The 55,123-nt window shown below is 57.4% G+C and carries 55 protein-coding genes and 1 tRNA gene; 26 read left to right on the top strand and 30 right to left on the bottom strand.

Features of this window, described 5'->3' with window-relative positions:
- Nucleotides 1-10: 10 nt before the first annotated feature.
- The 6 genes from WBG04_RS17195 (at nt 11) to WBG04_RS17170 (ending at nt 4,035) form a co-directional block, all read left to right on the top strand.
- Nucleotides 11-127, top strand: coding sequence for a hypothetical protein (locus tag WBG04_RS17195; RefSeq protein ID WP_424315938.1), 117 nt, complete (start codon nt 11-13; stop codon nt 125-127).
- Between the two features lie 184 nt (nt 128-311).
- Nucleotides 312-743, top strand: coding sequence for a hypothetical protein (locus WBG04_RS17190; protein ID WP_424315937.1), 432 nt, complete (start codon nt 312-314; stop codon nt 741-743).
- Nucleotides 744-817: 74 nt separating this feature from the next.
- Nucleotides 818-1,246 (top strand): NINE protein, encoded by a 429-nt coding sequence (locus tag WBG04_RS17185; protein WP_424315936.1) that lies wholly within the window; start codon nt 818-820, stop codon nt 1,244-1,246.
- A gap of 36 nt (nt 1,247-1,282) precedes the next feature.
- Nucleotides 1,283-2,266 carry an alkaline phosphatase D family protein gene (locus WBG04_RS17180; protein ID WP_424315935.1) on the top strand — a complete coding sequence of 328 codons (984 nt, stop codon included), beginning with the start codon at nt 1,283-1,285 and terminating at the stop codon, nt 2,264-2,266.
- A 45-nt stretch (nt 2,267-2,311) separates the two neighbouring features.
- Nucleotides 2,312-2,773 carry an SRPBCC family protein gene (locus tag WBG04_RS17175; RefSeq protein ID WP_424315934.1) on the top strand — a complete coding sequence of 154 codons (462 nt, stop codon included), beginning with the start codon at nt 2,312-2,314 and terminating at the stop codon, nt 2,771-2,773.
- A 113-nt stretch (nt 2,774-2,886) separates the two neighbouring features.
- On the top strand, nt 2,887-4,035 hold the full coding sequence (locus WBG04_RS17170; protein WP_424315932.1) for a prepilin peptidase: 1,149 nt from the start codon (nt 2,887-2,889) through the stop codon (nt 4,033-4,035).
- Here the strand turns inward: WBG04_RS17170 and WBG04_RS17165 are convergent, their stop codons facing one another.
- From WBG04_RS17165 to tig, 8 genes are all read right to left on the bottom strand, one after another.
- Nucleotides 4,036-5,208 (bottom strand): OmpA family protein, encoded by a 1,173-nt coding sequence (locus tag WBG04_RS17165; RefSeq protein WP_424315930.1) that lies wholly within the window; start codon nt 5,206-5,208, stop codon nt 4,036-4,038.
- Between the two features lie 54 nt (nt 5,209-5,262).
- Nucleotides 5,263-5,898, bottom strand: coding sequence for an HAD hydrolase-like protein (locus WBG04_RS17160; RefSeq protein WP_424315927.1), 636 nt, complete (start codon nt 5,896-5,898; stop codon nt 5,263-5,265).
- A gap of 63 nt (nt 5,899-5,961) precedes the next feature.
- On the bottom strand, nt 5,962-6,987 hold the full coding sequence (gene tsaD / locus WBG04_RS17155) for a tRNA (adenosine(37)-N6)-threonylcarbamoyltransferase complex transferase subunit TsaD (protein ID WP_424315925.1): 1,026 nt from the start codon (nt 6,985-6,987) through the stop codon (nt 5,962-5,964).
- 118 nt (nt 6,988-7,105) lie between these two features.
- Nucleotides 7,106-8,326, bottom strand: coding sequence for a S41 family peptidase (locus tag WBG04_RS17150; RefSeq protein WP_424315923.1), 1,221 nt, complete (start codon nt 8,324-8,326; stop codon nt 7,106-7,108).
- Nucleotides 8,327-8,420: 94 nt separating this feature from the next.
- Nucleotides 8,421-8,963: a Uma2 family endonuclease gene (locus tag WBG04_RS17145; protein WP_424315921.1), complete on the bottom strand. Its 543-nt coding sequence runs from the start codon at nt 8,961-8,963 to the stop codon at nt 8,421-8,423.
- Between the two features lie 175 nt (nt 8,964-9,138).
- Nucleotides 9,139-10,416, bottom strand: coding sequence for an ATP-dependent Clp protease ATP-binding subunit ClpX (gene clpX / locus WBG04_RS17140; protein ID WP_424315919.1), 1,278 nt, complete (start codon nt 10,414-10,416; stop codon nt 9,139-9,141).
- 77 nt (nt 10,417-10,493) lie between these two features.
- Nucleotides 10,494-11,189: an ATP-dependent Clp protease proteolytic subunit gene (locus WBG04_RS17135; protein WP_424315917.1), complete on the bottom strand. Its 696-nt coding sequence runs from the start codon at nt 11,187-11,189 to the stop codon at nt 10,494-10,496.
- Nucleotides 11,186-12,529 (bottom strand): trigger factor, encoded by a 1,344-nt coding sequence (gene tig, locus WBG04_RS17130; protein WP_424315915.1) that lies wholly within the window; start codon nt 12,527-12,529, stop codon nt 11,186-11,188. The genes WBG04_RS17135 and tig overlap by 4 nt, the downstream gene beginning before the upstream one ends.
- 250 nt (nt 12,530-12,779) lie before the next feature.
- On the opposite strand from tig, the gene bamA reads away from it, so the two are divergent.
- Nucleotides 12,780-15,077, top strand: coding sequence for an outer membrane protein assembly factor BamA (gene bamA, locus WBG04_RS17125; protein WP_424315913.1), 2,298 nt, complete (start codon nt 12,780-12,782; stop codon nt 15,075-15,077).
- Nucleotides 15,078-15,145: 68 nt separating this feature from the next.
- On the opposite strand, the gene WBG04_RS17120 is transcribed toward bamA, so the two are convergent.
- Genes WBG04_RS17120 through WBG04_RS17110 form a run of 3 tightly spaced genes read right to left on the bottom strand, consistent with a single transcriptional unit; the run spans nt 15,146 to nt 17,654 of the window.
- Complete coding sequence (locus WBG04_RS17120) at nt 15,146-15,964, bottom strand: YgfZ/GcvT domain-containing protein (protein ID WP_424315911.1); 819 nt, start codon at nt 15,962-15,964, stop codon at nt 15,146-15,148.
- A complete protein-coding gene (locus WBG04_RS17115) occupies nt 15,961-16,791 on the bottom strand; it encodes an NAD(P)-dependent oxidoreductase (RefSeq protein ID WP_424315909.1) in 831 nt (276 codons plus the stop codon). Before WBG04_RS17115 ends, WBG04_RS17120 begins: the two co-directional genes overlap by 4 nt.
- Nucleotides 16,788-17,654: a hypothetical protein gene (locus WBG04_RS17110; protein WP_424315908.1), complete on the bottom strand. Its 867-nt coding sequence runs from the start codon at nt 17,652-17,654 to the stop codon at nt 16,788-16,790. The genes WBG04_RS17115 and WBG04_RS17110 overlap by 4 nt, the downstream gene beginning before the upstream one ends.
- Nucleotides 17,655-17,860: 206 nt before the next feature.
- Here WBG04_RS17110 and WBG04_RS17105 point away from each other — a divergent pair, with 206 nt between their 5' ends.
- The 4 genes from WBG04_RS17105 (at nt 17,861) to WBG04_RS17090 (ending at nt 20,672) form a co-directional block, all read left to right on the top strand.
- Nucleotides 17,861-19,372 carry a cellulose synthase family protein gene (locus tag WBG04_RS17105; protein WP_424315906.1) on the top strand — a complete coding sequence of 504 codons (1,512 nt, stop codon included), beginning with the start codon at nt 17,861-17,863 and terminating at the stop codon, nt 19,370-19,372.
- A gap of 7 nt (nt 19,373-19,379) precedes the next feature.
- Nucleotides 19,380-20,000 carry a L,D-transpeptidase family protein gene (locus tag WBG04_RS17100; RefSeq protein WP_424315904.1) on the top strand — a complete coding sequence of 207 codons (621 nt, stop codon included), beginning with the start codon at nt 19,380-19,382 and terminating at the stop codon, nt 19,998-20,000.
- Between the two features lie 106 nt (nt 20,001-20,106).
- Complete coding sequence (gene rpsT, locus WBG04_RS17095; RefSeq protein ID WP_424315902.1) at nt 20,107-20,370, top strand: 30S ribosomal protein S20; 264 nt, start codon at nt 20,107-20,109, stop codon at nt 20,368-20,370.
- Nucleotides 20,371-20,438: 68 nt separating this feature from the next.
- Nucleotides 20,439-20,672 carry a hypothetical protein gene (locus WBG04_RS17090; RefSeq protein WP_424315900.1) on the top strand — a complete coding sequence of 78 codons (234 nt, stop codon included), beginning with the start codon at nt 20,439-20,441 and terminating at the stop codon, nt 20,670-20,672.
- On the opposite strand, the gene WBG04_RS17085 is transcribed toward WBG04_RS17090, so the two are convergent.
- From WBG04_RS17085 to rpmI, 9 genes are all read right to left on the bottom strand, one after another.
- The gene (locus WBG04_RS17085) at nt 20,669-21,109 is read right to left on the bottom strand and encodes an RES family NAD+ phosphorylase (RefSeq protein ID WP_424315898.1); all 441 of its coding nucleotides are present in this window, start codon (nt 21,107-21,109) and stop codon (nt 20,669-20,671) included. The two genes, WBG04_RS17090 and WBG04_RS17085, sit on opposite strands and share 4 nt — an antisense overlap.
- Before the next feature lie 20 nt (nt 21,110-21,129).
- Entirely contained in the window at nt 21,130-21,594 is a 465-nt protein-coding gene (gene parS / locus WBG04_RS17080) for a type II RES/Xre toxin-antitoxin system antitoxin (protein WP_424315896.1), read from the bottom strand.
- Between the two features lie 42 nt (nt 21,595-21,636).
- Entirely contained in the window at nt 21,637-24,012 is a 2,376-nt protein-coding gene (gene pheT, locus WBG04_RS17075; protein WP_424315894.1) for a phenylalanine--tRNA ligase subunit beta, read from the bottom strand.
- A 137-nt stretch (nt 24,013-24,149) separates the two neighbouring features.
- Complete coding sequence (locus WBG04_RS17070) at nt 24,150-24,488, bottom strand: four helix bundle protein (RefSeq protein ID WP_424315892.1); 339 nt, start codon at nt 24,486-24,488, stop codon at nt 24,150-24,152.
- A gap of 50 nt (nt 24,489-24,538) precedes the next feature.
- Complete coding sequence (pheS, locus tag WBG04_RS17065) at nt 24,539-25,555, bottom strand: phenylalanine--tRNA ligase subunit alpha (RefSeq protein ID WP_424315890.1); 1,017 nt, start codon at nt 25,553-25,555, stop codon at nt 24,539-24,541.
- Between the two features lie 89 nt (nt 25,556-25,644).
- Nucleotides 25,645-26,331: a hypothetical protein gene (locus tag WBG04_RS17060; RefSeq protein ID WP_424315888.1), complete on the bottom strand. Its 687-nt coding sequence runs from the start codon at nt 26,329-26,331 to the stop codon at nt 25,645-25,647.
- The gene (locus tag WBG04_RS17055; RefSeq protein WP_424315887.1) at nt 26,295-26,537 is read right to left on the bottom strand and encodes a hypothetical protein; all 243 of its coding nucleotides are present in this window, start codon (nt 26,535-26,537) and stop codon (nt 26,295-26,297) included. The genes WBG04_RS17060 and WBG04_RS17055 overlap by 37 nt, the downstream gene beginning before the upstream one ends.
- 164 nt (nt 26,538-26,701) lie before the next feature.
- The gene (rplT, locus tag WBG04_RS17050) at nt 26,702-27,082 is read right to left on the bottom strand and encodes a 50S ribosomal protein L20 (RefSeq protein ID WP_424315885.1); all 381 of its coding nucleotides are present in this window, start codon (nt 27,080-27,082) and stop codon (nt 26,702-26,704) included.
- A gap of 146 nt (nt 27,083-27,228) precedes the next feature.
- Nucleotides 27,229-27,438: a 50S ribosomal protein L35 gene (rpmI, locus tag WBG04_RS17045; RefSeq protein WP_424315883.1), complete on the bottom strand. Its 210-nt coding sequence runs from the start codon at nt 27,436-27,438 to the stop codon at nt 27,229-27,231.
- Between the two features lie 106 nt (nt 27,439-27,544).
- Here rpmI and WBG04_RS17040 point away from each other — a divergent pair, with 106 nt between their 5' ends.
- The gene (locus WBG04_RS17040) at nt 27,545-28,648 is read left to right on the top strand and encodes a metal-dependent hydrolase (RefSeq protein WP_424315881.1); all 1,104 of its coding nucleotides are present in this window, start codon (nt 27,545-27,547) and stop codon (nt 28,646-28,648) included.
- Here the strand turns inward: WBG04_RS17040 and WBG04_RS17035 are convergent, their stop codons facing one another.
- The gene (locus tag WBG04_RS17035) at nt 28,649-31,339 is read right to left on the bottom strand and encodes a PVC-type heme-binding CxxCH protein (protein WP_424315879.1); all 2,691 of its coding nucleotides are present in this window, start codon (nt 31,337-31,339) and stop codon (nt 28,649-28,651) included.
- A gap of 122 nt (nt 31,340-31,461) precedes the next feature.
- Here WBG04_RS17035 and asnS point away from each other — a divergent pair, with 122 nt between their 5' ends.
- Nucleotides 31,462-32,829, top strand: a complete 1,368-nt coding sequence (asnS, locus tag WBG04_RS17030; protein WP_424315877.1) for an asparagine--tRNA ligase — start codon at nt 31,462-31,464, stop codon at nt 32,827-32,829.
- A gap of 16 nt (nt 32,830-32,845) precedes the next feature.
- Here the strand turns inward: asnS and WBG04_RS17025 are convergent, their stop codons facing one another.
- Nucleotides 32,846-33,607 carry a hypothetical protein gene (locus WBG04_RS17025; RefSeq protein WP_424315875.1) on the bottom strand — a complete coding sequence of 254 codons (762 nt, stop codon included), beginning with the start codon at nt 33,605-33,607 and terminating at the stop codon, nt 32,846-32,848.
- Nucleotides 33,607-33,984 (bottom strand): HesB/IscA family protein, encoded by a 378-nt coding sequence (locus WBG04_RS17020; protein WP_424315873.1) that lies wholly within the window; start codon nt 33,982-33,984, stop codon nt 33,607-33,609. Before WBG04_RS17020 ends, WBG04_RS17025 begins: the two co-directional genes overlap by 1 nt.
- 80 nt (nt 33,985-34,064) lie before the next feature.
- Between WBG04_RS17020 and mutL the strand changes: the two genes are divergently transcribed.
- From mutL to WBG04_RS16995, 5 genes are all read left to right on the top strand, one after another.
- Nucleotides 34,065-35,822, top strand: a complete 1,758-nt coding sequence (gene mutL / locus WBG04_RS17015; RefSeq protein ID WP_424315871.1) for a DNA mismatch repair endonuclease MutL — start codon at nt 34,065-34,067, stop codon at nt 35,820-35,822.
- A 400-nt stretch (nt 35,823-36,222) separates the two neighbouring features.
- On the top strand, nt 36,223-37,017 hold the full coding sequence (locus tag WBG04_RS17010; protein WP_424315869.1) for a hypothetical protein: 795 nt from the start codon (nt 36,223-36,225) through the stop codon (nt 37,015-37,017).
- A gap of 327 nt (nt 37,018-37,344) precedes the next feature.
- A complete protein-coding gene (locus tag WBG04_RS17005) occupies nt 37,345-38,301 on the top strand; it encodes a hypothetical protein (RefSeq protein ID WP_424315867.1) in 957 nt (318 codons plus the stop codon).
- A 21-nt stretch (nt 38,302-38,322) separates the two neighbouring features.
- Nucleotides 38,323-38,883, top strand: coding sequence for a hypothetical protein (locus tag WBG04_RS17000; RefSeq protein ID WP_424315865.1), 561 nt, complete (start codon nt 38,323-38,325; stop codon nt 38,881-38,883).
- The gene (locus tag WBG04_RS16995; RefSeq protein ID WP_424315864.1) at nt 38,880-39,920 is read left to right on the top strand and encodes a hypothetical protein; all 1,041 of its coding nucleotides are present in this window, start codon (nt 38,880-38,882) and stop codon (nt 39,918-39,920) included. Before WBG04_RS17000 ends, WBG04_RS16995 begins: the two co-directional genes overlap by 4 nt.
- Before the next feature lie 53 nt (nt 39,921-39,973).
- On the opposite strand, the gene WBG04_RS16990 is transcribed toward WBG04_RS16995, so the two are convergent.
- The gene (locus tag WBG04_RS16990) at nt 39,974-40,555 is read right to left on the bottom strand and encodes a hypothetical protein (RefSeq protein WP_424315862.1); all 582 of its coding nucleotides are present in this window, start codon (nt 40,553-40,555) and stop codon (nt 39,974-39,976) included.
- A 215-nt stretch (nt 40,556-40,770) separates the two neighbouring features.
- Between WBG04_RS16990 and WBG04_RS16985 the strand changes: the two genes are divergently transcribed.
- The 6 genes from WBG04_RS16985 to WBG04_RS16960 all read left to right on the top strand — a co-directional run bounded on the left by WBG04_RS16985 (nt 40,771) and on the right by WBG04_RS16960 (nt 47,318).
- Nucleotides 40,771-41,220: a hypothetical protein gene (locus WBG04_RS16985; RefSeq protein ID WP_424315860.1), complete on the top strand. Its 450-nt coding sequence runs from the start codon at nt 40,771-40,773 to the stop codon at nt 41,218-41,220.
- Nucleotides 41,217-41,750 (top strand): type II secretion system protein, encoded by a 534-nt coding sequence (locus tag WBG04_RS16980; protein WP_424315858.1) that lies wholly within the window; start codon nt 41,217-41,219, stop codon nt 41,748-41,750. The genes WBG04_RS16985 and WBG04_RS16980 overlap by 4 nt, the downstream gene beginning before the upstream one ends.
- A complete protein-coding gene (locus WBG04_RS16975) occupies nt 41,747-43,939 on the top strand; it encodes a hypothetical protein (protein WP_424315856.1) in 2,193 nt (730 codons plus the stop codon). The genes WBG04_RS16980 and WBG04_RS16975 overlap by 4 nt, the downstream gene beginning before the upstream one ends.
- Nucleotides 43,940-44,176: 237 nt before the next feature.
- Nucleotides 44,177-44,593 carry a hypothetical protein gene (locus WBG04_RS16970; protein WP_424315854.1) on the top strand — a complete coding sequence of 139 codons (417 nt, stop codon included), beginning with the start codon at nt 44,177-44,179 and terminating at the stop codon, nt 44,591-44,593.
- Nucleotides 44,590-45,123 carry a hypothetical protein gene (locus tag WBG04_RS16965; protein WP_424315852.1) on the top strand — a complete coding sequence of 178 codons (534 nt, stop codon included), beginning with the start codon at nt 44,590-44,592 and terminating at the stop codon, nt 45,121-45,123. Before WBG04_RS16970 ends, WBG04_RS16965 begins: the two co-directional genes overlap by 4 nt.
- A 47-nt stretch (nt 45,124-45,170) precedes the next feature.
- A complete protein-coding gene (locus tag WBG04_RS16960) occupies nt 45,171-47,318 on the top strand; it encodes a hypothetical protein (RefSeq protein ID WP_424315850.1) in 2,148 nt (715 codons plus the stop codon).
- A gap of 3 nt (nt 47,319-47,321) precedes the next feature.
- Here WBG04_RS16960 and WBG04_RS16955 read toward each other — a convergent pair whose 3' ends face one another.
- Nucleotides 47,322-48,023, bottom strand: a complete 702-nt coding sequence (locus WBG04_RS16955; protein ID WP_424315848.1) for a zinc ribbon domain-containing protein — start codon at nt 48,021-48,023, stop codon at nt 47,322-47,324.
- A 68-nt stretch (nt 48,024-48,091) separates the two neighbouring features.
- Between WBG04_RS16955 and WBG04_RS16950 the strand changes: the two genes are divergently transcribed.
- Together WBG04_RS16950 and WBG04_RS16945 are read left to right on the top strand one after the other, a co-directional pair.
- On the top strand, nt 48,092-49,711 hold the full coding sequence (locus tag WBG04_RS16950; RefSeq protein ID WP_424315846.1) for a hypothetical protein: 1,620 nt from the start codon (nt 48,092-48,094) through the stop codon (nt 49,709-49,711).
- Between the two features lie 22 nt (nt 49,712-49,733).
- A tRNA-Leu gene (locus tag WBG04_RS16945) sits at nt 49,734-49,819 on the top strand.
- A 202-nt stretch (nt 49,820-50,021) separates the two neighbouring features.
- Here WBG04_RS16945 and WBG04_RS16940 read toward each other — a convergent pair.
- The 5 genes from WBG04_RS16940 to WBG04_RS16920 form a co-directional block, all read right to left on the bottom strand.
- Nucleotides 50,022-51,311 carry a Gfo/Idh/MocA family protein gene (locus WBG04_RS16940; RefSeq protein WP_424315844.1) on the bottom strand — a complete coding sequence of 430 codons (1,290 nt, stop codon included), beginning with the start codon at nt 51,309-51,311 and terminating at the stop codon, nt 50,022-50,024.
- Nucleotides 51,312-51,447: 136 nt separating this feature from the next.
- Nucleotides 51,448-51,837 carry a hypothetical protein gene (locus tag WBG04_RS16935; protein ID WP_424315842.1) on the bottom strand — a complete coding sequence of 130 codons (390 nt, stop codon included), beginning with the start codon at nt 51,835-51,837 and terminating at the stop codon, nt 51,448-51,450.
- A 48-nt stretch (nt 51,838-51,885) separates the two neighbouring features.
- Complete coding sequence (locus WBG04_RS16930) at nt 51,886-52,650, bottom strand: 3-keto-disaccharide hydrolase (protein ID WP_424315840.1); 765 nt, start codon at nt 52,648-52,650, stop codon at nt 51,886-51,888.
- A 138-nt stretch (nt 52,651-52,788) separates the two neighbouring features.
- Nucleotides 52,789-54,633, bottom strand: a complete 1,845-nt coding sequence (locus WBG04_RS16925) for a sulfatase-like hydrolase/transferase (protein WP_424315839.1) — start codon at nt 54,631-54,633, stop codon at nt 52,789-52,791.
- A gap of 145 nt (nt 54,634-54,778) precedes the next feature.
- A partial coding sequence (locus WBG04_RS16920) for an alpha-L-fucosidase (RefSeq protein ID WP_424315837.1) occupies nt 54,779-55,123 on the bottom strand: 345 nt, incomplete at its 5' end.

Raw genomic sequence — 55,123 nt, 5'->3', positions numbered from 1 at the left:
TGAGCGCGCCATCGAATACATCGAGCAGGATGAGCTGGTGGAAGCGACTCCGAACAACATCCGCCTGCGCAAGCGCATCCTCGATCCGAACGTCCGCAAGCGGATGGAGAAGAAGGCGAAGGCTTGAATGGGCGGAGTTTCGTTGATTTGGCGCTCAGGACAGCCTAGCCTTCGGTCCAATGGTTCGTGAAAACGTCCAGACTGAAGAAGGTATTCCAAGGGCCGCCAAGTCGAAGCGAGCCTCGTGGTTTGTCTGGGCCGTTCTTTGGGTGGTTCTATCGTTGCTTTCCGTGGTCGGAGTCAGGTCGATCATGAGAATGAACGAACGTGAGAAGCAGCTTGAAATGGTGCGTGAGTTGATGGGTGCCGTCTTGCTGCTTTTTGAGTTTGAGGAGGAATTTGGGAACTATCCTTCGGATGATCTTGCAGATCAGGTGAGAAAGGCAACAGGGACGAGCCTCCCATTGACTGGGGATCATGTGCTGAATCAATTTGAAGCCTTCGGTGTGTCGGATGGGCGGTTTGAGATGATAACTCCTAAGGCCGCCAAGGGAGAATGGCTCTACTTGCCCGGGATGAATACAGATTCCTACCCTGATTGGCCTGTGGTGGTGACCCCTGCCATTGGCGGAAAGCGTTTTGCTTTGCGAATTGGAGGGATGGTCAGCGAATTTGCTGCGAGCGAGCTTGATGAGCTTCCCGCCCACATTTCGGATCCGGTGGTCATTCCCAAGGTCCGCTAAAGGTTTTTCCGTCCGTTCCAGAATCCCCTGGTGTTTCTCATGGCGGTGGAACGCGAACATGGGAGAATCGGGGCATGACAAACCCGGTTCAACCCACTCACAGCAAAACGGTCGGCTATCTGCTCTGGATTTTTGGATTTCTCGGCGCGCACCGCTTTTATTTCGGAAAGCAGATTTCGGGAGTGATCTGGTTTTTCACGCTCGGGCTGTTGGGTATCGGGTGGCTGATCGACTTGTTTCTGATTCCCGGCATGGAGCGGGATGCGGCGAAGAAGTATGCACGTGGACCCGCAGACTACTCGGTGGCCTGGATCCTGCAGACCTTCGTCGGGGTTTTCGGAATTCATCGCTTTTACCTCGGCAAGGTATGGACGGGGATTTTGTGGTTGCTGACCGGCGGCTTGGTCGGGATTGGCTATCTCTACGATTTCTTCACGCTGAATGCGCAGGTCGATGAACGCAACCGGGCACCAGGGGAATCATTGGCTCTGGCTCAGGAATGAACTTGCCAGCGGGAATCGCGGTGCATTGATGGAGGCATGAGATTTTTGCCTGCCACGATGTTCCTGATGTGTCTCTTGCCTCTTTCCGCCAAAGAAACGGAGGCGGAAAAGGGGCCGGTTCGTCAGATCGCTTTTGCCTCGTGTTACAAGCAAACGATGGCGGCGCCGGCGATGGAGGCGGTGGCGGCTTTGAAGCCGGATGTCTTCATCTGGATGGGGGACAACATCTATGGCGATACCGAGGACATGGCGGTGATGGCCGAGAAATTTCAGGTGGTGAGGGAGAATCCCGCCTACGCGCGTCTGCGTTCGATATCGAAAGTGATCGGAACCTGGGATGATCACGACTATGGGGACAACGATGCAGGTGCCGAGTATCCAATGAAGCGCGAGTCGCAGCAGGTGTTCCTCGACTTTCTGGATGAACCCGAAGGAAGCGTCAGAAGAAAGCGCGAGGGAGTCTACGACGTCGAGGATTTCGGCATCCCGGGAAAGATGGTTCGGGTAATCCTGTTAGACACACGTTATCACCGGGATCCGATTGGCTCGAACGGGACGATTCTTGGTGAGGCCCAATGGAGTTGGCTGGAGAAGATGCTGCGCGAAAGCACCGCCCAGGTGAATGTGCTGGTCTCCTCGATTCAGGTCTTGCCCGAGGATCATCGTTTCGAGAAGTGGGAGAACTTTCCCAAGGAGCGCGAGCGCTTGTTCTCGTTGCTGGCGGAGAAGGAGGTGCCACCGGTGATTCTTCTGAGTGGAGATCGCCACCTGTCAGAGGTTTCGATGATGGAGGAACGCTGTGGCTATCCTTTGTATGAAGTCACCTCAAGCAGCCTGAATCTTGCTTTGGGCGGAACGAAGGACGAGCCGAACAAGTGGCGGGTTGGAAAGAATTTCCGTCCGGTGAATTTCGGAACCCTGTCCATCGACTGGTCGAAGGAGGTGCCGATCGTGACGGCCTGCATCCGCGATGTCGATGGAGTGCCTCAGCGGGCGTTCACCATCGAGCTTACGAAGTAGTCTGACCTGTTGACGAATGCTGGGGCACTGCTCTTTTAGCGCGCCATGATTCACACGCTCGAACAGGAACAGTTTCTTCCGATTTCCATAAAAGAGGCGTGGGAGTTCTTTTCATCGCCGCGGAATCTGGATGAGATCACGCCACCTGAGCTGGGTTTCAAGATCGAGAGCCTTCGCTCGGATACCATGCACGAGGGGCAGATCATCACCTACAAGGTGAAGATGCTTCCCGGGGTCTGGATTCCTTGGGTGACCGAGATCAAGGCGGTCGACGAGGGGAAGTCTTTTGTCGATGAGCAACGTTTCGGGCCCTACAAGTTCTGGCACCATCGGCATTGGTTTGAGGAAGTGGAGGGTGGGGTGCTGATGAAGGATCTGGTATGCTACGCGATGCCTTTCTGGCCGTTTGGAGAGTTGGGGCACGGGATCTTCGTGGGGCCGAAGCTGAAAAAGATCTTCGGGTTTCGGCGGGAGGTTCTGGAGAAAAGGTTTGGGAAAAAGGGTTAATGGGGCGGCTGAAAGCCGCCTTTCCCTCTTATGGCGCTTGGCGAAGCGCCACTCCGACGCGGCTCCGAAATTTCGGATTTCCGAAATGATTGGAATCATGTTCACTCTTGGGCGTGATTTATCCGCCTCTTGATCATCCGCTGTGGTTTCTGCCGGCCTTCCTTATCGGGGCCTGCATCGGATCCTTCCTGAATGTGGTGATCTACCGATTGCCCCTCGGGTTATCCGTGAATGATCCGAAGAGGTCCTTTTGTCCGAAGTGCAAGAGTGAGATCCCGATGAGGCTCAATATCCCGCTGGTCAGTTGGCTCGCGTTGAAGGGGAAGTGCGTGAGCTGCAAGGCACCGATCCCGTCACGCTACTTCATCGTCGAGCTGGTGACGGCGGTTCTGTTTGCGGTGGTTGGCTGGGTGGTGGTTCAGCACACGGGCGGCAAGGAGTTCAGCGTCCAGATGCTTGCCCTGTTTCCCCTTTGGTTCATGACGGCGACCTTTGTCGCGATCGCGTTCATTGATGCCGAGCATTTGATCATTCCGCTGGAGTTGACGATCAGTGGCACGGTGGCTGGGTTCATTGCTGCTGCGCTGATGCCGGTGCTGCCGGACATGGCGGCGTGGGCATCGTCCGATCCGAGTTGGTTGGGTGGACTCTATCAGGCCTTGATCGGATGGGTGATCGGCTTCTTTGGCTTATGGGCCGTGGTGCTGTTAGGGAAGCTGGCTTTCGGCCGCAAGCAGCTGAGTTTCGAAGAACCGGTCGCTTGGCATCTGGAGGAGCCCAAGACTGAGGAGGAGACGATTGTTTTCCACATGGAAGAGGAGAAGATCGAGTGGTGGGACATCTTCTTCAGGCCTTCCGACAAGTTGGTCATTGAGGCCAAGTCGATCCGACTGAACGGGAATGAGGTCGAAGCCGGGACGCTGATCCTGCGGGAGAACGGGATCGAATTGCCCAACGGAGAAAAGGTCGAGTTGGAGGATATCGAGTCCCTCGAGGGAACTTCGGCCAGTGCCGTGATCCCGCGCGAGGCGATGGGAATGGGCGACGTTCACCTGATGGGCGTGATCGGTGCCTTCTTCGGTTGGTCGGGTGTCTTCTTCACGCTGTTGGTCAGTTCGCTCTATGCCATTGCCGGAGCGGCCTTGGGTCGCATCGGTTTTGGCAAGCAGTTGCCCTTCGGGCCATTCCTTGTGCTTGGGGCCCTGACCTGGCTTTTTGGAGGCTGGAAGCTCGCCGAGTGGTATTTCAATGCGCTGCAGTGACTACTGCATCGGTGCAACGATCTGCCAGATTTCGACGATCTGGTTGCGCTCGGGGACGCTTCCGCTGAATCGGTCCGTCTGGCCGAGGTAGACGGCCTGGACTCGCTGGTTGGGGCTTTTCGCTGCGTCGAGGAGCTGAGCGACAGCGGTGGCCCGGTCCGAGGAGAGGGTGCGGTTGCTGTCGACATTTCCGGTGCGCGAAGCGTAGCCGACGACGAAAATCATCGCACCTTCGGGTACTTCGGCGACGGTATCCATCAAACCGGACCGCAATTCCGGGGCCACTTCAGCAGAGCCTGTGGCGAAGTCGCACTTCTTGAGCACCTCTGCGCCGAGTTTTTTTCCGAAACTGGAGTAGGCTGCCATGATCTCGGAATCGGGCTTTCCTTCGAGCTTACGGAGTTCACGGAAGAGCGCGATGGCTTCCTTCATGATTTGATTCTCGGTCGTCGCGAAGAGGTTGACCCGGTTCAGTTCGGACTCCAGTTGGGCGATGCGGTCCATCAACTGCGAGCGCTCCGATTGGCAGGCGAGGAGCTCTTGTTGGAGTCGGGCAGGTTCGTCGCGGAGTCGAAGAAGTTCTGCGTCGAGCAAAGCGATGCGATTGTTGGCGGCGTCGAGCTGTCCTTGGAGCGTGCTGTTGCGTGTCGCTTCGAGGAGCGCCTTGTCGCGTTCGATCCGGACGGCTTCAAGCAGTTCGCGGATGCGCTGGGCTTCCTTGAGTGAGTCGATGGCTTCCTTGCGGGCGAGGTCGAGATCGCGGTCCTTGTCCTCGAGCAGGATCTGGAAGCTACCGGCCAGCGAGGCGAGGGTTTCGGCATCGGATTTCAGCCGGGCCGCGACTTCCTCGGCGGCTTCCGCTTGATTCTCTCCGGCGAGGGGTTCAAGGCCCATGGCGATGCGTTCGCGATTGAGTCTGGCCCGGCTGGATTTGATGTCCGCCCGCAGGAATTCCTCCTCGAGAGTCTGGCGCTCCTTCTTGCTCATCTCGGCGCTGCCTCCCGACCCGCTGGTTCCTTGGATGATGAGAACGATGAGCAGGCCGACGATGACCATGCAAAAGGCAAGGATGACCGGGGAGGGGGCACGGTACTTCGAAGGAGAGGATTCCGGGGCTTCGACCACCACTTCGGTGACATCGTTTGTCGGTTGATCTTTGGGCTCGTCGCTCATGCAGGGAAAATGAGGGAGGGGACCGGGATTTGTCGAATGCGGAGTGTGTTTCGTTTATTCAGGAGGAAGAAGGGCTAGAAACTCGCCGGGGGAGGAAATCAGGTGTTCCGGAGTTTCTGCAGTCAGGGCTTCGGGGGAATTGAAGCCCCAGGTCACGGCGGCCACGGGAATTCCCGCCTTCTTCGAGGCCTTGATGTCACGGATTTCGTCTCCGACGTAGAGCATTTCCTCAGACTTCAGGGAAAAGGTCTTCCGAATGGCTCGAAGGTGCTTGGCCTTTCCCGTGAGTTTGGAGGTTGACGAGATGAAGTTGAAGAGCCCGCGCAAGCCTTTGGCACGGAGAAATAGATCAACGTTGGCCGGGGCGTTTGAAGTCAGGACACCAAAGGCATCACAGCGCTCCCTGAGCTGGGGCAGGATGGCGTCGATTCCTTCGATTAGATCGAGATTCGTGACATTTCCGCGCATCATTGAGGTGCCACGGGCAATCAGGCCCGGGACGCGGCGCTTCGGAATCCCGAGGTGACGGAGCAGTTCCTTGAGGGAAAAGTGACGGAGTGCGGGAAGCTCTTCGGCAGAGACCTGGCGCAGCTTGTAGTCCGGGGCGAGACGGTTGAAAATCTGACGGCTCTCCTCGAGCGTATCCGCAAGGGTGCCGTCGAAGTCGAATATGATCGTTCGGTATGCCATCGCGTCGCCACTAGAAACCGCGATGATGACCGATGCGCCAAGGACTAAATCGCGCCATTGAAGTCAGGTTGCCAGCGCGAGGTTGGGATCGATGTCTTCGTCGAGCGGCGATTGGTGGCCATCGAAGTGCTGCAGCAGGGCGGCAAAGGCGATCATGGCCGCATTGTCGGTGCAGAGTCCTGAGTCGGCCGTCAGGAGCGTGAGTCCCTCCTTGGCGCAGGCAGCGGTGAAGGCGTGGCGCAGTGCCTGGTTGAGTGAAACCCCGCCGGACAAGGCGATGGTGTCGCGTCCGGTATGTCGTGCGGCCCGGAGCGTTTTGGCGATGAGGACATCGATGACGGCCTTTTGGAACGAAGCGCAGAGGTCGGGCAAATCGGAAGTACGGGGAGTGCCGTAGTCAGGATTGCGGTCGGTGAGGGTGTAGAGGACGGCGGTCTTCAGGCCCGAGAAGGAAAAATCGAAGCTGGGGTCTTTGAGCATCGATCGTGGGAAGCTGAAGGCTTCGGTGTTTCCTCCCTTGGCGGTCTTTTCGATCTCGGGTCCGCCGGGATAGGGGAGGCCGAGCATCTTGCCGACCTTGTCGAAGGCTTCGCCGGCGGCGTCATCACGGGTCGATCCGAGGCGGCGGTAGTGGCCGGGCTTTGCGACGTCGAGCAGCAGAGTATGACCACCGGAAACAATCAGCGCGACGTGTGGCGGGACCTTGCCGGTGGCGACGAAGGGAGAGAGCAGGTGACCTTCGAGATGGTTGACGGCAATGAAGGGCTTTCCTGCAGCGACAGCGAGGGCTTTGGCGGCGGTGGCGCCGATCAGTAGTGACGAGGCGAGGCCGGGGCCGGAGGTGGCGGCAAAGCAGTCGATGTCCTTCAGGGAGATCGCAGCCGTTGCCAAAGCCTGTTCGACAAGTGGCCGCAGGTGGAGGGAATGATTGCGCGAGGCGAGTTCGGGGACGACGCCGCCATAGACGCGGTGGAGCTCGATCTGGCTGGCGATTTCCGAAGCGAGGATCCGGGCGGGCTGGCCGGGTTCTCCGGAGAGGATCGCGACGGCGGTTTCGTCGCAGGAGGATTCGATGGCGAGGAGGAGCACGGCTTCTGAATAGGTCAACTTGTGGCATGACCGTCTCGGTCATGAGTGAGTGAATGGGTCGTTGTACGATGGATTGGAATCTCGGGAATCATGACTGGGACGGTCATGCCACTTTTTATCAATCGCTTTCAAGGGCGGCCTTGATGACGGGATCCTGCCAGTCTTTGAGCTCGGCGGATTCTTCCGGTGTCAGAGAGTCGCGACGCAGGGAGAGGGCAAATTTTTCTCGGAGCTCGTCGGTGAACTCGATTTCGACATCGGGGCTGATGCCCTTGAGGTGGGGCGTGTTGCCACTGGGAGTGTGGTAGGTGGCGATGGTGAGGCGCAGCGCGGTGCCACCGCCCATCGGGATGATGTTCTGGACGGAGCCTTTGCCGTAGGAGGTTTCGCCGATGACGGTGGCACGCTTAAGGTCCTGAAGGGCTCCGGCGGTGAGTTCGGAGGCGGAGGCTGAGAGGCGGTCGATCAGGATTGTGATCGGGTATTCGCGTTGGCGGCGTTGACGGTCGGGAGTCTTGAGAGGCCCGCCTTGGGCTTTTTCACTTCGACCACGGGTAGTGACGACTTCGGTGGATGGTGGGAGGAAGTAGCCGAGGATTTTAACGGTCGCGGGAAGGGAGCCGCCAGGGTTGCCGCGCAGGTCGAGGATGAGGCGTTTCATGCCGGCGTCCTCGAGCTCATCGAGGGCGGCTTCGATTTCGCGTGGAGCGGCATCGGTGAAGGAGGCGAGACGGACGTAGCCGGCCGGGGGCTCGGTGTCTGCGATGAGGTGGGAGTGAGTCACCGCACGGTTATCGACGGCCCGGTGGGTGAGGGTGATTTCGATGGGCTGAGCGTCGGCGGGGGACTTGAGCAGAAGCTTGCTGGTTTCGCCGGGTTGTCGCTGGAGCCGGGAAAGGAGATCCTCGGGTGGAAGTTCGAGGGCGTCCTGGCCATCGAGCTCAAGGAGGCGTGAGCCAGGCAGAAGTGTGGCGGCTGGTGAGCCAGGAAGAGTATTGGCGAGGTAAGGTCCATCGTCGCGCCAGCCGAGAGTCAGACCGAGTGATGGGACGTGGGGAACGAGTTCCGGGTTTTCCTTCATCATCGCCGCCATCTCCGGGTGAATGAAGGAGGAGTGGGGATCGAGAGATGCCAGCATGCCCTCGAGGGCGTGGTTGACCAGGCGATCGTAGGCGAGCTTGTCGGCGTCGGGATGTCGCTGACGGACCTCTTCGAGGACCTGGACGAAACGTTCGATGGCGGGGTAGGCGGCCTCGTCCGGGTCGGGGAGGTCCTGAGCGTGGAGGGTCAGGGGAAAGAGGAGAAGCGGCCAGCGCATGAGGGAGTGAAGCGAATGCATGGGGCTACGGCAATCATGAGGTGCGGGGTGACTGGAAAGTCGCCTTGCCCACTCATGGCGCTTGGGAAAGCGCCACTCCGATGAGATTGCTGGGTTAGGAGATTTGATCCGGGAAGTCGGGGCAGAGACGCGAGGTGGGGATGGGTCCTTCGGATGAGAAGAAACTCATTTCTCCATCGACGGAGCAGAGCCAGAACTCGCGGGCACCAGCTTCGAAGTAGAGCTGTTTCTTTTCTTCGATCTCGCTGTCGGTATTCGATGGAGAGAGAATCTCGACACAGATTTCGGGAGCTCGGACGAGGCAGGATTTGCCCTTTGATGCTAGCCAGATTTCCGGTGAGCACCAGGCGACGTCGGCGGCCTTGACGCCTCCCACTGTCGAAATGGGGCATTCGGGAAGAACCTTTCCGGTCGGCGCCATCCGGCTGATGGCAGAGGCAATCTTGAATTGTTTGTCCGAATGGTCAGGCGATGCTGGAGGCGACATGATGATCTGTCCGTGTTCGTCGGTCTCGAAGCGGTAGGGCATTGCGGCGAACTCGGGGTCGGCGATGATTTTGTCCCAAACCGCGAGGTTAAAGGCTGTGCGGTCAGCTCCAGTAGCCGAGATTTCGGCGGCTTCGAGAACGGTGCTCATGCTGGAAATGTAGGGGAAACGCCGCTGGCATGCAACAGGGCATGTGTGTCTGGGAATCTAGGAACTATGGCGTCAGGAGTGACGGCTTTTCCGAGATCGGGCTGCCTCTAAAGATGTGAGGAGAGCGGACGATTCTGCCCGCAGTGATTCGAGCGGGCAGAATTGCCCGCTCTCCCTACGCGGCGTCCTTGTCGCTGCGGCGCTTGCGGATGCCGGGTGGCTTGTCGCCTTTGACCACCTGGCGGTTGATGGTGACGGCCTCGACGTCGTCACGCGAGGGGATGTCATACATGATGTCGAGCATCATGCGCTCGAAGATCGAGCGCAGGGCACGGGCACCGGTGCCACGCTCCACCGCTTCTTCGGCGAGGGCGCGCAGGGCGTCGCGGGTGACGCGCAGTTTCACGCCGTTGAGCGCGAGCTGTTTGCCGTATTGTTTGACGAGGGCGTTCTTTGGCTCGGTGAGGATCGAGACGAGTTCGTCTTCGGTCAGCTTGCGCAGCGAGGAGATGACGGGGAGGCGGCCGATGAATTCCGGGATCAGGCCAAAGTGGAGGAGGTCTTCGGGTTGGACCTTCTCGAGGATGTCGCCGGGTTTGGCGTTCTTTTCATCTTCGATCTGATGGAAACCGAGGGTGCTGGCACCCATTCGACGCTGAATGATGTCTTCGAGGCCGACGAAGGCACCACCACAGACGAAGAGGATTTTCTCGGTGTTGATCTGGATGTATTCCTGCTGCGGGTGCTTGCGTCCACCTTGAGGGGGAACGTTGCAAACGGTGCCTTCAAGAATTTTGAGGAGGGCCTGCTGGACGCCTTCGCCGGAGACATCGCGGGTGATGGAGACGTTGTCGGTCTTGCGGCCGATCTTGTCGATCTCATCAACATAGATGATGCCTTGTTCGGCGCGCTCGACATCGAAGTCGGAAGCTTGAAGGAGACGCAGGATGATGTTCTCGACGTCTTCGCCGACATAGCCGGCTTCGGTGAGTGTGGTGGCATCGACGATGCAGAAAGGAACGTCGAGAAGGCGGGCGAGCGTGCGGGCGAGCAGGGTCTTGCCGGATCCGGTCGGGCCGAGGAGCAGCACGTTGGACTTTTCGATTTCCACTTCGGCGAACTCGTCGTTTTCCAGCGGAATGTCCTGATTCAGACGCTGATAGTGATTATAGACCGCGACGGACAGAACCTTCTTGGCCTGTTCCTGCCCGATCACGAAGTCGTCGAGTTTGGCGCGGAGTTCGGCGGGAGAAAGAAGTTTGCGCTTGGAGCTGCTGCGGCCGCCGCCCTTCGGTTTGGCTTCATTGGCAGAAAGTTCCTTGTCGAGGATGTTAGAACAAACGTCGACGCACTCGTTGCAAATATAGACGCCGGGGCCGGCGATGAGCTTTTTCACTTCTGAGTGACTCTTCCCGCAGAAAGAGCACATCGTGAGGTTGGAGGCGCGTGCCATCGGGTCAGTGGGGTGGAGACGGGAAAAAGGCGCCGACGGAGGATTCCGCCGACGCCTTGAGAGTAACCTGAAAGTCGTTAATCTTCGGTCTTTTTTCCGTCATCTGCGTCAGCAGTAGCTTCCGCGACGGATTCAGGGAGCTCTTTCCGGCTCTCGAGAACCTTGTCGACCAAGCCATAGGCGACGGCTTCCTCACCGGTCATGTAATTGTCGCGGTCGGAATCTTTTTCAACCTCTTCGACGGTTTTCCCCGAGTGTTTGGCGAGAATGCCGTTGAGGCGCTTCTTCAGGTTGAACATGAAGCCGATGGTCCGCTCGACATCCGAAGCGGTGCCCTGGGCGCCACCGGAGACCTGGTGAATCATGACGTGGGAGTTCGGGAGACAGAAGCGTTTGCCCTTGGTGCCCGCGGTCAGTAGGACGGATCCCATCGAAGCGGCGATGCCGATGCAGTAGGTGTTCACGTCGCAGGTCAGGAACTGCATCGTATCGTACATTGCCAGACCGGCGGTGACGGAGCCACCCGGGCTGTTGATATAGATGTGGATGTCCTTTTTATTGTCCTGCATCTGCAGGAAAAGGAGCTGGGCGATGACCGAGTTGGCGACGAAGTCGTCGATCGGTGTGCCGATGAAGATGATGCGGTCCTTGAGCAGTCTCGAATAGATGTCGAAAGCGCGTTCGCCCCGACCGTCTTGTTCGATGACGGTGGGAACGTAGTAGTTGTTCTGTGGTCCGCCTGCGGTGGGCAGGGAAGTGGGGAAGTTGTTCATTGATCAGTGGAATCGGATTCTTCCGGCTCGCCGGAAACCTCTTCAATGGTCGCGTGCTCAAGCACGAAGTCAATGGCCTTGCCGATCAGCATGGAATTCCGGATGCCAGAGATGCGGCCTTCCTTCTGAAGTTGCTTGATGAATTTCTTCGGGTTTTCCTTACGCTGATTCGCGATGGTGGCGAGGTGCTGGACCAGTTCCTGATCGCTGACCACGATGTTTTCGGCGTTGGCGATTTCCTGAAGGATGAAGTTGGTTTTCAGGTTGGTGCGCGCTTGAATTCCGGCCGTGGCGAAGATCTCGGCCTGCTGGGCGGCGAGTTCGTCCTCACTCATGCCGGACTCGGCTCCGCGCCTGACGAGGGTGTCCGCCTGACTCTGGGTTTCGTGGCGGAGCAGTTCTTCAGGAAGTTCGAAATCGACCTGACTGTTGAAGTGCTCAACGATCTGGTTGACCTTGTAGTCATCGATCTTGCGACGCTTTTCGATCGTCATCTGCTGGGAGACGAGCTGCTTCAATTCGTCGAGGTTCTTTCCGCCGGTGAGCTTGGCAGCGAGTTCGTCGTCGAGATCGGGAAGCTTGGCCTGCTTGAGTTCCTTGACTGAGACGGAGAAGACAAGCTCCTTACCGTGGAGATCAGCGACCGGGAAGTCGTCCGGGACCGTGACGGTGATTTCCTTTTCGTCGCCGGGCCTGGCACCGACCAACTGTGCGGTGAAGCCGGGGAGGAAGGACTGTTCATCAATTTTCATCCAGAAGCCTTCACGGCTTGCCAGGTAACCCACCGGCTTGCCCACGGCCTCTTCGAGAGGCTTGCCGTCGAGCGTGGAGGTGTAGTCGAGAACGGCGAGGTCGCCATTTTCAGCGGCCCGGTCCTCGATGTCTTCATATTCCGCGAAACGCTCGCGCAGGGATTCGAGGTTCTTGTCGATTTCCTCCTGGCTGACTTCAGCGGAGGGCTCCTTGACGGCGACGCCCTTGTATTCGGGAAGTTCGATTTCCGGAGCGAGGGTGAGGGTCGAGTTGAAGCTCACCGAACCATCCGGATTTTGGGAAAAATCGGCCGGGTTGCCGAAGTTGAGAACCTTGAGTGCTTCCTTTTTCAGAGCCTCATCGAAGGCCTTGCGCACCAGGCGCTCCTGAAGTTCGTCGGAGATGGAATCCTTGTAGCGGGTTTCAATGACCTTGCGTGGTGCCTTGCCGGGACGGAATCCTTGGATTTTGGCCTGCGAGCTGTAGGCTTTGAGGATCTTTTCGCGTTCGGAAGAGACGGCGTCTGAAGGAACTTCGACACGAAGAGTGGCGGTGCAGTTTGGCTGCTTGTCGACGGTAATGTTCATGGTGGAAATCGGGCGTCCGGTGGGCGGTCTGTCGCGCCGGGGGCGGGAAACTAAGGAGGCAGGGGTCTGCTTGTCAAAGCGAAGGTGCGCTCGTTAGGGAGACATGGTCCTTGACGGGGTGGGCCTTTGGCGGGTTTTATCCCCGCAGTCGCACACACACATGGATATTTCATCCTTCCTAGGGTTTTGGGGCGCGTCCCGTTGGACGTGCCGGTTGGTTCTGGCGGCGCTTGTCGTTTTCGGTTTTTCGATGACGTCGGTAAGCGCTCAGGGATTTGAGGGTCAAAATATCTCTGCTGTCGATTTCCGCTACGAGGGGGATCAGACCGTTGATGAGGCGAGATTGCGCAATTTCATTCAGCTTTCCCCAGGGACTCCCTACCGGACGGACACCATCGATAATGACATCAAGGCGCTCTACGGTTCCGGGATGGTCAATGATGTGAGGGTTTTGGCGGAGCCGGTGGGGGAAAATGTGCGGGTGATCTACTCGGTGACGACCCGGCCCGGATTCGTTGCCGTGGGGTTTGTCGGAAACACCGCATTCAGTGACACCAAGCTGGCCAAGGAATCGAAACTCAAAGCCGGCGGCGCGCTGAGCGATGAGATGGTGATCACTGCGAGACAGAACATCGAGGCCCTTTACACCGATGCCGGATACCCCGATGTGACGATCAGTCATCGCTTTCAGGATTCCGAGACCGGACAGGGTGCGGATTTGATTTTCATCATTGATGAGGGCGGCAAGAACGAGATTCGTGACATTCGCTTTGAAGGGAACAACACTTTTGATCGCCGGACGCTGCTTCGTCAGATGAGCGTGAAGGAAAAGGGACTCTGGTCATGGATCACCAAGTCGGGTCGCTTCGAAGTCGGACAGCTTGATCAGGATCTGGAGTCGGTCCTGGACTTTTATCGCTCGAAGGGATTCCTCCGTGCCGATAGCCCAGGCATTCGGCGCGAACCGGTTGGAGACGGCCGTGTCGATCTGGTGATCCCGATCAATGAAGGTGACAAGTACACCGTCAAGGGACTGGGTTTCGGGAAAATGACCGTATTCACCCCTGAAGAACTTTATCCGGCTCTGACTTTGGTTGATGGAGACGCCTACAACTCCAAGAAAATGAGGGCGGACATGACCACGATCCGCAGCTACTATGGATCCCGGGGTTATGCGGATGCGACCGTGACTCCCGACATTCGGGACGCAGGTCCGAATCAGGTGTCGGTTGTTTACCGGATTACCGAAGGTTCCCGCTATCGTGTGGGTGAGGTGAACATTGAAGGGAATACCAAGACGCAGGACCGGGTCATTCGTCGTGAAGTCCCCCTCAAGCCCGGAGACTACTTCAACTCGGTGGAGACGGAAGTCACCAAGGCCCGCCTCGAGGGGCTCCAGTATTTCGATAACGTTCAGGTGAATTCGTCGCCAAGCGCCCGCGGTGGAAGCTATCGCGATGTCGATATTCTGGTCGAGGAGCGCCGCACTGGTTCCATCAGTGGCGGTGTCGGATTCAGTTCGATTGACTCCATCGTGGGATTCGTCCGGCTTGAGCAGACCAACTTCGATATCACGAATCCATGGGCATTTACAGGTGGAGGTCAGCGCTTCAGTGCCGACCTGCGGATTGGCTCGGAGCGGATCGATGCCGGTATCTCCCTGGTCGAGCCGTGGTTCATGGGGCAGCAGCTCGCGCTTGGCGGAGAGCTCTTCTACCGGGACTCCCAGTTCTTCTCGGATTTCTATGAACAGACCAATGCGGGCGGCGCGATCACGCTCCGTAAACCTCTCACGGAAAATACCTTCATCAGAGGTGAGTATCGACTTGAGCAAGTCTCCATCGACCTTGATGCCTCCGTTTACGCCTTGTCGAACGCATCAACCAGCATGGTGCCTCCCGGTCCGCCTTCTTTGCTTATTCCGGAAGAAGGCGACTACATTCGCTCGGCCCTCAGTGCGAACTGGGTCTACGACACTCGGAATTCGGTGATCGAGACTCGTGAAGGATCCAAGATCGATGTCGGAGTCAGCTTGGCCGGGACCTTCCTTGGCGGCGACGTCGACACTTATGGTCTCACGGTTCTTGGTTCGAAATATTGGAACTTCAAGTGGGACTCGATCTTTTCGATCAAGGGTGAACTGGCCTTTGTCGATGCGACCAGCGGCACGGTGCCAATTTTTGATACGCTTTATCTTGGCGGTCCTCAGACCTTGCGTGGTTTCGAATTCCGCGACGTTGGTCCACGTGATCCTGTGACCGAGGAAGTCGTTGGTGGTCAATCGCTCGGATTCCTGTCATTTGAATACACCGTGCCAGTCATTGACAACGTCCGGCTCGCTGCGTTTTACGACTTGGGCTTTGTGAACGCAGGCGCGTGGGACCTCGATGCGAGCGAACTCTATCAGGATGTCGGTATCGGTGTTCGACTTCGTCTGCCGATCAGTCCGGTTCCGTTGGCTCTCGACTATGCCATCCCGATCGACAGCCCGGATCCGATCGCCGACAAGGGTGGGCAGTTCAACTTCTCATTGAACTACGAATACTGAGGCGGACTTGAAATCTTCATGAAAAAGGGGCGTTGGATTCATCCGGCGCCCCTTTTTTGGTGCTGGCCTCAGGCCCAGGCGGAAAACCTTGCCGCACCCGTGGAGTTCCCGGCGGAATCGGCAATGGTGAAGTCCGTTTCCCCGAATCCTTGCTTCTTCAAAAAGCCCAACGCTTCGTCTGTCACCACGCTCGTGAGGTGTCCGACTTCTTTTGAGCCGAGCAGTAGGAGATCACCTTCGTTCGGCTCTCCTGTGATTTCAAATGCAGCGAGTCGGCGATTGAGTTTACCAGCAGACTTGATTCGAGAAAGAACCTCCTGACCGATGTAGCAACCCTTGTGATAGGAGATCGCGTTCTTATCGAGACCTGCATCGGGCGGAAGCATGCCTTCGCTCAACTCGTGTCCCCATGCCGGAATGCGGGCGGAGATCCGGAGTCTCTTTGCTTGAGCTTGATCGATCGCATCAAGCTGCGGCAGATGATCGGTTTTCCACCAGCAATCAAAGCCGTCGCCAAAACATCCGCGTGCCGAGCGGACGAAGTCAGATGATGGATCTGGATGTGAGGAATGAATGCAGGCCCACTGATTGGTCAGGTCCGCGACCTCGACGTCGTCCGCGATCAGATAGCGTTCCAATCGATCGCGTAGACCTGCAGCCTGATCTTTCGGGCAGGTGAGCCACAGTGATCCCGTTTCGGATCCCGCGAATACCTTGATGTAGTACTGGAGACGACCTTTGGCGTCGGTCACGCAGGCGGGGAGGGACTTGTCATCGAGATTGGAGACATCCTGAGTGATCTGACCATTGAGAAACCGGATGGCATCGGGACCAGTCATCGAGAGGATCACCGGTGATTCGGAGGGAAGGTTCTCGGGTTGGCTCATGAATCGAGGTAGGGTGACGCGAGACACGAAAAATCCTGTTCGGAGAGTCCGGACTCACAGAGTTCGGCCATTCGGTCGGACACCGTCCTGATGGCGGGGGTGTCAAGCCCTTCGGCAAGTTCGAGGGCGTAGCGGCTGTCCTTGAGCATGTTCTGCAATGAGAAGTGGGGTGTGAAATCGCCGCTGGCCATGGTTGGGAGTTTGAGTGCGGCGAGTGGAGAGCCACAGGCATTGCTGGCAATGGCCGAGGTAAGGGTCTCCGGCGCGATGCCATGGCGTGTCGCCGTGGCAAGAGCTTCGGCCAAGGCCTGAACGGTGCACGCGGAGACAAGGTTGGTTACCAGTTTGATGATGGTGGCACGGCCCACATCACCACAAGGGATCACTTCTTTGGCGGTCTCGAGAAGGAGGGGCTTCATCTTTTCGAGGAGCGAACTACTACCAGCGGCGTAGTAGACGAGCTTGGCACCGGCTGCTGCATCACGACTGCCGGTGAATGGCGCGTCGAGGAAGCCCCATCCACGCTTGGCGCATTCCTCCGCGAGCCAGTGGGTGGTTGCGAGATCGACCGTTGAGTGATTGAGCAAAGTCGGCTTGTTCGATAGCGAGTGGAATAGCTGCGTGGTAACTTCCCGAACGGCAGGCCCATCCTTCAAATACAGAGCCATCACTTCAGCATCGCCTGCCGCTTTCAGCAGGTCGTTGCACTCACCTTCGAAGCCCTTCGGAGTTCGATTCCACAGAGTGACATGGTGGTCGGAGTTCAGGCGGAGATTCTCGGCAGCTCGCGAGCCGATGATGCCGAGCCCGAGGACTGCAATCTTCATGGCTGGGCGCGCATCAAAGACAGCTCGACGAGATTTTTTGCCTGTTGGTGGATCTCGGCAATCTCTTCAGGCGAAGGATCCTCGCCTTCCTCGATGAGCATTTCAATCCGCATTCCAGAGAGGACCGTTTGCATATCGATGTAGTTCTGCCTTTCCGCAATGCGGGGTTCGAGGGATCCGATGATGGCGGAGTAGTAATCCGCGATGTCTTCCCGCATGATCTGCCGTGCGCGCTCCGGGCTGAATTGTTTGTTGACCGCGCCCGATGCGACTTCAAGAGCGCGAATCCATCCGCCGATCGAGATGAGGTGCGCGAGGTCGGCATCGCGGAGGGTTACCAGCTCGAGTTCGACGTCTTTCTGGGTAGCCGCGAGTTCCTTTTTGAGTTGCTCCACATCGCCTTTCTTGGCGCTTTCAAGCAGGCTTGCCGCGTGGCGGTTGACCCGGTCACCCGCGCCCAAGGACTTGGCGTAGCGGGTGAGCTGTCCGGCGAGCTCCTCGACCTTGCCGAGTTCACCGACTTGGACGACGAGAAAGCCATCGGCGATCAAAAAGCCCAGTTCGACGGCCAGATCCGCCCGGTCCAGCGGCATCCTTTCGGGAATTTCCCGCGGGTAATCAGCGAGAGGGAGGGGTGCCAAGGATTTCAGGGAATCGAAGATTTTGGCGATTGAAGGGGCGGTGAACTCGTTGATCGCCAGTTCCTCCCGCACATGATCGTCCTCCAACAGGTCGGCTGGGATTGGCGGGGCTCCCGGAGGTAGGGCCGGTTGTTCAATGGCAGCGTCCGGCTCTTCCTCGGCGGTGACAAGCGCCATGGAAGCAGCGAACAGGGCTGGCAGCAAAAATCTTAAGGTGGACACGGGGGAAATCTGGCACTGCTTCGGTTCTAGATCAATGGGAATGAGGGGCTTGGCTCTATCAGGACGACAGGCTTATGGCTTGACTTGGTAGGGGATCCGTGATGGCTTCCCGCAGCCCGAGTCTGCTTATTTAAGTAAACCAATCTATTGATTCGGGAGTTCTTGGGTCAGCTTTTCCCCTGAGAACCTAATTCTCCCTTACTAATATGGAACTTTGGACCTCACCTCTCTGGTACGTTTCCTACATTCTCGTGCTCATTGGCCTTTCGGGTTACGGACTTCATCGACTCACCATCGTCTACCTTTACCTCAAGCACTCGCGGAAAATGCCGGTGCCGAAAAAGCAGTTTGAGGAGCTGCCACTGGTGACGGTCCAGCTGCCGGTCTTCAATGAACTCCACGTGGTCGACCGCCTTCTGGATTCCGTCGCGAAGCTCGACTATCCGAAGGACAAGCTGCAGATCCAGGTGCTCGACGATTCCACCGACGAAACGACCGAGATCTGTCGTGTCGGAGTCGAGCGGCTGAAGGCCCAGGGCTTTGATGCCGAGTTGATCCACCGAACGGATCGCACCGGCTATAAAGCGGGAGCGCTTGAGCATGGAACCGAGTTTGCCAAGGGGGAGTATCTCTTCATCCTGGACGCCGACTTTGTCCCGAATCCGGATGTCCTTCAGAAGACGATTCACTATTTCTCCGACGACAATATTGGAATGATCCAGACCCGTTGGGGGCACTTGAACCGGACCTTCAACGTCCTGACCCGAGTGCAGGCGATGTTCCTGGACGGTCACCTCGAGCTTGAGCAAACCGCACGCAACCGCAGCGGGCGTTTCTTCACTTTCAATGGTACTGCCGGCATCTGGAGGAAGTCCTGCATTGCCGATGCGGGTGGTTGGGAACACGACACCCTGACCGAGGACATGGATCTGAGCTATCGTGCTCAACTCAAGGGGTGGCGTTTCATTTTCCTCAAGGAGGTCGAAACACCAGCCGAACTACCGGTCGACATGGATGGCTTCAAGAGTCAGCAACACCGCTGGACCAAGGGGTCGATCCAAGTCTGCAAGAAGGTTCTTCCTGCGATCTGGAAGAGCAAGGCACCCCTGTATGTGAAGATGGAGGCAACGGCGCATCTGACGTCGAACTTCGCCTACCTGATGTTGATCTGTCTCTGCTTCCTGATTTATCCCAACCAGCACGCGGCACCGGACTTCGGTGGATGGACCTACTACATTGTTAATGTGCCGATCTTCTTCTTTGCGTCGGTGTCGGTGATACTTTTCTACCTCACCTCGCAGAAGGCTTTGCGCCCGAAAACCTGGTGGAAGGAAGTTCCTTATCTTCCTCTGCTTCTTGCCTTGGGAATCGGGATGTCGATCAACAACGCCAAGGCTGTGCTTGAAGCGATCTTCAATCATGAGACCGGCTTCGTCCGCACGCCGAAGTACGGAATTGAACAGAAGCGCAAAGGCGATTGGAAGAAGAGCAGTTACAAGGCGATGAAGACGCTGACACCGGTGGTGGAGTTGCTGTTCGGTTTCTTCTTCCTGTTTGTCGTGGTCGAAGCTGCCCTTGAAGCCCGCTGGGCCTCGGCAATTCTTCTGCTTCCATTTCCTGTTGGATTCTTCTACACTTCGCTATCATCCCTACTGAGAATGGTTCCTTCCGGAAGTTCTTCAGAGGATGCCATTGAACCACCAAACCAGGATTCCTGAACGCATCATGAGACGTCGACTGATCCGAATGGCGCTGGCCGCCCTGTTGATTGTTCCGAGCGCCATCAGTTTGAGCAGTTGCGGAACCGGCAAGGATGACCGCAACAAAATGCTCGTTAGCGTGCGCGATCAGCGGATGCTGTTGGTGAGAGACGGGCAGCCAGTGAAGTCCTATCCGATTTCTACTTCAAAGTTCGGTCTGAGCTCACGCTCGGGAAGCAATCATACGCCGCTCGGCAAGCTGGAGGTTGCCCGCAAGATTGGCGACGGATATCCGAAAGGGATGGTCTTCAAGAGTCGCCGACCGACCGGTGAGGTTCTGAAGCCCAATGCCCCCGGCCGGGATCCCATCGTCGGTCGGATCCTTTGGCTGAGCGGGAAGCAGTCGCACAATCGCAATACTTACGGTCGTTGCATCTACATCCATGGCACGCCGGAAGAGTGGCGCCTGGGGACTCCTGCCTCGTATGGCTGCATCCGGATGTCGATGAAGGATGTCGTCGATCTCTACAATCGAGTCGGGGAAGGGGCTGAAGTTCAGGTGTTCCGCAAGTCGCTGATGGAAACCTCGGCCGGCAGGGAGTATGCCCGTCTTCACTCCCAGACGAACTTCGTCAGTCTGAGGTAAAAAAGGAGGGATTCTGCGGGCAGACAAGCTTGACAGCATCCCTTGATTCCCTAGATTTCCGCCCCCGCGCTGCTGAAGGCGTGGATTTTCAAGAACATTTTCAATCATGGCCAACCACAAGTCAGCCCTCAAGAGAGTCCGTCAGACCAAGGTCCGCACCGAGCGGAACCGTCAGCGTAAGGCGACGATCAAGTCCCTTCGTAAGGAAACTCTCAGCGCCGCCGAGTCGGGTGATGTGAAGACCGCTTCAGAGTCTCTGTCGAAATTCTCCTCGGCAGTGGACAAAGCCGCCAAGAAGGGCCTTATTCACAAGAGCAAGGCAGCCAACCTGAAGAGTAAGGCCGCCAAAGCCATTGCCAGCGCCAGCTAAGCCGCACTCCGGAAATTCAAATCTTTCGAAGCGGCTCCGGATTCCGGTGCCGCTTCATTTTTGTCCCGATGTCTGAAAAACAAAGCAACGAGTCCCGCAAAGCCACCGCCGCCCGGATCGCCTCCGATCCTTCGGGCTACAAGGTTTGTGAGGGTTGCGATTCGATTGTCGGGGGGGCGACGATGCTCTGCCCGAACTGTCATAGCTTCCGTTTTGATGGCGCTGCCCAGCGGGTGATCGATCAGGCAAATTTGCTCGGATCGAGGGAGCAGACTTCGGTGACCAGCAGCGACTTGGGCTAAGGGGATTCCGCCAGGCGCAGATCGAGACTGAGTTCCCGCTCCTCGATCACGCGGATCATGTCGAATCCGGGTGCCAGAGGGTTGAGTAGGAAATTGCTTTCTTCTGGAATCAGGACCGAGGGGACGCGGAGGACGGGTGATTTGGAGTCTTGGAGCCAGTTCTGTCCGATTATTTGTGAGGCTCGGCCGGCAGGGTGGGTGTTCCAGCCATCGGCTAAGTGTTTCGCTTCCAGGACCGCCGCCTGATCGATCTCCAAGGTGAGCAGCCGGAATTTGAGAGCACGACTACGACCGGTCAGATGGACCAGAAGTTCGAGCATCGCGAGAGCCCTGCTTTCGGCGGCATAGACGCAGCGCCAACCCGGTGGATTCCAGCGTCCGCCGTAGAGCCTGGCACCCTCGCCGGACAAGGCGGTCGCCGCAAAGTCCGGTTTCACGATTCGAAAGCAGCGCATACTCAGGAAAAGACGCCGTGTTCCAAGCGACCGAGCAGGTATTCGACTTCTCGGGCACCGATTTCGGTATCGGCGAAGGAAAGCGGCGATTCACCTTCGAAGGCCACGGCGGGAGTCTTGAGCCAATCGCGTGCCGCCCCCTCATCTTCCAGAACCTCGGTGGCGCGGGTGAGTAGCCGGGCAAAGCGGATCAGCTTCTCGCTTTCAGGAGGCTCAAGGTGGCCGGCTTTGCGGCGGCGGTGGAAGGTGGCACGGGAAATTCCAAGCAAGGGAGCCAGCTCTTCATCAGTGACCTTGAGCCACTCGGCGAGCGCTCTGAACTCCGCCATCGGAAGACCCTTGCGAATCCGGCGAATGACGGCCGAGGGATGATCCTCGATCACGACTTCCTCGCGAATCCCGGTACCCGGCTTCCGGCAGCGATCCCGGAGGTAGCTGACATAGATCACCGGCTCATTGTATTTCATGTGAGACACGATAGGGTCTCACATGAGAAAGCTCAAGCGCTTTTAGCGGAATTTGACGTCCAGGCTTTGGCTGAGTTGCTTGAGGATCCCTTGATGCGCCGTGTCCACTTCCTGAGTCTTCAGGGTTCGGTCGGGCGAGCGGTAGTTGATTCGGTAAGCGATCGACTTGCGGTCCGCCGCCAGCTTTTCACCACTTGGGTCGCTGAAGAGGTCGAAGCATTCGAAACCGGAAAGGAGGGCCTCCTTGGACTTGCCCAGGACCTTCTCGATTTCGGCATTCGCGAGTTCAGTGGGGACTTCCATGGCCACGTCTCGCGTCGAGCCGGGAAACTGCGGGAGATCGGCAATATCGCGGGAGACCGACGACAATTTTCTCAGCTTCGAGAGATCCAGCTCGGCGATGAAGACCGGGTGGTTGGAATCGATCTGCCGCTGCCTTGAGGGTTTGAGCATCCCGAAGCTGCCTGCATTCTGGCCCGCGATCACGATATCGCATCCCAAGGCGTAACCCGCTTGCTCGCGTGGCGAGAGTTGCACAGGGCTTGTTGGGACGAGAGCCTGGATGATTGCCTTGAGGTCGTAGAGGTCTGCTGGCTGGGGAGTGGCGGACCAGCTAGGGGCGGAGGCATTGCCCGAAAGAAGAATCCCCAGCGTTTCGCTCTCGAGATCCTTGGCTTTTCCTCCGCCGGCATTGCGGAACACGCGGCCCATTTCGAATAGGCGAAGTGCGGAGGCACCCTGACGATTGTTTCTTTCGGCGGAGGCGATCAGACCGGGAGCCAGGCTCGGTCTCAGCACGGCGTGGTCCTCGCTTAGCGGAAGGCTGACGCGAATGGTGTCGCCGTCGATCAGGCGCTTGAGCGGCAGCGCGTCGGCAACTTGGGCGTCGGCGATCAGCTTGATCGTCTGGCATTCGTGGAAACCGAGTCCGGCAAGGCGTTCGCGGAGTCGCATGTCGGCGTCGTAGGCGTGATCGATGATCGACGACGGGACAAAGGTGCCACGCAAACGGGAGGGGATCGCATCCAGTCCTTTGACGCGGACGATTTCCTCAACCAGATCGATGTGACGCTGGAGGTCGGCGCGGAAAGAGGGCACGCTCCAGGTTCCGTCGGCCGTCTGAGACAGTCCGAGCCGAGTGAGGATGGTGGCGGCCTCGTCGTGGGAGATGCTGGCACCGGTCAACTGGTCGAGGCGGGAAAGGTCCAGTGCGACAGGCTGCGTCAGCACCGGAGCCTCACCGGCGGTCATGGTTTCGGTTTCGGCGGTGCCACCGGCAAGTTCGAGGATCAGTTTGACGGCAAGGGCGGAGGCTTTGGAAATGCCGGCAGGATCGACACCGCGTTCGAAGCGGTAGGAGGAGTCGGACATCAACGCGGTGCGGCGCGAGGTACGACGAATCCGCGAGGGGGTGAAGTACGCCGATTCCAGTAGAATATCGGTGGTTCCTTCGGTGACGCCACTGTCCGCGCCGCCCATCACGCCACCGAGGGCGAGGGCTTTGCCGGACTCGTCGGAGATCACGCAGTCGTCGGTGGTCAGTTCGTAAGTCCCATCGTCGAGTGCGTGGAACTTCTCCCCTTCGTTGGCGGTACGAACCACGATCGAGCCGGACACCTTGGCGGCATCGAAGGCATGCAGTGGCTGGCCCAGCTCGTGGAGAACGAAGTTGGTGATGTCGACGATGTTGTTGATGGGGCGCAGGCCGATTGCCTCGAGGCGTTCCTTCAACCATGCGGGGCTCTCGGCGACCTTGACTCCTGTGATTCTAACGGCGGTGTAAAGTGGGCAGTTGTCTTCTGCGATGATGCTCACGCCTTCGGCTTTGCTGGCATTGCGCGCTGGAATTTCCAGAGATTTGAGCGGCACTTCAAGCAGGGTGGCCATCTCGCGCGCCATGCCGTAGTGGCTCAGCAGGTCGGGACGATTCGGAGTGACTTCGACTTCAAGCAGCACATCGTGGTCGAAGAGCTCCTTTACGGGTTTCCCGATCTCAAAGTCGGCCGGGAGGATCATGAGTCCGTCCTCTTCGTCGGTCAGGCCGATCTCTGAAGCGGCGGCAAGCATGCCCCTGGATTCGACCCCGCGCATTTTGGTCTCGCCGATGACAAATCCACCGAGGTCCGCTCCGGGAAGGCAGCAGGGGACCTTGTCGCCGACCTTGTAGTTTTTGGCACCACAGACGATCTGGCGGAGCTGGCCCTCCCCGGCGTCGACCTGGGTGACCTTGAGCTTGTCGGCATTCGGGTGCTGGACGGCTTCCTTGATTTGGGCGACGACGATTTTATCCGAAGAGACACCAGTGGTCTTGATATCTTCCACTTCGACGCCTGCGAAGGTGAGGAGCTTGTCGAGTTCCTCAGGAGATTTGCCTTTGAGGTCAACGTGGGTGCTGAGCCAATTGAGAGAAACGTTCATTGCAGGAGATGGGAGATGGGAGATGGGAGATGGGAGATGGGAGATGGGAGATGGGAGATGGGAGATGGGAGATGGAGGATCAGGTTCGGTCGGGATCGTGATGGTCTTCGACACCTCGGATGAAGAGATAGAGGGATTTAGAGAGACGGGTGAGGCGCTCGTCGAGTGATACGAAAAGCGCCTCGTTTTTTTAGTGAATCAGTTTCGTGAAGAGTATCCAGATGATCGATTGTTTCGAGCAACGAAGCGTAGGCGTAGTCGAGAAAGCGGATGTAGTCCGCCTTGTATCGCCGCCGTCCATAGCCTTCGACGATGTTGGATTTGACGGATTTCACACTCCGTCGGATCTGGCCGCCTTCCTCATAAAGCTCCCACTTCGGAAGTTTGGTGAGGGACATCTTGTGAATCTCAATGACGAGTTCCCTAGCGAGCTGCCAAGCCCTGAGTTTCTTGTATCCGAAGTTCGTGTCGTTCATGGCGTCATCATCTACAATCTTCCATCCATCATCTCCCACCTCCTATCTCCTCAAGCGAACTGCGAAAGGAAGCGGGTGTCGTTCTCGATCAGCAGGCGGATGTCGCGGATGCCCCAGCGGATCATGGCGAGGCGGTCGAGACCCATGCCGAAGGCAAAGCCCGTGACCTTGTCGGGGGAATAGGAATCGTCTTTGCGGGAGCCGCTGATGGCATCGAAGACGGCGGGGTCGACCATGCCGCAGCCGGCGACCTCGATCCATTTCGGAGCCTGGCCCTTGGCGTGGAGCTTGACGTCGATTTCGAAACTCGGCTCGGTGAAAGGGAAGAAGTGTGGGCGGAAACGGACTTCTGTTTCGGAACCGAAGAGCTCGTGGAGAAAGTATTCGAGCGTGCCCTTGAGGTCGCCAAGCGAGACATCGGTATCGACGTAGAGACCTTCGAGCTGGTTGAAGACGGAAAGGTGGGTGGCATCGATCTCGTCGCGGCGATAGGCGGAACCGGGAGCGATGATGCGCACGGGTGGTGCCTGCCCTTCCATGGTCCGGACTTGAACGCTGGAAGTATGGGTGCGCAGGAGTTTGCCGGAGTCGAAGTAGAAGGTGTCCTTCTCGTTTCGCGCCGGGTGATCTTCGGGCGTGTTGAGGGCGTCGAAACAGTGGAACTCGTCTTCGATTTCGGGCCCATCCGCGAGGGCGAAGCCCATGCGGCGGAGAATGGTGATTGCCTCATGGCGGATGTGAGTGAGCGGATGGAGCGAGCCATGGTGGACGGCGCGTGAGGGCAGGGTGGCGTCGATGCCCTTGAGAGCTTCGGCGTCCTGGGCATCCTGAAGGGCCGTTTTTTTGGCATCGAGCGCGGCGGTGATGCTCTGGCGGGCGGTGTTGAGCAGTTGGCCGACGGCGGCCTTGTCTTCTTTGGCAACGTCGCGCATGCCGGCGGAGACCTTGGTCAGGGTGCCTTGTTTGCCGAGGATGCCGACGCGAGCATCCTCGATGGTGCGGGCGTCGTTGGCGGCTTCGATCCGGGCGAGGGCCTCGGTCTGGATGGCTTCGATGGATTCCTTCATGACAATCGCGGGGCGCAGGGGATAGCCGGAAGCCGTGCCGAGGTCAATGGATAGGGATGGCTCCCTCTTTGCGCAAAAAACTCCCCGGATCAGGGAATCTCCCGGCCTTCAAGAATCGCTTGGGAGAAGGGGTCACCTGCTTCGGCGAACTCGCGGAGATGCTGGTGGGCGAGGGCTCGGACCTGCTCGCTGGGATTCTCGAGGGCGGCTTGGAGGACCTGCCACTCGGAATATCGGTTGAGCATGGCGGTGGCTTCTTCGATCGTGGCGACGGGTAGGCGCTTCTTGTAGTCGGCGCGGACGAGGGATTCGAGAAAGAGAATGTCCTGCTGATCGTGATCCCGGACCGTGTTCATCTTGGTTTGGACGAGATCGAGAGGTTCAGGGAGCAGGGTGCCATCATCGTTGCGTTTGGCCCTCTTCGCCACGGCATCGAAAACGGACTCGTCGAATTCGTTGGGCTTCCGGAAAATGTCTAGCGGGACATTGAGTCCGTGAATTCTGACCATGCCGGTTTCTTCGGCAGCGTGGGCGATCTCGGAACCCCGAACTTCGATCCACCCGGGCAGGCGGTGGATGCTGGTGCCGGGAACCTGGCGGCAGACGGAATCAACCACGTCTGCCCAAGCTTTGGCATGATGCAGCGGTTCCAGCCAGATATCGGCGTCCTTGGTATGCCGAGACATGCCATGGCCGATCACGGCCACTCCACCGATAATGATCACCCGATGATTGGGCGTCAGCTTGTCGATGAATTGTTGAACTGTTTCCGCCATTTCTTTGCGCTTTCACCGACCAAACGCGAGATTTCCAGAAAATCACCAATTGTGGAGGGATTCTCCAGCCACGGCTCGCTATTGTCGGTGATCGCTTTGTTGGGATTCGGATTTTTTTCCCGCAGCTTTCTGAGCATACGGGCCCTCGCGAGTCGCTGGGCGAACTCGAGCTGCAGGCGGCGAATGCTGGGGCGGTAGGGTTCCACGGCTGGGATAAAGTTAGCAGAGGAAGGTGGAGCGGGCGAGGAAAAGGGTGGGAGCGTGAGGTCAAACGGGTAGGGGCTGCGGGCAGAATTGCCCCTCACTCCTCACGAAAAACGCCGCCGGGTGCGAGACCGGGCGGCGTTTGAGATGGGCTTGGCGAGCTCGCTCAGGCGGCGGCTGCTTCCTTCTTCTGTTCGAGACCGGCTTTCGCTTGAGCGACGATTGCCGAAAAGGCGGCCGGGTCGGTCACGGCGAGATCCGCGAGGATCTTGCGGTCGGCTTCGATGCCACAGGCATTGAGGCCTTCGATGAAGCGGGAGTAGGTCAGGCCTTCGTTGCGGGTCGCAGCGGAGATCCGCTGGATCCAGAGACGACGGAATTGGCCCTTCCGCTTCTTGCGGTCACGGTATTCGTACTGGTGTGCCTTCCGGACGGCGTCCTTGGCGTAACGGAAGAGTTTCGAGCGGAATCCGCGGAAACCCTTCGCACGAAGAAGGACACGCTTGCGTCTGGCACGGGAAGCCGGGCTATTGGTTGCGCGTGGCATTGTTTCTTTATGGGGTCAGACAGGCCGTTGGTTATGTTCTTCCTCCCGTAGTCTCGCTTGTCTGGTTCGTGTCCGTGAGGACCAGGCTACGATGGAGGCCATCCGAGATGCGGATGGGGGCGCGGTATGTCGCGTCGATTCGTGTGTCAGCTAAAAGGAAGGTTTTCCTTAACATTTTTAATGTCTGCAGCGGAAACGAGCGTCACCTTTCCGAGGTTACGCTTGCGCTTGCGATTCTTGTTTTGAAGCAAGTGTCGCTTACCTTGTTTCCGGCGCAAAACCTTCCCAGTACCTGTCACCTTGAATCGTTTGGCGACAGCCTTCCGGGTCTTTGCTTTTCCTGAGGTCCGAGCCATGGGGCGGCGAACCTAGATCCCGGCACTGGCTTGGCAAGGGAAAAGTGAGAGATTTGCGGGGCATTTTTTCTTGGCATCCGTCGAGCCCCGGCAGAGAGCTTCGCCCGTGGATTCGATCACACAGGCAGCGCTGGGGGCAGTCGTCGGGGAACTCGTGCTGGGAAGAAAGCTCGGGCGGGCCGCGATTGGCTGGGGAGCGCTTTTCGGCAGCCTTCCCGATGCCGATGCGATCCTGGCTCCTTTTCTTGATACGGCCTGGGATTTGAAGATTCACCGGGGCATGAGCCATTCGATCCTGTTGATGCTGATCCTGACCTTCGTGCTGGCCAAGCCCTTGGCGAAACGGTGGAAGCGGCAGAAGGTCTCGCCCCGCCGGGCAGGTCTGTTTGTCTTCCTGGTCTGGAGCACGCATGTGCTGATCGATTGTTTCACATCGTACGGAACGCAGGCTTTGTGGCCGTTTTCGGGGTTTCCGGTGTCCTTTGACAATCTCTTCATCATCGATCCGGCCTTCACCATGCCACTCGTCGTGGCGGTGATCTGGGGCTTGTTTATCAAGGCTCCTCAGTGGAAGAAGGGTGTGGGAATTCGGATGGCGTCGGTTTGTCTGGGGATCTCCTGTCTCTATGTAGGTTTGAGTTTTGGGGCCAAGCAGCTTGTTTCCTCAGCGAGTGATCGTGATCTGGCCAGTCGGGGCATCTCCTACGAGCGGAAAATGGAGTCGCCGGCACCCTTCAGTATTCTGCTCTGGCGGGTTCTGATTGAACGCGATGGCGAAATTTGGATGAGCTACCGATCGGTTTTCGATGGCAAGCAATCGATGAGATGGACGATCTATCCCAAAGACGAGGCCACTTTGGAGAAGTGGAGTGGGATTTTTGAAGTGAGGGAAATCCGCCGCTTCTCGAAGGACTGGTGTCTGGCCAGGCCGACGCCGAAGGGTGTGTGGTTGGTCGACCTTCGATTTGGCGAGTACCGCGAATGGGACAAGCGAGGTCTCGAGCTCCGGCCCTTGAACTTCGCCTGGGAGTATCAACCCGAAGGCCGCGGGGACCCCCTGAAGAAAGCGGATCGTGAAGCGATGGAGATGAAACCCATGCTCAAGCGGATGTGGGCGCGCATCTGGGGCGAGCAGGATGATTGGAGTGAACGACCGCGGTTGATCGGAAACCCGGCGGTGCCTCAGGAATACCTTGGCTTGGTCCGCTGATCAGTAGGACTTCAAGTATTCGACCAAATCGGCGACGTCTTGGGCGGACATGCCCAACTGGTCGGCATTGAGCATCAAGGAGCGCTCCATTTGCTTTTTCGACTGGATCCGATTGGCGGGGATCATCTGAGTGAGACCGGCGGTGGAGGTGATGACGAGCGGGTCGGCGTCGGAAACCACGACGCCGTCGATCCGTTTACCGTCCTTCAGCAGAACGGTCGTGCCTTCGAAGCCATGGGCGATGTCGGCCGAGGGACTAACGACCGAACGAACGGCCATCTCCGCCCCTTGTCGTTCGACCCAGCCCTTGAGATCGGGACCGTAGTGAGGCCCCACCTCATTGAGATGGTGACACATGATGCAGCGGGCGGAGACGAGCTTGCCGCGTTCGGCATCGCCTTTGAGTTCGAGCACGTCGGCTTCCTCGAAGGTGGTCTTCGCGGGTGCTTCGGGCACCGTGACCTCGGAAACCTCGATCTTGTCGGGATTGTAGATGCCGGTTTCCTTGAGGCGTTCTTGAAGTCCGAATTTCGCCCAGGATCCGGTGCCGCGCATGAACAACCAGCTGGTGGCGGCGGTTTTTGACGGGCTGTCCGTCGTGACGATTTCGAACATGGCATCCGCCGCGGCCTGGTCGTCGATGAAGGAAAGGCTTTCGACGGCGAAGTCACGTTGTTCCTTGGTTAGGGACAGGGCAGTGGCGCGTGTCTTGAGATCAGCAATCGCCGAGCTCGGCCAGAGTCGCCAGGTCAGCTTGGCAAACGAGTCGTCCCATTCGAGTGGGTCGCCCGGGGCGAGCGCGTCCCGCAGGGCAATCCAGATTTCGGCTTCGTGATTCTCGGCGCCAAGTCCAATGCTCTCCAGGTAGTTCTTGTCCATGCCGTCCCAGCCCTTGACGACGTTGATAAGCACAGGAATGGCTTCGCTTGGTGGGCGTCCACGCATCGCAAGCGCAGCATCGCGACGCAGCGCGGCCGAAGGATCCAGTGCGAGAAGCGCGGCGTCGGCATAGATGTCCTGGCCGGCGCGTTTCAGGGCGCGAAAGGCTGCCAGCCGTGTGCCTTCGTCCTCGGACTCAAGGAAGGAGCGGCAGACACTGATGCCTTCGTCGCCAAGGTAAGGGAGCAACCACAGGGCGCGGACTGCAATCCATGGATTGGTGTCTCTTGTTAGAGCAAAGACGGAAGGAAGCGCTTTGGCTCCGTGGTTTTTCAAGGCGTTGAACCCCGTCCAGCGGACGTTCGGTGCCGGACTGCGCAGGGCGGTGATGGCTCCTTCGATAGTTGAGAGGTCGACCTTTGGATTGTGTGGTTTGAATCCTATGGGGGCGATTCGGTAGATCGCCCCGGAACACGAATCATCGAGGTCGGCATGACCGCCGACGCGAGGATCAAACCAGTCGCTGACGTAGATGGCGCCATCGGCACCAACCGCAACATCGGATGGCCGGAAGAGCTTCGGATCGACGCGGACTCCGGCTTCAAGCTTCCTGGGAAGCGTCTTGTTGCCACCGACGAAATCGGAGCCGACGAAGGTACCATCGTGGTTGGAGGTCATCCAGGTATGCCGCTCCATCTTATAGCCGGCGCCGGCGGGCTCGGGTTGATAGCTGAAGATCACGTTGCGTCCGGCTTCACAGCTCAAGAAGGTGCCGCGGGCTGCTTCGCCAAGGGCTCCGTTTTCGTAGAAGACAACCCCTGTGGGGGAGCCGCCGCCGTAGATGTCGCCGACGTCGAAGGTGCCGGGATCATCTTGTCGCCAGTGGGCCCGGCCATGGTCCTGATTCGGGCGCTTGACTGAGTTGAAGTGCTTGCCTTCACGGGTGAAGTAACCGGCGGATCCGAATTCGAGCACGTAGGAATTCCGACAGGCTGGTGGGTCGTCGTTGTCGTTCTGGAAAAGTTCGCCGAAGGAGTTGACCGAGTGCTCGTAGGAATTGCGGTAGCCATGACCGATGATTTCGACATCGGTGCCATCCGGGTTCATCCGGGCGGAAAAACCGGAGGTCCACTTGAAGCCATCGTCACTCGCCACATCGAGTTGCTTGTGGCTATCGGCAAACCAATCGCCGCCGCCGCCACGATACTCCCCGTAGATGGTGAAGGTCTTGCCCGATCTGTCGGTGAAGACCGCGCCACAGTTGCCATTGTTGAAATACCACTTTCCGTCAGGTCCTCCCGTGACGGAGTGGAGGGAGTGGTCATGGTTGCGGGCGTTGAATCCGGTGAGTAACACCTCGCGAGTGTCGACATCAGGATCAAACTTCAGATTGCGATCGACGTCGGTGTAAACGAGCAGATCCGGAGGTTGCGAGACGACCACGACGTTATCAAAAACGGCGACCCCAAGCGGGGCGACGAGCCCTTTCTCCTGAACAAAGGTGTGGGAGCTGTCAGCCTTGCCATCGCCATTGGTGTCCTGCAGCACGGCAATCCGGTCGCCAGCAGCACGGCGGCCGTTGTGCCTGCGATAGTTGACGCCCTCGGCGACCCAGATGCGACCAGCAGCATCGATGTCCATGTTGGTCGGGTTGTAGAGTTGGGGAGTGGCAGCCCATACCTTGACCTCGAGACCCTCCGGCACCTTGAAATCACTGGCATCCACGGATCGAGGTTCCAGGGGGGCGCTCCAAACTTCGGCGGAGAGCGGGCTGGTCGCGGCCAATGAAAGGATGAGGAGGTGGCGTGTCATGAAGTCGGAGGGTTTACGAGGCAGCGAGTTTGGACCTTGCATCCGTAATGGCAACACCAGGACCTTCCTTGGTGGGATCACGTAGGCTTGCGGGTGACATTTACCGTGTCTTAATCAGCGCCATGCGAAAATTGATCCGTGATTTGCTGGCGAGTGATGAACCACTGGACAGCATCGAAGCTGCCGGCTGGGTCCGCACCCGCCGTGATTCGAAGGCTTTCTCGTTTCTTGAAATCAATGACGGCTCCTGTTTGGGGAGTCTTCAAATCGTGGTCGATCAGGGCACGCCTGGATCCGAGTTGCTTCATCAGATGTCCACCGGTGCATCGGTTTGGGTCGAGGGTCGCTTGGTGGCATCCCAAGGTGGTGGTCAGAAGTGGGAGCTTCAAGCCGGTGCCGTACGTCTGTTGGGCGAGGCGCCGGATGATTTCCCGCTTCAGAAAAAAGGACACACTCCTGAGTTCCTGCGCTCGATCGGTCACCTCCGGCCGCGCACGAATCTCTACGGTGCGATGTTCCGGGTTCGGAGTCGGATGAGTCAGGCCGTCCATCGCTTCTTCGCCGAACGGGATTTCTACCATATCCATACGCCGATCATTACGGCGAGCGATTGCGAAGGTGCCGGCGAGATGTTCCGGGTGACGACGCTTGATCCGACATCGGGGAAGAAGCAGTCGTTCGACAAGGACTTCTTCGAGAAAGCGACTCACCTGACGGTCTCGGGTCAGTTGGAGGGCGAGACCTTTGCTTGTGCGTTGGGGAATATCTACACCTTTGGCCCGACGTTTCGGGCCGAGAATTCGCACACCTCGCGTCACGCAGCGGAGTTCTGGATGATCGAGCCTGAAATGGCCTTTTGTGATTTGAAAGGGGACATGGATCTTGCGGAAGAGATGGTGAAATTCCTCGTGGTCGAGGCTTTGGAGCACCAGCAAGGCGATCTAACGATCTTTGAAAAGTTTATCGATAAGGGCCTGCGCCCGCGTCTGGAAGCCGTGGCCTCGAATCCTTTCGAACGGGTTTCCTACACGGAAGCGGTCGCCATTCTTCAGAAGTCAGGCAAGAAGTTCGATTACCCGGTCGAGTACGGCCACAACTTGCAAAGTGAACACGAGCGCTGGTTGACCGAAGAGCACTTCAAGAAGCCGGTCACCGTCTTCAACTATCCGAAGGAGATCAAACCCTTCTACATGCGGCTCAATGACGATGACAAAACGGTGACGGCGATGGACCTGTTGGTTCCCGGAATCGGTGAGATCGTCGGTGGTAGTCAGCGCGAGGAACGCCTCGACGTGCTGCTTGCCAACATGAAACAACATGATCTTTCAGCTGAGGAATACGACTGGTATGTCGACACCCGGAAATATGGAACGGTCCCGCATGCGGGATTTGGCATGGGCTTCGAACGTCTGTTGATGTTCGTAACGGGGATGCACAACATTCGTGATGTGATTCCCTTCGCACGCACACCCGGAAGCTGCGAGTTTTGAGTCAGGCGATGATTCGCTACTCGTCCGTTTCCTGAGAGTTCGGTGGAAATACGGGAAATACCGCAGCCGGGTTCAGGACCTCCGGAGTGCTAAGCGTGAACTGGTTGGTTTCGCCCACCTGGTATTCACCGATCGCAATCGGCACCACGGTCAGCTGCACCACCGGGGTGTCGCCCCGGTCATCGCGGGCGACGCGCAGGACCATCGCGCAGTTGGGGACTTTGGAGACGGCGAGTTGATCGCCCGGACGGAACCATTCTTGGGCGGCCGTGTTGAGGGTCGGGAAGAGGTAGTCGATGGTCACCGGCCATGGGGCGGCTTCGGAAAATTCGTCCGGCTGGATCATCGCCTGACCGCGGATGGCGAAACCGGGTTGGAAGAGGTCTTCTTCTGTTAGAGCCCGGACATCGGTGACGACGAAATTGCCTTCGACGTACTGAATCAGTCCGGGTTCATCGAGGCTCTTGAGGTAGTTCCGCATCAGCGCCGAGTTCAGGCTGACCAGCGATTCGGCATCGAGTTCGGCGTAGCGCCGGTAGAGTGCACGTGGGTCGGCGGCATCGCCTGGAGGGGCATCTTGAAGGCTGAAGCCCACTGGGGGATCCGCGCGACCGAGCTTACTGAGAATCTTGTAGTTCTTCGGAATCTCGGGGTGGCCAAAGACATGAAGGCACAGCACCCAACTCAGGATCGCAAGGCAGGCGGCCATGGTGTTGGCGAGCGTCCACCAGTAATAGTGAGGCTTGCGCTTCCAGGTCTTTTCCTTGGGCTCTGCCATCAGGATTTACCGCAGTCTTCGAGTTCTTCCGGCGCCAGCGGTTTGTCGGTTTCCTCGAACGAAGTGCCGCAGCCACAGGAGCGGGCAGCTCGAGGATTCTGAATGCGAAAGCCGGCATCGGACAAGGAGTCGGAGTAATCGACCCGGCAGCCGCTGAGTCGCTCGAAGCTGTCGGCCGCGACGATCAAGCGACCTCCCTCAAATTCGACGACTTCGTCGCCTTCCTGGGCGTCGCCAATCTGCATTTCATACTGCCAGCCGGCACAACCGCCACGGCTCACGCCGAGACGCAGTCCCGTCAGGGGCCCGGCACCCTTGCTGGCGAGCAGGTTGCGTAAGGCGGTAGCGGCTTCATCGGAAATCGTAACCATGTCCATGCCGACTGATACGGCCGCATTGGCTGGGTGCGAAGCATAAATACATCGAGCGGGAAGGTCTTTACTGGAATTTTTCGCCTTTGACGCTTGGGCGCGGCGGTGGTCGGGATTACATCCGGATCGTGCCGCAGATCCGTGTTCTCCCCGATGTCCTCGCCAGCCAGGTGGCGGCGGGCGAAGTCGTCGAGCGCCCGGCCAGCGCGGTCAAGGAGCTGGTGGAGAACAGCCTGGATGCCGGAGCGGGCGAGGTGCTGGTGGAAATCCGGCGGGGGGGGGCGGCTTTGGTCAGGGTGACCGACGATGGTTGTGGGATGTCGCGCGAGGACGCGCTGCTTTCGCTCGAGCGCCATGCCACCAGCAAGTTGGTGGATGCGGGAGGCTTGCAGGAAATCCGGACGCTGGGCTTTCGTGGAGAGGCGGTGCCGAGCATTGCGAGTGTCTCGCGTTTTCGCCTGGTGACCTGTGAGGCGCAGGCGGTCTCGGCGACCGAGATTCAGATCGAGGGTGGGGTGGTCAAGGAAGTCAAGGAGGCCGGCAGTGCCCCCGGGACCATGACCGAGGTGAGGGATTTGTTTTTCAACGTCCCGGCGCGGCGTAAGTTCCTGCGCGCCGAATCGACTGAGTCCGCGCATATCGAGCATCAGCTTCGCTTGCACGCGCTGGCCGCCTCCGGAGTGCGCTTTCGTTTTCGCAAGGATGAACGGGAGGTCTTTGATCTACCGGCCGGCATGTCGCGGCTTGATCGGGTGCGCTGGATGCTGGGAACGAATGTTGGCAAGGAGCTTCTCGCCATACCGGTGCGCCATGGCAATGGACTGAATGTCGAAGGCTTCCTGCTGCCGGCGGGCCATGCCCGGAAAGGGCGAAGGCATCAGTGCGTCTTTCTTAACGGACGCCCGGTGGAAGATGCCGCCATTTCACGCGGATTGGTCGAAGGTTTCCGGGGTGGCTTGAGTGATGGACTTCACCCGGCGGCGTGGCTGTGGATTGAAATGGAGCCCAGACTCGTCGATGTGAACGTCCACCCGGCAAAACGGGAGATTCGGCTCCATCGTCCGCACGAACTGCGCGAAGTCATTGCCGAGGCGGTGAGGGAGGCGCTCAGGGAGGATCATGAGAAGAGGCAACCCGTGGTTTCGAAGGCTCCTGCCAGTAGCCTGCCACCGGCTCGCCACCCGCCAGTGCCCCGAAGCTGGCCTGGTGCAAGCTCGGCTCAGGCACCCACCTTACCGCTCGAGACGCCTGCTCCTGAAGTGGCTTATCCCTCGCCGAGTCGGTTTCGAAGGATCGGCGTGCTTCTTGGGCGCTATGCCGTGCTCGAGTCTGACGACGGCCTGGTCTTGCTCGATCCACGTGCGGCCCGAGAACGGATTCTGTATGAGCGCTGGCTGACGGGGACCGAGGGTCAGGCGATGGAAACCCAGAGCCTGCTGGTCCCGGCCCTTTTTGAACCGGGTCCGCGCGAGGTGGAACTGCTGCTCCGACACCGCGAGGTGTTCTCGGACGCCGGCTTCGAGCTTGAGGACTTCGGGGGAGGGACCATTCAGGTCACCACCGTGCCGGAATTTTTGAATCACGGAGATGTCGGAGCCTTTCTGACTCAGGTGATTGATGATCTCTCCGAAGGAGCTGGTCCTTCCTCTCGATTTGCCATGGATCGCTTGGCGAGAGTGCTCTCGCGCCGTGCCGCCCTGCAGGAAAGTCCGCGGCCAGAAGAGGCTGAGGCTCTTCTCGACCGATTGTTTCGATGTGATCTGCCCTACTGCGCGCCTGATGGGAGGCCGACGCTGACCGAGTTCTCCCTGCGAGAGCTGGAAAAGCGATTCGGTGGAGGATAGCGCTAGGGAGGCTGTAATTTTAGTATTCCGAGATATCTGGGGAGCTTTCATGTCTTGAATTATAAAAAATAAGATTGAGGAGGGTTCTGAGCTCTGGTTTAGTCCAAGTGGTTTTGGTTTAGGTTTCCGAGTTCTGACTGGTTTTTGGTTTTTTCCAGTGAGAGCAAAGCTTGGAATCCCTTATAGATCCTAGCCAAGCGTTCGATAAACCGTTCCGGGGTCTGATGTCAGACCCGCTGCCTTTGGGTGGCAAATTCAGGCATTTGGCCCCGGAGCGAACCGCTTAGACATCTTGGATGTCAATACGTTCAAAAATTAAGTAGAAATTTCTTGTTAAGATTTCCAAAAGGAAGATACTCGATCACGTAAGCGCCCGATGGGCTTTCGGATTTTTAGATCGATGAGTGCCTTCCGTGTCATTTCCGCCATCACTGGACTACTCCTGATTTCAGGAGCGGAAGGGGCACTGAAGTTGTCGGACCGCTTGGCTGAGCGGCATGAGCAGCTCGTTGAGGATCGCCGCGAGATCCTGCCTTCTCTAAGCGACCCCTTCGGGATCCCCGATCGAGCCCGAATCGTGCTCGAGGAACCCGACGACAAGTTTCGAAACTTCCGCGGCTGGCGCGGTAACGTGGTCGCGACCATTTTCTGGGTCGGGGAGCTTCCCACTGCCGCCAATCCGACACCGAACATCGCCAGCTCCTGGGATGTCAATTGGCAGGAGAGCTTCGGTGGCTACGACCATCCCGAACGCCGCAACGGATACTTGCCGGAGGGATTCGTCCCGAAACTGAACCCTTTCTACATTGCTCTGCCTTACAATGACATTGGTCCGGACTACCGGCACCAACCCGAAGCGTCCGAGGTGATCCCCTGGTTCTGGCGGGATTACAAGGGAGAGGGGATCTCGGTGTGCAAGGGCCGCTGGGTCGCGGTGCACAAGGGAGGAAAAGTTTGCTATGCCCAGTGGGAGGACGTCGGTCCGTTCCAGACCGATCACTGGGAATATGTTTTTGGCGGCGAGGAACCTCGCGACAACCGCAACGGAGGCGCAGGCATCGACCTGAGCCCGGCGGTGCGCGACTTCCTTGAGCTTCAGAGTGGCGAACGCGTCCAATGGCGCTTCGTCGAGAACCGCGATGTCCCGACCGGACCTTGGTCGGGATGGGCGCAGAAGGAGCATACCGGCCGCTGAATGATCACCCCACACCCTGCCAATCCCACACCCTGGCATCTGCTGTTCAACACCCAACCCTGAAAACAACGACGACCCAGTAATCCTTCACCTACCACACCCGGCAAATTGACTGGAGTTCGCTGTCCCGAGCGAGTTCCGGCGGCTCGGAGAGGGCAGTTCTGTCCCGAACCGGCATGGCCCGTCGCATAGCCATTGACGATCCCTGCCTTCCCGCCTCCTCCGAGCCGACTTCCCCCGGTGACCCGTCCCAGGTCCCGAGATCCATGGAAGCACTGCCGAGGTAAGATTCTAAAGGCTTTCTCCCACCCACACACACAACCAGCCATGAAAATCAGTCTATCGGCTGCCGTCTCGGCAGCAACCATAGCCGCCTGTCTCATCGTCTCCACCACGTCTGAAGGAAAGAGACGTAAAAAGAGCGACGGCGGAAGCAGCAGCAGTAGCAGCAGCTCCAACGACAATAGTGTCAGCGATGATTCGGAGACGTTTCCACTGATGCCTTCAGGTTGGTTGACGGCCTTCCCGACTATTGTTCAAACGGGCACAAAGCCTACGATCACTTGGGGAATCAATTATCCGTCGATCGTTGAAGACTACGTCACGATCACCCCGCCAGGCACGGTGACAGCAGACGAGGATGTCGACTGTGAGATCCGGGTTTTGGGTGCCGGCGTGACCGTATCCAGTTCCAACAGCAACAGCTTCTCGTTCGTGCCAACGGAGGCCACGATGAGATACCACACGGGCAGCTACAGCAGAATCTTCTACGGTACCAACCACGACGTGAACCCGAATCGTGTGGTTAGTTCGTTTGTATTGCAACGGAACAAGGATCTCAATTTCGGAGGCCGCTACTACTATGGTGGATGGGGGCCGAACTATACTTCCCAGAGCGGAACCCTGAATGTTCGGACTCTGGTGAATGGCATGACTCCGCCATCCAATATTCCTGACTACAACGCGCCCTCACTCGAAAGCTTCATTCGCCCCTACCTCGGGCCGGATGGCAAGGTGAAGATCGGGCCGATGGACGTCATCGTCTTCATGGAGTTGACTCACTCCGACAGCCAGATGTCCAACGTGGGCTACGACCTTCAGGACATGGTGCTGCTGGTGACCTTCAAATCGCGCGCCAGCACTCAAACAAACAACGGTCACGGCAACAATATCGACGGAATCGATTCGAGTAACCCCGGCAACGCTCCATTCATCAACCTGGATACTGACCCGTCCGTTGATGATGAAGGTAGTGGTGGAGGTGCTGCTCCAAGCAATCCTTGAACATCGAACCCACATATTAAAATGAAACGTCTTTCCATTACCTTATTGGTTGTCTGCAGCGTGGCTTCGGCTGAAGAAGTTCCCCTGAAGTCGCAGTTCAGAGATGCGGCGACGCATGAAGAGCTGTCGATTTCTCTCAGGAAATTCCAACAACGGGATCCGATGAAGAATCTTGAAGCGGTCGAGGGGGAGGATCCTTCGAAAGTCAATATTCCTGTCAGCATTCTGGAGCAGTCCGACATCATCAGCTTCGGAGGCTTTGCAACACTGGTTCCCAAACAGGCGATCATTTCAGCGCCTGCTCAATTCGAAAAGTACCTCGAGTTGAAGCCTGGAACGAAGATCATTGGTTGGTTGGACTTCTATGCCAAGAACCGGGGATGGATCACCACTGTAGAGGTAAGTCGCGAACAGGCCCAGGGCTACGAGGCGATAGCGGAAGCCACCCGTGAACGGATTAGCAAAAGCGCCAATCTTGTGGTTGCCACTCTGATGGGTGGGCCGATTTCGGTCTTCCCGCCTCAAGAGAAGAAAGATGAGCAGACGGCGGAGACCGCCGAAAATTCCACCACGACACCATGAAATACCATCAACTGCTAGCTATCGCAGCGCTACTGGCAACATCAGGCTCCGCTCTTGGACAGGCTGCGGATTTCTACACCAATTTCGTGCGTCAGGTTCAGCTTGAGCCGGGCATGCCCGAGGTGCGGTGGGATGTTTCCGTATTGCCGGAAGGTGAACAGCTTTCTCCACTTGCGATCAACCCTGGAGGTGCCCGTTTCGAATTGTGGACGGTGAAGTCCGATCCGCTCACCGTTTACCTCTTGGATTCCAAATATGTCGGCAGCTACATTCCGATCGCGCACACGATTATCCGTACCGAGGATCCCTATACTTACACCGGCATTCCAAGAACCCGGGCAGACCGCCAGTTCATTGTGGACGTTCAAGTCGAAGGTTTGCTGAGTGGTCTTACGGATCCGGAAGCATCAAAGAGTGTCAATCTGCTGCGTCATGTTCAGTCGTATGGGGCGGGAGGTACCGGAGCCAACATCGATCGGACCCAGGCCACTTTGCTGACCCAGTCGTCCTTGGTTAACAATGCGATTCACCGGATGACGTTTGCCGTCACATCAATTCCGGGAGCAGACCGTTCCAAGGTGCGTGGAGAAGAAAGGTTCTCGGTCTTCTCTGTCGATGACTATCAGGCACCTGCCTCTCAGCTCGCATCGATGCACGTTCAGATCTGGCCGGTAGCCGATGGGATGATCAGTGGGATTGCTGATGGAGAATCCCTTCGTTTCAACACCCCGTCCCTCACCCTGACGATGAATGACCTGTATCCCGATTCGCGGACCTATGCTCAGATTTACGAGGGTTCGCCCGCACTGGGAACCGTGGGTACGGTGATTTCGGGATCGGCGCTCATCTATTATGATTCAGTACCCCATGATCGTACTCTTGTCATTGAAGACTGGGCGGACTCGGTGGAAGAGAGCGGGCAGTACACCATCGAACTCCTGACAGAGACTCCGTTCGGAATCGATCGACTTGATCACGTGACCTTCACCATCAACCGTGACATCGAAGTCAACGGCACCGTGACAACCGTCGAGTGATCGAACGCAAAATCCCAAGATCGAATCTCATGAAGACGATGACACCGCAACATTCACTTCCTCTCGGCAGCCGCGGCTTCGAGCTGCTGGAGGAGGTTGTCGTTGCGGTAGATCAGCGAGAAGGAGGCTTCTCTGGTCTTGCGCAGGAGGTCTTCCATTTCGGTGAACACCATGTTGAGAAACAAGCCTTTGACGGGCTCGTGATGGAACGAGAGCGTCCGGGTGGAGAAGTTGTCCTCGGTCTTCCTCGCCTGCTGGTTGGGGATGAAGTCTCCGTGTTTGACCGTGAGCTGCCGCTTCATTTCATTAAACTGGCCTTCGATGCGGTCGGCGCTTTCTCCGGGCTTTCCGTAGTGGAGGGTCACTTCAAAAAGCCGGCCACTGTGAAATCTGGCATCCAGCGCTCGTGCCGTGGACGAGGGCAGGGGGTTTTTCCTGGACTGAACCCTGAACTCCCTGAGATCCGGCTGATCCCCCGGAATGGTGATCCGAACATCCAGTTCGTGACGCCCCGCAAACTCGATCAGTTTCTCAGGCGAGTCACCCCAACTGAGCCCGAACGGAGGAGCCAGGACCGCTTGTGCCGCCAACGGTGCGAGCAGGCTGATCCAAGCAAGCAATACGAATTTAGGCATGCAGGCAGACTGAACCTGCATCGCCCGACAAACAAGCGCCGACCAAGCGCAATCACCAACCATCCGACGAATTCCCCCGTTGCTATGGCCAGGCCCCGCCGAGGGCGTCCTGACCGACCAATGGAAGGGAATCATCGGATATGTTGAGATTCGGAAAAACAAGTGGTCCGGCTCGCGTAGGCAAGTCGACGAAGAAGTCCAAAGGTCGCCGATTCATGGGATCCGTGCTGCTTGAGGCAACGTATGCGATGACCTTTCTGACGGGTCTTTCGCTGATCCTGCTGAAGCTTTCGATCAACGTCACGGCACCTCGCCAATGGACGCTGCAGCAGACGGTATCCGATGCCTACCTGACCTATGAGAAGGCCTGGGCCCAGCGTCTGCCTTTCTCCGACCTCCTGGATACGGACTCACCGTGGCCGGAGTTTCCGCAAAAGACGGAGACACAGGTTGAGTTGGGAAAGCTCCCTGGTGGGAGTCCGATTTTTGGCACGGTGATTCGCACGCGAATTCCCGATGCGAACAATTTTCCTGCCGATGGCGGGAGCGGAACGGTCGAGACGAATCCTTCGGGGATGCGCGTCTATAACTTCCAGAGCCTGCTGACCTACAGCGTGGGAGAGCGGCAATATGCGAAATCCCGAACGGTTGTCCGATCGCAATGAAAGCCGTGCAAAAACTCCGAAGCCCGAAGGGCTACACTCTGATCGAGTTGAGTCTGGCAATGAGCGTCGGAATCATGGTCGCGATCATGGGCTTGATGCTTTTCAATCAGCAATTGGCCTTCCTGAGAATCTTCAAGGCTCAGGACTTCCTGACTCGTGAGGCTCCGATGATCAACAACTACGTGGTCCGCGTCATTAGTACGGCAGAGGACTACCGGCTTTATGAGGACATTGATGCGTTGAAAAACGGATCGGATCCGGTGCTTACCGGAGCCAAGGTTCTGCTGCTTCGGTTTCGGGAAGCGAACGGGACGATGCGCGCTTCCATTCTGTCCTTTGAAGATCCGGGAACCGGGCCCGGACTCTACTACACCATGGTCCCCGAAATGGGGTCGATCACGGGTCCGGACTGGGCGCTGAGCAAACAGCCGAGCCTGGTCTCCTTTGCGGTCGAGCAAGGCGTGTTGCGAATGCAGGTTACCGGACCCAATGGCGAAGAACTCATTTACTCAGGAACTCAACAGCTATGAATCGAGCATCCATCTCAAGGCGTCAATGGAAGGGCTATGTCTCGTATGTCCTCGTTTTATCCATGGGGGTTCTGCTGCTTTCCCTTCTACTCGGTGCCTACAAGACATCGATCCGTTCGCAAGAAGCACAGACGAAGGTAGGATTGCGGATCGATTATGCGGCGAAGGAGGAGGAGGTGTTGAAGGCCATCGTCAACCTTGTTCCGAATCGCGCGATGGGTGTGATGAAATCAAACTCCAATGCATCGGGAGCGAACCGGGATCCTCTCCGCTGGCGCGAGATTTTCTCCGTCGCTCTCGATCAGGCCAATGCACGTGAGTCAGTCAGCTCCGATGTGGCCCAAGGATTTGGCCTGGACACTTCCTACACGGCCACCAGTGGGGACTCCGACTACACCAACATCCTCAATATTTTTGACCCGATCGAACCGGACTCTCACAGCTGGGATGTCTCTCCATCGACAGGCCGGATCATCGGTCCGGGATATCCTCCCTCGCTCGATTCGGCGGTGGGAACGGTGATTGGCAGAGATCGGCTCTATCCAATGATCAGTCGCAGCAAGCAGTATACAGATCGTGCTCAGTCGGGGCTCGGACTGCCGGTGGCGGACTACCCTGAGTTCAATCTGTTACCCTATCCGAATATTCGTTTTGGTTACGCCGAGCCCGGTCAGCCTTTCGTCGCCAAACGGAACTGGTGGGCCTTCAGTCTCGATCTCGCAGATGAAGATGATCATCTCACGGGGATCGATCAGTATGAGCGGGACTTCGTGATCTCGGTCTATGAAATTCCATCCCAGTTGGCGATTTCCGCCGAAGCTTTCACTGTGCTCGGCAAGCATGCCGACGGTACGGATTGGGGGAACGCCACCATCGCGGGTGGCGTTTTCGCCACCCGGGCGAAAGTGGAGGGGGCTTTCAATCTCGAAAGACTTTCCGGACGCCGGGGCGTGGATATCTCAACGGAGTCGTCGATTGGATCAAACCCGATCGTTCAACCCGGAGCAGGGGCAAACCCCGCAGCGGATCCGCTCCAACCGGGCGTGCGAGAGCTCTACGAATTGACGAACGATACCTTCATGCCGGTCTCGCTCGCGTCCGAATCCGGGCGGGCGGCCTTCGTGCCGATCAGTCGTGGAGTGGACTTCTTTGATCGCTACGCGCACTCGCCTGAGACGGCGACCTTGTCCGACACGACGTGGAATGATTACAGCGTGGGAGCGATCCAGTGCGCGATGCATCTCGATGTGACCGATGTGTTGAGTTCAACGGATCCGACTCCAACGGAACTGACTTTCCGCTATCAGAAGGGAGGAACTGAAGAGACCTTGGTCATCGATTTGCTTTCCGGCCCTGACACCAATCTGCCTACGGGTTATGTTTTTTGCGCGCTTGAGGATGAGACGGTGAATTTCCCCTACCCGGTGGATGTCGCCTACGGGAAGAATGGTCAATATGCCTTCCAGCTTGGAGTCAGTGGCAATGTATCCTTCTCCAACGCCCGTTTCGGGGATCCCAATGTGGGCGTCCTGAAGTCCGGATACTTCCGGCCGAGTTATCCGTTCGCGCTCGATATCTTGCGCGGGTTGAAGCCGTGTATTGCGGTCTATCCCGAGCGGTTTCCGGCATTTCTTCAGTTGATTGGTGGAGATGATACGTCCGTAAATCATTCCTTGTCGGTCAATGTCGACTATCCCGGAAATGTCCTGCTCAACAAACCCTCGATTCCCTGCACTGATCTTGACTATGGGGTCATCCTCAAGGAGTGCGGAGATCTCAGTTCCTTCGCCAAAGGATTCTCTTTGGTGTCCAATCTAAGGCTCTACATTGCCGATGACTTCAACGTTCAAAGTGTAGCCCCCCCAGCGGGCTCTGGGATTGCGTCACCGTATTTTCCGCCGTGCTCGCTCTTCGCGCCTGAAAAACGATACGGTGGGGAAATCAATCCGTTCCGGCTCAGAGTCTCGGGACAGATGGGCAGTCTTGCCGGGGATCAGGGCACTGCGGGGCAGTCGGTTCACCTGCTCGATATGATTGACAGTAGCGGCGGCGAGATGGACCACGATAAGGTCGAGGTCAATCTGGCACCGATCGTTCATCCAGCCGCCCTGCCACCGGTTACCATGATGAACTGGCTCATCGTCGTCGAAGAGCGGCGGCGGGAGTTCTATACGGTCAGTGGACCATAGGTGGAGTAAACAAGGAAGGCGGGCGAAGACGCCTGAGAGTCCGTCACTGGGCCCCTGATCGGTGAAGATTGCTCCGTGATCACGTAGTTTTCGAAACGGGGAAGCTTTGTTAACTTTTCCTTAGTGATAAAGGTTTTCCCCAGGAAGACCTCTTTGCGCGGTGCGCGAAGAGGTGGGCTAGGACGGCGCCTCCGCAGGCACCGTTTGGGCTCGGTGCTGCTGGAGGCAACCTATGCCATGACTTTCCTTACGGGGCTTTCGTTGATTCTCTTGAAGCTTTCGATCAATGTCACGGCTCCGCGGCAGTGGACGCTGCAGCAGACGGTCTCGGATGCCTATCTGACCTATGAGAAGGCCTGGGCGCAGCGTCTTCCCTTCTCGGATCTGCTCGATACGGATTCGCCGTGGCCCCAGTATCCTCAGAAGTCCGAGGTGCAGGTCCAGCTCGGCAAGCTTCCCGGGGGGAGTGAGATTTATGGGACGGTGATTCGTACCCGGATTCCCGATTCTAACAACTTTCCTGTGGATGGCGGAAGCGGGTCCATCGCCACGAATCCCTCCGGGATGAAGGTCTACAATTTTCAGAGCCTGCTCACCTACAACGTGGGTGAGCGCAAGTATGTGAAATCTCGAACCATCGTGCGCTCACAATGAAGGCAACACCCAAAAATGGAACCAGGGGAGGATACACCTTGGTGGAGTTGAGCCTTGCGATGAGCGTTGGCATCATGGTCGCGTCCATGGGTCTGATGCTCTTCAATCAACAGATGGCCTTCCTCAGGATCTTCAGGGCACAGGATTTCCTAACCCGCGAGGCTCCGATGATTAACAACTACGTGATCCGTGTGATCGGCGCTGCGGAAGACTACCGCCTCTACGAGGACGTCGATGCCCTGAAAAACGGTGAAAGCCCGGTGCTGACTGGAGCGACGGCCTTGGTCCTTCGTTTCCGGGAATCCGATGGCTCGATGCGGGCGTCAATCTTATCGTTCGAGGATCCCGGAACTGGGCCGGGACTCTACTACACCATGATTCCGGAAAACGGGGCGATCCCGGGTCCTGAATGGGCTCTCAGCAGGCAGCCCAGTCTTGTTTCGTTTGCGGTGGAGCATGGGGTCTTGCGGATGATTGTGGCAGGGCCCAATGGCGAAGAACTAGTCTACTCCGGGACCCAACAGTTATGAGAAGGAATACCCAAACACTCCGATCACCAAGAGGCTACGTCTCCTATATGATGGTGCTCTCTATGGGCGTTGTCTTGCTATACATGCTGATCAATAGCTACAAGACAGCGATTCGTTCTCAGGAAGCGCAGGGGCTTGCGACCTTGAGAATTGATTACGCGGCGAAAGAGGATGCGATCCTCCGCGCGATCATTCCCATCGCCTCGAATTCTGCGATGCGCTGCATGCAGCATAATTCGAATTCGAGTTCTTCGATCAGCACACCTCTGCTTTGGCAGAAAGTGTTTCGTTCAGCCATTCTTCAATCCAACTCCGAGGCTTCGATCAAGAACAGTATTCTTGATGAATTCGGCCTTGAAACGGCAGTCGTGGGAAATTCAGGAGATGCGACAACATGGTCGTCCCAGACCTTTGAAGCCTACGATGGGACGAAGAGTCGCTATGTCTCACCGGGAGTCAACAAGGATTTCGGGGCCGGATTTCCCGTACCCCTTCAAAGTGGATCGGGGACGGTGTTGAGCAACGACAATCTGTGGCCGATCATTAGTCGCAACAAAGTCTACAGCACCTTGGCTGACGGACGGGTGGGAGCCTCGGTCGATGAGTATCCCCAGTTCAATCTGTTACCTTATCCCAACATACGATTCGGCTACGCGAAGCCAGGTGAAGATTTTGTCGCCAAGCGTAATTGGTGGGCGTTCAGAATGGATCTCTCCGATCAGCAGGATCAATACACCGGTGTTGAGAAGGCGAAGCGTGAATTCGTCCTTTCGATCTACGAAGTGCCCTCGCAGTTGGCCATTTCTGCCGAGGCATTCACGGTGCTTGGCAAGTATCAAGATGGAACGGATTGGGGCGATAATACTTCCATCACAGGGGGAGTCTTCGCGACGCGTGCCAAGGTCGAGGCCGGCATGAATCTGGAGCGGATCTCAGGTCGACGTGGATTGGATATTTCCACCGGGGCGAGCATCGGGGACAATCCCTTCGTCGAGAATACGGGCGATGGCACCGTCAATGCCTCCGATCCTTTCGCTCCCGGAGTGCGCGAGCAATACGAGCTCACCCACGGCACCTTCATGCCCGTCTCGCTCACTTCCGAGACCGGGCGTGCCGCCTTCATTCCCATCAACCGCGGGATCGATTTTTTCGATCGCTATGCGCATTCATCTGAATTGAATACCCTTTCTGATACCACTTGGAATGATTACACGGTCGGTGCGATCCAGTGCGCGATGCACATCGATATCACGGATGTGAGGGGGCCCGACGACTCCTCGCCGGGGGAATTGACCTTCCGCTATCAGAAGAATGGCATCGAGGAGACCATGGTGATTGACCTGGAGACCGGTCCTGACACGGATCTTCCTCCGGGATATATCTGGTGCGCCGATGAGAACCAGACGGTGACCTTCGATTTCCCTGTGGATGTGGCCTACGGTAAGAATGGTAGTTACAGTTTCCAAAGTGCGGTCTCCGGACCGGTATCATTCAGAAACAGCCGTTTCGGTGATCCTCTCGTCGGCACGCGCAAGTCGGGATTCTATCGGCCCAGCTATCCCTTCGAGGTCACGATGCTGCATGGGATCAAGCACTGCGTTTCCATCCACCCGGAGCGCTTCCCTGAGTTTCTTCAATTGATCGGAGCGGACGATACGGCGGTGAATCACTCGATTTCCATCAATGTCGACTATCCGGGCAATGTGCTCCTCAACAAGCCCTCCATCCCCTGCACGGAGCTCGATTATGGGGTGATACTGAAAGACTGTGCCAATCTCAGCAGCTTTCCCGAGGGCTTCTCGCTGGTGACCAATCTCAGGCTCTACATCGCGGATGACTTCAACACGACGGCAGTGAGTGCCCCGTTAGGCTCTGGATTGCCCGATCCCTTCTATCCTCCTTGCTCGCTGTTCGCTCCCGAAAAACGCTATGGCGCGGAGAACAACCCGTTTCGACTGAAGATTTCAGGCCAAATGGGAAGTCTGGCAGGTGACGCTGGAACCAATGGTCAGTCGGTTCACCTCCTCGACATGAAGAACGGCTCGAACAACGAGCTGGAACATGACAAGGTGGAGGTGAATCTTTCCCCCATCACGCACCCAGGCGCGCTCCCACCCGTGAGCATGATGAACTGGCTGGTGGTGGTCGAGGAACGCCGCAAGGAATTCTATTCGGTGACCCAGAGCCAACCCTGAAACTCAGGGTTCGATGTAGAGGATTCTTGCACAGTTCTCGCACTGGGCGATTTCCTTGCTTTGTGCCTTGATCAACGTGGCCGCGATCAAACGCACATGGCAGCCACCGCATTGGCCATTGTTCACGGGTGCCACGGCCACACCATTCTTGGTTTTCAAGAGACGATCATAGAGGTGGACGATGTCGGGATCTGCAGACTCGGCAAGTTGCTTGCGTTCGGCACGGGTTTCCTCGAGTTCGGTTTCGATGTTTCCAAAGCGCTCTTTGATCGACTTGAGGTCCTCTTCGACCAAGCGTTTGGTTTTTGCCAGGGCTTCTTCAGCAGACTTGAGCGTTGCCCTGAGGGAGTCGCCTATTTCCATCAGTTCCAGCTCCTTTGTTTCAAGCACATCGACGTCTTTCCCGTAACGTTCGATTTCGTGGCCGAGCGCGCTGTATTCGTCGTTTTTCCGAGTCTCGAACTGCTGGGTTCTCAGTCGGGTGATCGAGGTTTTGCGCGTATCGACGTCCAGTTCCACCTTCTTGATCTCCATCTCATTGGTGAGGATGGCCTTTTTGGCCACATCCACCGCTGCGGTGTCGGCCTCCAGCTTGGTTCTGGCACGGGCCTCGTCGATCGGGAGTTTCTCGAGTTGGTCCGCCAGCATGGCGATTCGACGATCCCTGTCCTGCAGGACCAACAGGTCCTCGATTTGCGGTAACATGCAGGTGCTTTACCTCCTGAAAAGGTGACCGGCAAGCCCCGGACAGGGATTGCATTACCGAATCCGCCATGGCAATGCTCTCCCCGCACATGGACGAGCCTCATTCCGAATCCGACGACATCGCCATCCGCTGCCCTGGTTGTGGCCAGCGCTTCAAGGTCGGTCAGGAGCTGCGGAACCGTATGGTCGAATGTGGCAGCTGCGACCGGCGATTCCGCGTCGATGACGAGGTTACGGTTCGCCAGCGCAAAATTTACCCTGGTGAACGGCGAAATGCTTCTCTCGATCGCTTCAGCCGGGTCCCAACCAAGTCTGCGGTCACGCCTGCCTTTGAACCCATCATCTACGAGAAGGACGTGCCGCCACCGGCAGCTGTCGAACCGACATCGCCGTTCAGGATCATTCTGGGGATCGCAGGAGTCGCCGGAGCCGCGATTGTTGCCCTGATTCTAATGTTTGGAGGTGAGCCCGGTGGCCTGCTCGACGGAACCGCGGTCTCCAAAAGGCTGATCCTCGCGTGTTTTACGGCCCTACTCGCATTTTCCCTCCTCTTCTTTGCAAACCCTCACAGTCGCGCCAAGGGCGTGATGGTCGGTCTGCTTTTTGCTGCGGTGCTGATCTCCTTGCCGTTTTTCTTCAGGCAGGGAACCCAGAGGAGCGCGTCGACCGGACAGGGCGGCTATGCCCCCTTTGAAATCGAAGAAGAGCTCGTGGTCGAAGTCGACCCCTTTGCTTCCCTCAAGGAGGAAATGCACTATGAGCCAATGGCGGAGGCTCTCGCCAGGTATGGACCTGATCGTGAAGTTCAGGGGAAAACGGCGATCGCGGTCTGGTTGCGTGACATGCGGGACTTCAACAAGCACCAAGTCGTCGAGTATCTGAGCGGATCGACCGGTGCCTCGGAAGCGTCCTGGCTCTATCCACGCCCTCCTGATGATTTCCTGATGGTCCTCATTGATGTCGAGAATGATCTGGGGAAAGTCGCCGAGCTCTGCACCCGTTTCGGGAAAGTCGCTCAGATCCACGAGGAGCTGCAGGTCGTGGAGATCGAAGTGAACAACGAGTCCTTCGTGCAGGGTTCGATCGACAAGCTTACGAATCCCGAGAACCCGTCGTTTTATGAATTGAATCGACGTGAGCTGGAGAGCATCGACCCGCGGCGGGTGGAGGAGGCGATCCAGCGGCTTGCAGATGTGGAGCCCAAGCTGTTTCGTCGTGATATCGTCAAGCGGCTGCAGCAATTGCTGGAGCGGGCCGACACGGAGATGAAGAGTGATATCGCAGAGGCCCTGGGAGTCTGGTCCGAGGAGGGTGATGGATCAGACGAATCGATCCGCGCGGTGGCGAAATCACTCATGGAAAAGGATGGAACCGTACCGCGCCCGGTCATTACCTACATGGTTCAGCGGGAGGACGAAGAGGTCATTCCTATTCTTGACGAGATGTGGGCGGACGATCCGGCCGCTTGGGAGACGCAGTATGGGGAGATGGGCGAGCCGATTGAGGAAAGGGTATTGGTCAGGTTCAAGGAGGGCTCTCCGATCCTCAAGATCTCTGCCGCCAATCTTCTCGCCAAAATTGGAACAGAGAAGAGTCTTGTTATTCTCAGAGAGGAACAGCAGAACGCGAAATCGGAGATGGCCGTGGTCGTCGGCCGGGCCATCGAAGCGATTGAAGCACGTCGTTGATTTGATCATGATTTGTTAGTGAGCCACCGTGGCGGAATTGGTAGACGCCGCGGACTTAAAATCCGTTGCTGGGTAACCAGCGTGGGGGTTCGAGTCCCCCCGGTGGCACTTTCATAATCAATGGTTTGCAAGTTTTTGGTGAAATATCCGGGCTAGGATGATGATCGACGCACGAACCAAGGGACTTTCGACCTTTGACCTTAAGGCTTTGGACCCCGCCCCGGAAGGGCGGTAGAATCTCAAGAACCGTCTCAAAACAGTAACATTCGGCCCCGACTCATTGATCGCCACCGCAGTCCCCTTGATACCCTTATCCGATCTCCGGCAGTTCGTAGCCTTTCCTTCGCGGGCGACTCTGCATCGCGGCTGCTTCTGCATCGTTGGTGATTTCCCCTGCAACGGGATCCCACCTCAGGGGACGGACCAGCCGCTCGGCGATGCCGGCGAGTTGGCAGATTGCCGCGCTACGATACCCGACAGTGGCCGGACAGATGGTCGGTTTACGCGACTTGATCGAGTCGATGAAGTTCTGGCGATGGTCTTTCGATTCGTATACCTGAATGTCGTTCGGACCGTAGCGATGGCGCACCAAATCCTTTGGCAGGCTGGCAATCTTGCCTCGACTAACGTGAACTTCACCCTTGGTGCCAATGAAGCGGATCATGTGACCATGGTCCGGCTTTTTGTCGCGCCAGACGGTGATGCCATCGGCGTAGCGGTAGTGGTGAAATTTGTTTCCGTCGTATCCGGCTGGAATGAACTCGACCGGTCCTGTGTCATCGCGGTCCAGCGCCCATTGGACGATATCAAAGTGGTGTGCTCCCCAATCGCCGAACTTACGACTACCATAATCCCAGTAGCTGCGCCATCCGCCGCCGTAAACTCCTTTAGCTCGGTTGTCCGAGTATTCGTAGAAGGGCGTCGGCCCCAACCAACGATCGTAATCGAAACCCTGCGGGACCGGAATGATTGTCTCCTTCTCGGGCGGTAGTGGAAAGCGGCCGAGCTGGCAGTATACCTCCTTCACATCACCGATCAGACCGTTGCGGACCAAGTTGACAGCGATACGGAAGTGGACCGTGGAGCGTTGCTGAGAGCCGACCTGGACAATTCGGCCATATTTCTTCTCTGCCTCGACCATCAACTGGCCCTCTTCGATCGTCAGGGTCATGGGCTTCTCGACGTAAACGTCCTTGCCTGCTTTCATTGCCGCGAGTGCGATTCCCGCATGCCAGTGGTCCGGGGTGGCAATGCAGACGGCATCAATTTTTGGATTCGCTAGCACCTCCTCGAAATGTGAGGTGGATTGGAGACTTTTGTGTCCTCGTTGGGCGAGCTTCCCGATCGATTCCTTGACCTTCCAATCGCGGACGTCGCAGACCGCGAGTGGTTGGACGTCCTTCATGCCGGCGAAGCTGACGACATGTCCTTGGGCGATCAGTCCGACACCTATGTAGCCAAGCCCGATGCGGGAGTTGGCTCCTGCTTTGGTCTTGTTGCCAAGCGTTTCCGCCCGGACGATCTGCGGCCCGGCGACGGCTGCTGCCATGGAGGTTTTAAGAAAGTGGCGGCGCGAAAAGTTGATATGTGAGTTATTCATGAAAAAGGGGATGTTCGGTTGTTTGCTGGCTACAGGTGGAGTTGATCACCGTCGCCAAGCCGGGGTGAGGTTTGGAAGTGAAACGGAAGAGGATGGAGGGGTGTGTAACATGGCTACAATTGGTTAGGGGTTGGATCTACTTTGGTTCGAAATGTGCCTTTGGATCCCGCGACATCGCTGGGTCGATTACTATCTCGCCTTTCTCACAACGCTTGAGGAACCCGTCAACGTATATGGTGTCACCCGGCTTGACGCTCTCCGCCATCGCCCTGAAATCACCAAAGTTGCAACGTGTTCCTTCGGACAGAATAATCCATGCCGAATCGGGATCTGAAGTATCTACTTTTTTCACAACACCCTTTGCCGTGATCTTCTTCCCAACAAAGTTCTTTCCCTTCACCAAAAGGTCTTGCTCGTGGAACTGCGCTGCAGGCTTCCCATAATCCATCTCCCAACCTTTGCCGCATCCGACAAAGAGAACAGCAAGAATAAGCGGCATTAACATCAATGGGGACTTTGTTTTCATCGATTCATATTTGTGTATGCTATCGGGGATCGTTGGCGACAGGCTGGATTAGAGTTCGCGGACCCAAATGTTGCGATAACGGACGGGTTGACCGTGGTCTTGCAGAGTGATTGGGGCCTTCGGCGCGTGGGCTTTGACGGTAGGGAGACGATTGTGGTTGGTGCTGCCAAGAATCTCGGTGTTGTTCTGAACGACTACTCCGTTATGAATGACCGTAACAGTTGGAGGAGAGACCATTTTCTGTCCCTCGAATCTCGGGCTTTTGAAGATAATGTCGTAAGTCTGCCATTCACCGGGCTTCTTGGAGGCGTTTACTAGAGCGGGAGTTTGTCCGTAGACGGCACCCGCCATGCCGTCAGGATAGGCGGGATTTTCGTATGCATCCATGATTTGAATTTCATAAAGGCCCATCAGGTATATGCCGCTGTTTCCCCGGCGTTGGGCGTCTTCATTGATGATGGTAGGAGTAGCCCATTCGAGATGGATTTGGAGGTCGCCGAACCTTCGCTTTGTTTGGATGTTGCCGACTGCGGCGACTTCAGTATAGCCGTCTTCAATCTTCCATTGAGCTTTGCCTTCAGGGTTGTCGGCGGTCTTCCTTCCAACCCACGCATCGAGGTTGGTGCCATCAAAAAGAATGATCGCATCGGATGGCGCGTCGGATGGTGAGTCGCCAGGGGTGATGATCTTTGGCAAGGGCCGGTCCATGTCGTGAACGCGCCAGCCGCTAGGGAGTTTCGGGTTTTTGTTTTCCTGTGCGGATGCGGTAGTTACGCAAGTGGCCAAGACGAGGATGGCTGTTGTTGGTTTCATGGTTCTTGTTGACTGTGTTGAGCTTAAGCGACGATGAGTCTGCCGAGCCAATTGGAGAAGCCAATCCGGCAAGCACCCGATGGGCTTCGAAGGAAGGGTGATATGGGCGTTGATTTCATCTGATGCCTATGACCTCTTTTATTCCCGGTGATCTCCGCGCGATGCCGTCTTTGCATTATTACTACTCTCGGCGAAACGACGGATGTAGTTGAAATCCTCGCTCTTCATTTCTTTGCCTGCCGCCCAGTTGTCTGGAAGCTGGTCAAGGAGATCGAGACTGCGGAGCGTGTTGAGAAGATTGAGAAGCGAGGGGCCATCCATTTCACTGGCCACGTCGGTGACGAGGGAATTCGCGGCGAGATCCTCATTTCCGAAGGCGAAAATGGCATCAGCAGCGGTGGTCCGGATGACGGCATGTTGGTCCTTGAGAAGGGGGACGAGGGCGTCGGCTTCATGGGCGGCTTGATCACCGAGAGCACGGAGTCCGATGATTCCCCAGTAGCGGACGACGACATCCTCCGAGGTGAGAGCCTCTTTAAGTGTGGGGATATTTACCGCATCCACTTCAGTGGCGGTGAAGGCAAGATCAGTGACTTTTGAGACATCGAACTGATCGCTCTGCACATAGTCCGCAATGGTGGTTCCCTTGGAAAGCGTGCCGAAGAGCGGTTCGGGGATCAGTCCGGTGTCCTGAACTTCTTTCATCGTTGCTTTAAGGCGTTCCCGCAATGCGATGAGCTTCCTCATGTACTGGGGATCTGCAGCGAGGTTGTTGACCTCCCATGGGTCTGTCGCAAGGTCATAGAGCTGTTCCGATGTGCCTGTAGGTTCCCAGAGTGCCTTGTGAATGCCACTGAGCTTGTGCTCTTCCCATGCCTTTCTGTAGGCGATCCAGCCGGGTTGGCGGAATTGATAGGACGAATAGGGAGCGGCCGGAAAATGGGGATTGAAGTTGCGGATGTATTTCCACCTCCCGTCCGTCAGACCTCGGCGCAGGCCGTAAAGTTCGTCGAAGCGGTCGGCGAACAGGAACTCCATTTCATCCTCCTCAGGTTCGACGCGCTTGGTACCGAGAAAAGCTCTGCCCTGCATCTGCTTCGGGGTTTCAATGTCTGCAAGGGAGAGGAAGGTCGGCGAGAAATCGACGAAGGAAACCGGTTCGACGACCCGCTCGCCCGCTTTGAAGGGGGAGAGACTTCTGAATCTTTTCGGGATCTGCACGATCAGTGGAATCTTCACGCCGGTTTCCTCGAGGTAGCGTTTCCCGCGCGGGAGGATACCACCGTGATCCGAGGAGTAGATGACGATGGTGTTGTCCGCTAGGCCTGCATTCTTGAGTTCTTCGAGGATCTTGCCAACTTGGGAGTCCATCTCCGCGATGCGGTCAATGTAGCGGGCGTAGTCCTTACGGATCTCCGGGAGGTCCGGGAGATAGGGAGGAAGGTCAACTTGCTCCGGTATGAGCCGTTTCGGTTCAGTAGGCTTGTCGTCAAAAAGCGAGCTTTCGTGGGAGACCGCGACACAGAATATCGCGAAGAAAGGTTTCCCCTCCGGCCGGTTCTTGTAGTGGGCCTTGTGTGACGAGTCGTCCCAGTAGGAGTTGTCATCTCCCTCGAAATTGTAGTCAGTCTTCGCTCGGTTAGTGCAGTAGTATCCGTCGGCGCGAAGGTATTCGACGTTGGGCCTGTATTTCTGTGGAATGGGATGGCGTGAACGCATGTGCTGCGTGCCCATGGAGGGGGAATAGGCACCGGTGAGGATGGTTGCACGTGCGACGGCACAGACAGGTGCGTTCGAGTAGGCGTGTTCGAAAAGGAAACCCTCTTTTGCCAATGCATCCAAGCATGGAGTCTCAGCCTGCTTGTTGCCGTAGCAACCAAGCCAATGGGAGGAGTTGTCCTCACTGACGATCCAGACGAAGTTCGGTTTTTCCCCGGCAAGAAGCGGCGTGGCCAGAGCGAGAAGGCAAAGCAGGATCTTCATGGGTGGCGGTTTTATAATGCAAGTGACGCGGTGGGGAATACGGTTGTAGACGAAAAAACTTCCGCCGAGTTTCCTTGGGGAAAGCCTTGTCGATTCTTTGCAGACCCTTTTCAACGGAGGCGGTGAATGCTACGAACTTGTTTCTTCAGGGGTCGGCTAGTGGAGCCGCAGCTGCCGGGGTTGGAATAGTTTGGGTCGTCCGCGCTGAACTCGGGCGGTCACGCAATATCTCTCCGACTTCCCGTGCCCGTTGCATGGCGTAGTCGGGGATGAGTCCGGTTTTGTCAGGCGAAATATTGAGCAGGTAGTTGGCATTCCGCTGGTTGCACCGCTCCAGCATTGCGACAATATCTCCGGCCGGCTTCATGTTTCCCAGATCTTCCTTCGAGGTCCAAAACCACTCAGGCCCGAATGGCACGTGATTAAGGCCGTCCGTCGTTGATTTTTTGTTAGATTTTTCTCCATGAAAAACCCTGCCGACGGTAGCTTC

Source organism: Haloferula sp., assembly GCF_049672945.1.
Classification (GTDB): domain Bacteria; phylum Verrucomicrobiota; class Verrucomicrobiia; order Verrucomicrobiales; family Akkermansiaceae; genus Haloferula.
This window is presented reverse-complemented; position numbering and strand designations above follow the sequence as displayed.

What these genes read in the sequence shown, in the direction of transcription:
- WBG04_RS17150 (WP_424315923.1), bottom strand. Translation starts at nt 8,326, where the DNA reads ATGCATTCGCTTCACTCCCTCATGCGCTGGCCGCTTCTCCTCTTTCCC.
- WBG04_RS17020 (WP_424315873.1), bottom strand. Translation starts at nt 33,984, where the DNA reads ATGGACATGGTTACGATTTCCGATGAAGCCGCTACCGCCTTACGCAAC.
- pheS (WP_424315890.1), bottom strand. Translation starts at nt 25,555, where the DNA reads ATGAAGGAATCCATCGAAGCCATCCAGACCGAGGCCCTCGCCCGGATC.
- tig (WP_424315915.1), bottom strand. Translation starts at nt 12,529, where the DNA reads ATGAACATTACCGTCGACAAGCAGCCAAACTGCACCGCCACTCTTCGT.
- WBG04_RS16980 (WP_424315858.1), top strand. Translation starts at nt 41,217, where the DNA reads ATGAAAGCCGTGCAAAAACTCCGAAGCCCGAAGGGCTACACTCTGATC.
- asnS (WP_424315877.1), top strand. Translation starts at nt 31,462, where the DNA reads ATGCGAAAATTGATCCGTGATTTGCTGGCGAGTGATGAACCACTGGAC.
- WBG04_RS16935 (WP_424315842.1), bottom strand. Translation starts at nt 51,837, where the DNA reads ATGAAAACAAAGTCCCCATTGATGTTAATGCCGCTTATTCTTGCTGTT.
- WBG04_RS17180 (WP_424315935.1), top strand. Translation starts at nt 1,283, where the DNA reads ATGAGATTTTTGCCTGCCACGATGTTCCTGATGTGTCTCTTGCCTCTT.
- WBG04_RS17135 (WP_424315917.1), bottom strand. Translation starts at nt 11,189, where the DNA reads ATGAACAACTTCCCCACTTCCCTGCCCACCGCAGGCGGACCACAGAAC.
- WBG04_RS17090 (WP_424315900.1), top strand. Translation starts at nt 20,439, where the DNA reads ATGTCTGAAAAACAAAGCAACGAGTCCCGCAAAGCCACCGCCGCCCGG.
- WBG04_RS16970 (WP_424315854.1), top strand. Translation starts at nt 44,177, where the DNA reads ATGACTTTCCTTACGGGGCTTTCGTTGATTCTCTTGAAGCTTTCGATC.
- WBG04_RS17000 (WP_424315865.1), top strand. Translation starts at nt 38,323, where the DNA reads ATGAAACGTCTTTCCATTACCTTATTGGTTGTCTGCAGCGTGGCTTCG.
- WBG04_RS17115 (WP_424315909.1), bottom strand. Translation starts at nt 16,791, where the DNA reads ATGAAGATTGCAGTCCTCGGGCTCGGCATCATCGGCTCGCGAGCTGCC.
- clpX (WP_424315919.1), bottom strand. Translation starts at nt 10,416, where the DNA reads ATGGCACGCGCCTCCAACCTCACGATGTGCTCTTTCTGCGGGAAGAGT.
- rpmI (WP_424315883.1), bottom strand. Translation starts at nt 27,438, where the DNA reads ATGGCTCGGACCTCAGGAAAAGCAAAGACCCGGAAGGCTGTCGCCAAA.
- WBG04_RS16955 (WP_424315848.1), bottom strand. Translation starts at nt 48,023, where the DNA reads ATGTTACCGCAAATCGAGGACCTGTTGGTCCTGCAGGACAGGGATCGT.
- WBG04_RS16950 (WP_424315846.1), top strand. Translation starts at nt 48,092, where the DNA reads ATGGCAATGCTCTCCCCGCACATGGACGAGCCTCATTCCGAATCCGAC.
- WBG04_RS17190 (WP_424315937.1), top strand. Translation starts at nt 312, where the DNA reads ATGAGAATGAACGAACGTGAGAAGCAGCTTGAAATGGTGCGTGAGTTG.
- WBG04_RS17060 (WP_424315888.1), bottom strand. Translation starts at nt 26,331, where the DNA reads ATGGCGGAAACAGTTCAACAATTCATCGACAAGCTGACGCCCAATCAT.
- rpsT (WP_424315902.1), top strand. Translation starts at nt 20,107, where the DNA reads ATGGCCAACCACAAGTCAGCCCTCAAGAGAGTCCGTCAGACCAAGGTC.
- WBG04_RS17145 (WP_424315921.1), bottom strand. Translation starts at nt 8,963, where the DNA reads ATGAGCACCGTTCTCGAAGCCGCCGAAATCTCGGCTACTGGAGCTGAC.
- WBG04_RS16940 (WP_424315844.1), bottom strand. Translation starts at nt 51,311, where the DNA reads ATGAATAACTCACATATCAACTTTTCGCGCCGCCACTTTCTTAAAACC.
- WBG04_RS17120 (WP_424315911.1), bottom strand. Translation starts at nt 15,964, where the DNA reads ATGAGCCAACCCGAGAACCTTCCCTCCGAATCACCGGTGATCCTCTCG.
- WBG04_RS16995 (WP_424315864.1), top strand. Translation starts at nt 38,880, where the DNA reads ATGAAATACCATCAACTGCTAGCTATCGCAGCGCTACTGGCAACATCA.
- WBG04_RS16960 (WP_424315850.1), top strand. Translation starts at nt 45,171, where the DNA reads ATGATGGTGCTCTCTATGGGCGTTGTCTTGCTATACATGCTGATCAAT.
- WBG04_RS17165 (WP_424315930.1), bottom strand. Translation starts at nt 5,208, where the DNA reads ATGAGCGACGAGCCCAAAGATCAACCGACAAACGATGTCACCGAAGTG.
- WBG04_RS16965 (WP_424315852.1), top strand. Translation starts at nt 44,590, where the DNA reads ATGAAGGCAACACCCAAAAATGGAACCAGGGGAGGATACACCTTGGTG.
- WBG04_RS16930 (WP_424315840.1), bottom strand. Translation starts at nt 52,650, where the DNA reads ATGAAACCAACAACAGCCATCCTCGTCTTGGCCACTTGCGTAACTACC.
- WBG04_RS16985 (WP_424315860.1), top strand. Translation starts at nt 40,771, where the DNA reads ATGGGATCCGTGCTGCTTGAGGCAACGTATGCGATGACCTTTCTGACG.
- WBG04_RS17025 (WP_424315875.1), bottom strand. Translation starts at nt 33,607, where the DNA reads ATGGCAGAGCCCAAGGAAAAGACCTGGAAGCGCAAGCCTCACTATTAC.
- WBG04_RS17005 (WP_424315867.1), top strand. Translation starts at nt 37,345, where the DNA reads ATGAAAATCAGTCTATCGGCTGCCGTCTCGGCAGCAACCATAGCCGCC.
- WBG04_RS17035 (WP_424315879.1), bottom strand. Translation starts at nt 31,339, where the DNA reads ATGACACGCCACCTCCTCATCCTTTCATTGGCCGCGACCAGCCCGCTC.
- WBG04_RS17160 (WP_424315927.1), bottom strand. Translation starts at nt 5,898, where the DNA reads ATGGCATACCGAACGATCATATTCGACTTCGACGGCACCCTTGCGGAT.
- WBG04_RS17070 (WP_424315892.1), bottom strand. Translation starts at nt 24,488, where the DNA reads ATGAACGACACGAACTTCGGATACAAGAAACTCAGGGCTTGGCAGCTC.
- pheT (WP_424315894.1), bottom strand. Translation starts at nt 24,012, where the DNA reads ATGAACGTTTCTCTCAATTGGCTCAGCACCCACGTTGACCTCAAAGGC.
- WBG04_RS17105 (WP_424315906.1), top strand. Translation starts at nt 17,861, where the DNA reads ATGGAACTTTGGACCTCACCTCTCTGGTACGTTTCCTACATTCTCGTG.
- WBG04_RS17185 (WP_424315936.1), top strand. Translation starts at nt 818, where the DNA reads ATGACAAACCCGGTTCAACCCACTCACAGCAAAACGGTCGGCTATCTG.
- WBG04_RS17100 (WP_424315904.1), top strand. Translation starts at nt 19,380, where the DNA reads ATGAGACGTCGACTGATCCGAATGGCGCTGGCCGCCCTGTTGATTGTT.
- WBG04_RS16975 (WP_424315856.1), top strand. Translation starts at nt 41,747, where the DNA reads ATGAATCGAGCATCCATCTCAAGGCGTCAATGGAAGGGCTATGTCTCG.
- WBG04_RS17175 (WP_424315934.1), top strand. Translation starts at nt 2,312, where the DNA reads ATGATTCACACGCTCGAACAGGAACAGTTTCTTCCGATTTCCATAAAA.
- bamA (WP_424315913.1), top strand. Translation starts at nt 12,780, where the DNA reads ATGACGTCGGTAAGCGCTCAGGGATTTGAGGGTCAAAATATCTCTGCT.
- WBG04_RS16925 (WP_424315839.1), bottom strand. Translation starts at nt 54,633, where the DNA reads ATGAAGATCCTGCTTTGCCTTCTCGCTCTGGCCACGCCGCTTCTTGCC.
- WBG04_RS17010 (WP_424315869.1), top strand. Translation starts at nt 36,223, where the DNA reads ATGAGTGCCTTCCGTGTCATTTCCGCCATCACTGGACTACTCCTGATT.
- parS (WP_424315896.1), bottom strand. Translation starts at nt 21,594, where the DNA reads ATGAAATACAATGAGCCGGTGATCTATGTCAGCTACCTCCGGGATCGC.
- WBG04_RS16990 (WP_424315862.1), bottom strand. Translation starts at nt 40,555, where the DNA reads ATGCCTAAATTCGTATTGCTTGCTTGGATCAGCCTGCTCGCACCGTTG.
- rplT (WP_424315885.1), bottom strand. Translation starts at nt 27,082, where the DNA reads ATGCCACGCGCAACCAATAGCCCGGCTTCCCGTGCCAGACGCAAGCGT.